This is a genomic window from Sporosarcina limicola (assembly GCF_014873855.1).
In the GTDB taxonomy this organism is placed as follows: Bacteria; Bacillota; Bacilli; order Bacillales_A; family Planococcaceae; genus Sporosarcina; species Sporosarcina limicola.
Window position 1 is genome coordinate 67,741 of sequence record NZ_JADBEL010000008.1, and the last position, 56,786, is coordinate 124,526.

70 protein-coding genes (1 of these 70 running past the window's edge) are annotated in these 56,786 nt (G+C 40.9%); 61 read left to right on the top strand and 9 right to left on the bottom strand.

The features are described 5' to 3' along the window. The first annotated feature begins 481 nt into the window (after positions 1–481). The 16 genes from H4683_RS08875 to H4683_RS08950 all read left to right on the top strand — a co-directional run bounded on the left by H4683_RS08875 (position 482) and on the right by H4683_RS08950 (position 14,274). Positions 482–1,081: a YpjP family protein gene (locus H4683_RS08875; RefSeq protein ID WP_192598490.1), complete on the top strand. Its 600-nt coding sequence runs from the start codon at positions 482–484 to the stop codon at positions 1,079–1,081. Positions 1,082–1,155: 74 nt separating this feature from the next. Beyond that, on the top strand, positions 1,156–2,097 hold the full coding sequence (locus H4683_RS08880; RefSeq protein ID WP_192598491.1) for a thymidylate synthase: 942 nt from the start codon (positions 1,156–1,158) through the stop codon (positions 2,095–2,097). Between the two features lie 16 nt (positions 2,098–2,113). After that, positions 2,114–2,608, top strand: a complete 495-nt coding sequence (locus H4683_RS08885; RefSeq protein ID WP_192598492.1) for a dihydrofolate reductase — start codon at positions 2,114–2,116, stop codon at positions 2,606–2,608. A 105-nt stretch (positions 2,609–2,713) separates the two neighbouring features. Beyond that, positions 2,714–3,553, top strand: a complete 840-nt coding sequence (locus tag H4683_RS08890) for a DegV family protein (RefSeq protein ID WP_192598493.1) — start codon at positions 2,714–2,716, stop codon at positions 3,551–3,553. Between the two features lie 133 nt (positions 3,554–3,686). Beyond that, positions 3,687–4,502 carry an SGNH/GDSL hydrolase family protein gene (locus tag H4683_RS08895; protein WP_192598494.1) on the top strand — a complete coding sequence of 272 codons (816 nt, stop codon included), beginning with the start codon at positions 3,687–3,689 and terminating at the stop codon, positions 4,500–4,502. 11 nt (positions 4,503–4,513) lie between these two features. After that, entirely contained in the window at positions 4,514–5,089 is a 576-nt protein-coding gene (locus H4683_RS08900) for a YpmS family protein (protein ID WP_192598495.1), read from the top strand. 12 nt (positions 5,090–5,101) lie between these two features. Then, the gene (msrA, locus tag H4683_RS08905; protein WP_192598496.1) at positions 5,102–5,632 is read left to right on the top strand and encodes a peptide-methionine (S)-S-oxide reductase MsrA; all 531 of its coding nucleotides are present in this window, start codon (positions 5,102–5,104) and stop codon (positions 5,630–5,632) included. Between the two features lie 29 nt (positions 5,633–5,661). Continuing rightward, positions 5,662–6,048, top strand: a complete 387-nt coding sequence (gene msrB / locus H4683_RS08910; RefSeq protein ID WP_192598576.1) for a peptide-methionine (R)-S-oxide reductase MsrB — start codon at positions 5,662–5,664, stop codon at positions 6,046–6,048. Positions 6,049–6,075: 27 nt separating this feature from the next. Next, a complete protein-coding gene (locus tag H4683_RS08915; protein ID WP_192598497.1) occupies positions 6,076–6,297 on the top strand; it encodes a YozE family protein in 222 nt (73 codons plus the stop codon). An 80-nt stretch (positions 6,298–6,377) separates the two neighbouring features. Then, a complete protein-coding gene (gene deoD / locus H4683_RS08920) occupies positions 6,378–7,082 on the top strand; it encodes a purine-nucleoside phosphorylase (RefSeq protein ID WP_192598498.1) in 705 nt (234 codons plus the stop codon). A gap of 79 nt (positions 7,083–7,161) precedes the next feature. Further along, positions 7,162–8,667 carry a lmo1851 family serine protease gene (locus H4683_RS08925; RefSeq protein WP_192598499.1) on the top strand — a complete coding sequence of 502 codons (1,506 nt, stop codon included), beginning with the start codon at positions 7,162–7,164 and terminating at the stop codon, positions 8,665–8,667. 66 nt (positions 8,668–8,733) lie between these two features. Further along, entirely contained in the window at positions 8,734–9,660 is a 927-nt protein-coding gene (locus tag H4683_RS08930) for a CobW family GTP-binding protein (protein ID WP_192598500.1), read from the top strand. Positions 9,661–9,806: 146 nt separating this feature from the next. Continuing rightward, complete coding sequence (locus H4683_RS08935; protein ID WP_192598501.1) at positions 9,807–10,580, top strand: CAP domain-containing protein; 774 nt, start codon at positions 9,807–9,809, stop codon at positions 10,578–10,580. Between the two features lie 171 nt (positions 10,581–10,751). Then, the gene (locus H4683_RS08940) at positions 10,752–12,182 is read left to right on the top strand and encodes a spore germination protein (RefSeq protein WP_192598502.1); all 1,431 of its coding nucleotides are present in this window, start codon (positions 10,752–10,754) and stop codon (positions 12,180–12,182) included. Continuing rightward, positions 12,179–13,198, top strand: a complete 1,020-nt coding sequence (locus tag H4683_RS08945) for a GerAB/ArcD/ProY family transporter (RefSeq protein ID WP_192598503.1) — start codon at positions 12,179–12,181, stop codon at positions 13,196–13,198. Before H4683_RS08940 ends, H4683_RS08945 begins: the two co-directional genes overlap by 4 nt. Beyond that, complete coding sequence (locus H4683_RS08950; protein ID WP_192598504.1) at positions 13,195–14,274, top strand: Ger(x)C family spore germination protein; 1,080 nt, start codon at positions 13,195–13,197, stop codon at positions 14,272–14,274. The genes H4683_RS08945 and H4683_RS08950 overlap by 4 nt, the downstream gene beginning before the upstream one ends. Before the next feature lie 70 nt (positions 14,275–14,344). On the opposite strand, the gene H4683_RS08955 is transcribed toward H4683_RS08950, so the two are convergent. Continuing rightward, positions 14,345–15,691, bottom strand: a complete 1,347-nt coding sequence (locus H4683_RS08955; RefSeq protein WP_225941998.1) for an MATE family efflux transporter — start codon at positions 15,689–15,691, stop codon at positions 14,345–14,347. Between the two features lie 116 nt (positions 15,692–15,807). Between H4683_RS08955 and H4683_RS08960 the strand changes: the two genes are divergently transcribed. The 6 genes from H4683_RS08960 to H4683_RS08985 all read left to right on the top strand — a co-directional run bounded on the left by H4683_RS08960 (position 15,808) and on the right by H4683_RS08985 (position 24,496). Next, positions 15,808–16,884 carry an undecaprenyldiphospho-muramoylpentapeptide beta-N-acetylglucosaminyltransferase gene (locus H4683_RS08960; RefSeq protein ID WP_192598505.1) on the top strand — a complete coding sequence of 359 codons (1,077 nt, stop codon included), beginning with the start codon at positions 15,808–15,810 and terminating at the stop codon, positions 16,882–16,884. Between the two features lie 201 nt (positions 16,885–17,085). Then, on the top strand, positions 17,086–19,896 hold the full coding sequence (locus H4683_RS08965; protein ID WP_192598506.1) for a 2-oxoglutarate dehydrogenase E1 component: 2,811 nt from the start codon (positions 17,086–17,088) through the stop codon (positions 19,894–19,896). Positions 19,897–20,138: 242 nt separating this feature from the next. Next, positions 20,139–21,362: a 2-oxoglutarate dehydrogenase complex dihydrolipoyllysine-residue succinyltransferase gene (gene odhB / locus H4683_RS08970; RefSeq protein ID WP_192598507.1), complete on the top strand. Its 1,224-nt coding sequence runs from the start codon at positions 20,139–20,141 to the stop codon at positions 21,360–21,362. 74 nt (positions 21,363–21,436) lie between these two features. Further along, positions 21,437–21,634, top strand: a complete 198-nt coding sequence (locus H4683_RS08975) for a DUF6501 family protein (RefSeq protein ID WP_192598508.1) — start codon at positions 21,437–21,439, stop codon at positions 21,632–21,634. 89 nt (positions 21,635–21,723) lie between these two features. Next, a complete protein-coding gene (locus H4683_RS08980; RefSeq protein WP_192598509.1) occupies positions 21,724–22,587 on the top strand; it encodes an ATP-binding protein in 864 nt (287 codons plus the stop codon). Positions 22,588–22,597: 10 nt separating this feature from the next. Next, entirely contained in the window at positions 22,598–24,496 is a 1,899-nt protein-coding gene (locus H4683_RS08985) for a vWA domain-containing protein (RefSeq protein WP_192598510.1), read from the top strand. Positions 24,497–24,564: 68 nt separating this feature from the next. On the opposite strand, the gene H4683_RS08990 is transcribed toward H4683_RS08985, so the two are convergent. Then, on the bottom strand, positions 24,565–25,761 hold the full coding sequence (locus tag H4683_RS08990; RefSeq protein ID WP_192598511.1) for a toxic anion resistance protein: 1,197 nt from the start codon (positions 25,759–25,761) through the stop codon (positions 24,565–24,567). After that, positions 25,748–26,410: a 5-bromo-4-chloroindolyl phosphate hydrolysis family protein gene (locus H4683_RS08995; protein WP_192598512.1), complete on the bottom strand. Its 663-nt coding sequence runs from the start codon at positions 26,408–26,410 to the stop codon at positions 25,748–25,750. The genes H4683_RS08990 and H4683_RS08995 overlap by 14 nt, the downstream gene beginning before the upstream one ends. Positions 26,411–26,622: 212 nt before the next feature. On the opposite strand from H4683_RS08995, the gene H4683_RS09000 reads away from it, so the two are divergent. After that, on the top strand, positions 26,623–27,276 hold the full coding sequence (locus tag H4683_RS09000) for a metal-dependent hydrolase (protein ID WP_192598513.1): 654 nt from the start codon (positions 26,623–26,625) through the stop codon (positions 27,274–27,276). A 214-nt stretch (positions 27,277–27,490) separates the two neighbouring features. Beyond that, on the top strand, positions 27,491–27,799 hold the full coding sequence (locus tag H4683_RS09005) for a DUF1033 family protein (RefSeq protein WP_338062438.1): 309 nt from the start codon (positions 27,491–27,493) through the stop codon (positions 27,797–27,799). A gap of 171 nt (positions 27,800–27,970) precedes the next feature. Here H4683_RS09005 and H4683_RS09010 read toward each other — a convergent pair whose 3' ends face one another. The 4 genes from H4683_RS09010 to H4683_RS09025 all read right to left on the bottom strand — a co-directional run bounded on the left by H4683_RS09010 (position 27,971) and on the right by H4683_RS09025 (position 32,980). Then, complete coding sequence (locus tag H4683_RS09010) at positions 27,971–28,639, bottom strand: hypothetical protein (RefSeq protein ID WP_192598515.1); 669 nt, start codon at positions 28,637–28,639, stop codon at positions 27,971–27,973. A 120-nt stretch (positions 28,640–28,759) separates the two neighbouring features. Then, positions 28,760–30,373, bottom strand: a complete 1,614-nt coding sequence (locus tag H4683_RS09015) for an ABC-F family ATP-binding cassette domain-containing protein (protein WP_192598516.1) — start codon at positions 30,371–30,373, stop codon at positions 28,760–28,762. 98 nt (positions 30,374–30,471) lie between these two features. Further along, on the bottom strand, positions 30,472–31,641 hold the full coding sequence (locus H4683_RS09020) for a tyrosine-type recombinase/integrase (RefSeq protein WP_476715138.1): 1,170 nt from the start codon (positions 31,639–31,641) through the stop codon (positions 30,472–30,474). 196 nt (positions 31,642–31,837) lie between these two features. After that, positions 31,838–32,980 (bottom strand): hypothetical protein, encoded by a 1,143-nt coding sequence (locus H4683_RS09025; RefSeq protein ID WP_192598518.1) that lies wholly within the window; start codon positions 32,978–32,980, stop codon positions 31,838–31,840. Positions 32,981–33,191: 211 nt separating this feature from the next. Between H4683_RS09025 and H4683_RS09030 the strand changes: the two genes are divergently transcribed. From H4683_RS09030 to H4683_RS09045, 4 genes are all read left to right on the top strand, one after another. Further along, positions 33,192–33,368, top strand: a complete 177-nt coding sequence (locus H4683_RS09030; RefSeq protein WP_192598519.1) for a hypothetical protein — start codon at positions 33,192–33,194, stop codon at positions 33,366–33,368. 63 nt (positions 33,369–33,431) lie between these two features. Continuing rightward, a complete protein-coding gene (locus H4683_RS21355; RefSeq protein ID WP_225942000.1) occupies positions 33,432–33,956 on the top strand; it encodes a Rha family transcriptional regulator in 525 nt (174 codons plus the stop codon). Continuing rightward, on the top strand, positions 33,953–34,162 hold the full coding sequence (locus tag H4683_RS09040; protein ID WP_192598520.1) for a hypothetical protein: 210 nt from the start codon (positions 33,953–33,955) through the stop codon (positions 34,160–34,162). Before H4683_RS21355 ends, H4683_RS09040 begins: the two co-directional genes overlap by 4 nt. 2 nt (positions 34,163–34,164) lie before the next feature. After that, a complete protein-coding gene (locus tag H4683_RS09045) occupies positions 34,165–34,326 on the top strand; it encodes a hypothetical protein (protein ID WP_192598521.1) in 162 nt (53 codons plus the stop codon). A gap of 80 nt (positions 34,327–34,406) precedes the next feature. Here the strand turns inward: H4683_RS09045 and H4683_RS09050 are convergent, their stop codons facing one another. Continuing rightward, complete coding sequence (locus H4683_RS09050) at positions 34,407–34,817, bottom strand: helix-turn-helix domain-containing protein (protein WP_192598522.1); 411 nt, start codon at positions 34,815–34,817, stop codon at positions 34,407–34,409. A 345-nt stretch (positions 34,818–35,162) separates the two neighbouring features. Here H4683_RS09050 and H4683_RS09055 point away from each other — a divergent pair, with 345 nt between their 5' ends. The 5 genes from H4683_RS09055 to H4683_RS09070 all read left to right on the top strand — a co-directional run bounded on the left by H4683_RS09055 (position 35,163) and on the right by H4683_RS09070 (position 36,399). After that, entirely contained in the window at positions 35,163–35,345 is a 183-nt protein-coding gene (locus tag H4683_RS09055; RefSeq protein WP_192598523.1) for a helix-turn-helix domain-containing protein, read from the top strand. Between the two features lie 14 nt (positions 35,346–35,359). Continuing rightward, positions 35,360–35,629: a hypothetical protein gene (locus tag H4683_RS09060; protein WP_192598524.1), complete on the top strand. Its 270-nt coding sequence runs from the start codon at positions 35,360–35,362 to the stop codon at positions 35,627–35,629. A 125-nt stretch (positions 35,630–35,754) separates the two neighbouring features. Then, positions 35,755–35,940 carry a DUF6906 family protein gene (locus tag H4683_RS22365; RefSeq protein WP_420826550.1) on the top strand — a complete coding sequence of 62 codons (186 nt, stop codon included), beginning with the start codon at positions 35,755–35,757 and terminating at the stop codon, positions 35,938–35,940. 2 nt (positions 35,941–35,942) lie between these two features. Beyond that, positions 35,943–36,137, top strand: coding sequence for a hypothetical protein (locus H4683_RS09065; RefSeq protein ID WP_192598525.1), 195 nt, complete (start codon positions 35,943–35,945; stop codon positions 36,135–36,137). A 4-nt stretch (positions 36,138–36,141) separates the two neighbouring features. Beyond that, a complete protein-coding gene (locus H4683_RS09070; RefSeq protein WP_192598526.1) occupies positions 36,142–36,399 on the top strand; it encodes a hypothetical protein in 258 nt (85 codons plus the stop codon). Here H4683_RS09070 and H4683_RS09075 read toward each other — a convergent pair. Continuing rightward, entirely contained in the window at positions 36,380–36,880 is a 501-nt protein-coding gene (locus tag H4683_RS09075) for a hypothetical protein (protein ID WP_192598527.1), read from the bottom strand. The genes H4683_RS09070 and H4683_RS09075 overlap by 20 nt on opposite strands. Positions 36,881–37,030: 150 nt before the next feature. Between H4683_RS09075 and H4683_RS09080 the strand changes: the two genes are divergently transcribed. From H4683_RS09080 to H4683_RS09215, 28 genes are all read left to right on the top strand, one after another. Further along, complete coding sequence (locus tag H4683_RS09080) at positions 37,031–37,330, top strand: hypothetical protein (protein WP_192598528.1); 300 nt, start codon at positions 37,031–37,033, stop codon at positions 37,328–37,330. Next, entirely contained in the window at positions 37,318–37,608 is a 291-nt protein-coding gene (locus H4683_RS09085) for a hypothetical protein (RefSeq protein WP_192598529.1), read from the top strand. The genes H4683_RS09080 and H4683_RS09085 overlap by 13 nt, the downstream gene beginning before the upstream one ends. 23 nt (positions 37,609–37,631) lie before the next feature. Continuing rightward, on the top strand, positions 37,632–38,570 hold the full coding sequence (locus H4683_RS09090; protein ID WP_192598530.1) for a hypothetical protein: 939 nt from the start codon (positions 37,632–37,634) through the stop codon (positions 38,568–38,570). Beyond that, positions 38,473–39,354 (top strand): ATP-binding protein, encoded by an 882-nt coding sequence (locus H4683_RS09095; protein WP_225942001.1) that lies wholly within the window; start codon positions 38,473–38,475, stop codon positions 39,352–39,354. Before H4683_RS09090 ends, H4683_RS09095 begins: the two co-directional genes overlap by 98 nt. A gap of 97 nt (positions 39,355–39,451) precedes the next feature. Continuing rightward, the gene (locus H4683_RS09100) at positions 39,452–40,327 is read left to right on the top strand and encodes a phage antirepressor (protein WP_192598531.1); all 876 of its coding nucleotides are present in this window, start codon (positions 39,452–39,454) and stop codon (positions 40,325–40,327) included. After that, positions 40,320–40,970 carry a hypothetical protein gene (locus H4683_RS09105; RefSeq protein WP_192598532.1) on the top strand — a complete coding sequence of 217 codons (651 nt, stop codon included), beginning with the start codon at positions 40,320–40,322 and terminating at the stop codon, positions 40,968–40,970. The genes H4683_RS09100 and H4683_RS09105 overlap by 8 nt, the downstream gene beginning before the upstream one ends. Positions 40,971–41,056: 86 nt before the next feature. After that, the gene (locus H4683_RS09110; RefSeq protein WP_192598533.1) at positions 41,057–41,707 is read left to right on the top strand and encodes a hypothetical protein; all 651 of its coding nucleotides are present in this window, start codon (positions 41,057–41,059) and stop codon (positions 41,705–41,707) included. Between the two features lie 581 nt (positions 41,708–42,288). Continuing rightward, positions 42,289–43,521: a sigma-70 family RNA polymerase sigma factor gene (locus tag H4683_RS09115; protein WP_338062434.1), complete on the top strand. Its 1,233-nt coding sequence runs from the start codon at positions 42,289–42,291 to the stop codon at positions 43,519–43,521. Beyond that, entirely contained in the window at positions 43,518–43,814 is a 297-nt protein-coding gene (locus H4683_RS09120) for a hypothetical protein (protein WP_192598535.1), read from the top strand. The genes H4683_RS09115 and H4683_RS09120 overlap by 4 nt, the downstream gene beginning before the upstream one ends. Positions 43,815–44,165: 351 nt before the next feature. Further along, entirely contained in the window at positions 44,166–44,429 is a 264-nt protein-coding gene (locus H4683_RS09125) for a hypothetical protein (protein WP_192598536.1), read from the top strand. Next, on the top strand, positions 44,426–44,632 hold the full coding sequence (locus tag H4683_RS09130; protein ID WP_338062435.1) for an XtrA/YqaO family protein: 207 nt from the start codon (positions 44,426–44,428) through the stop codon (positions 44,630–44,632). The genes H4683_RS09125 and H4683_RS09130 overlap by 4 nt, the downstream gene beginning before the upstream one ends. Then, positions 44,629–45,078, top strand: a complete 450-nt coding sequence (locus H4683_RS09135; protein ID WP_192598537.1) for a hypothetical protein — start codon at positions 44,629–44,631, stop codon at positions 45,076–45,078. Before H4683_RS09130 ends, H4683_RS09135 begins: the two co-directional genes overlap by 4 nt. 117 nt (positions 45,079–45,195) lie before the next feature. After that, the gene (locus H4683_RS09140; protein ID WP_192598583.1) at positions 45,196–45,384 is read left to right on the top strand and encodes a hypothetical protein; all 189 of its coding nucleotides are present in this window, start codon (positions 45,196–45,198) and stop codon (positions 45,382–45,384) included. A gap of 14 nt (positions 45,385–45,398) precedes the next feature. After that, entirely contained in the window at positions 45,399–45,830 is a 432-nt protein-coding gene (locus H4683_RS09145; RefSeq protein ID WP_192598538.1) for a helix-turn-helix transcriptional regulator, read from the top strand. A 269-nt stretch (positions 45,831–46,099) separates the two neighbouring features. Beyond that, positions 46,100–46,945: a hypothetical protein gene (locus H4683_RS09150; RefSeq protein ID WP_192598539.1), complete on the top strand. Its 846-nt coding sequence runs from the start codon at positions 46,100–46,102 to the stop codon at positions 46,943–46,945. 48 nt (positions 46,946–46,993) lie between these two features. Next, complete coding sequence (locus tag H4683_RS09155; protein WP_192598540.1) at positions 46,994–47,266, top strand: hypothetical protein; 273 nt, start codon at positions 46,994–46,996, stop codon at positions 47,264–47,266. Between the two features lie 132 nt (positions 47,267–47,398). Beyond that, a complete protein-coding gene (locus tag H4683_RS09160; RefSeq protein ID WP_192598541.1) occupies positions 47,399–48,244 on the top strand; it encodes a hypothetical protein in 846 nt (281 codons plus the stop codon). An 84-nt stretch (positions 48,245–48,328) separates the two neighbouring features. Next, on the top strand, positions 48,329–48,787 hold the full coding sequence (locus H4683_RS09165) for a terminase small subunit (RefSeq protein WP_225942002.1): 459 nt from the start codon (positions 48,329–48,331) through the stop codon (positions 48,785–48,787). Beyond that, positions 48,777–50,069, top strand: a complete 1,293-nt coding sequence (locus H4683_RS09170; RefSeq protein ID WP_192598542.1) for a PBSX family phage terminase large subunit — start codon at positions 48,777–48,779, stop codon at positions 50,067–50,069. Before H4683_RS09165 ends, H4683_RS09170 begins: the two co-directional genes overlap by 11 nt. A gap of 4 nt (positions 50,070–50,073) precedes the next feature. Then, the gene (locus H4683_RS09175; protein ID WP_192598543.1) at positions 50,074–51,465 is read left to right on the top strand and encodes a phage portal protein; all 1,392 of its coding nucleotides are present in this window, start codon (positions 50,074–50,076) and stop codon (positions 51,463–51,465) included. Further along, positions 51,443–53,038 (top strand): minor capsid protein, encoded by a 1,596-nt coding sequence (locus H4683_RS09180; RefSeq protein WP_192598544.1) that lies wholly within the window; start codon positions 51,443–51,445, stop codon positions 53,036–53,038. The genes H4683_RS09175 and H4683_RS09180 overlap by 23 nt, the downstream gene beginning before the upstream one ends. A 12-nt stretch (positions 53,039–53,050) precedes the next feature. After that, positions 53,051–53,287 carry a hypothetical protein gene (locus H4683_RS09185; protein ID WP_192598545.1) on the top strand — a complete coding sequence of 79 codons (237 nt, stop codon included), beginning with the start codon at positions 53,051–53,053 and terminating at the stop codon, positions 53,285–53,287. Positions 53,288–53,424: 137 nt separating this feature from the next. Beyond that, positions 53,425–53,748 (top strand): WDGH domain-containing protein, encoded by a 324-nt coding sequence (locus H4683_RS09190; RefSeq protein WP_192598546.1) that lies wholly within the window; start codon positions 53,425–53,427, stop codon positions 53,746–53,748. Between the two features lie 64 nt (positions 53,749–53,812). Continuing rightward, on the top strand, positions 53,813–53,980 hold the full coding sequence (locus H4683_RS09195) for a hypothetical protein (protein ID WP_192598547.1): 168 nt from the start codon (positions 53,813–53,815) through the stop codon (positions 53,978–53,980). A 101-nt stretch (positions 53,981–54,081) separates the two neighbouring features. Continuing rightward, positions 54,082–54,801, top strand: coding sequence for a DUF4355 domain-containing protein (locus tag H4683_RS09200; protein WP_192598548.1), 720 nt, complete (start codon positions 54,082–54,084; stop codon positions 54,799–54,801). An 18-nt stretch (positions 54,802–54,819) separates the two neighbouring features. Continuing rightward, positions 54,820–55,776, top strand: coding sequence for a major capsid protein (locus tag H4683_RS09205; RefSeq protein ID WP_192598549.1), 957 nt, complete (start codon positions 54,820–54,822; stop codon positions 55,774–55,776). Positions 55,777–55,979: 203 nt separating this feature from the next. Continuing rightward, positions 55,980–56,288, top strand: coding sequence for a phage head-tail connector protein (locus tag H4683_RS09210; protein WP_192598550.1), 309 nt, complete (start codon positions 55,980–55,982; stop codon positions 56,286–56,288). 318 nt (positions 56,289–56,606) lie between these two features. Beyond that, positions 56,607–56,786: the beginning of an HK97-gp10 family putative phage morphogenesis protein gene (locus tag H4683_RS09215; RefSeq protein ID WP_192598551.1), read on the top strand. Its footprint extends 258 nt past the window's final position; 180 of the gene's 438 nt are visible here — the first part of the coding sequence; it begins with the start codon at positions 56,607–56,609; the stop codon falls past the right edge of the window.

Genomic DNA, 56,786 nt, shown 5'->3' on the forward strand with positions numbered 1-56,786 from the left:
CCGCTTTTCTTAATGTCTAGGCTCCGGTGCCTAGAGGCTCGGGTCATAAGCCAGTTCGGCTGTGCGGCAAAGAACGCCGCTTCGCCAACCCGTCTTATGCCTGTCGCCTCTGAACAGGCACCTGCGCTTTTCTTAATGTCTAGGCTCCGGTGCCTAGAGGCTCGGGTCATAAGCCAGTTCGGCTGTGCGGCAAAGAACGCCGCTTCGCCAACCCGTCTTATGCCTATCGCCTCTGAACAGGCACCTGCGCTTTTCTTATCAATGAGTGAAGTTCAGTGAACTTAAGTATAGGACCAATACGAGCATTCCGATACCGATAAACAATTGGACATCCATCAGTAAGTACCTCCTTCAAAAAAACGTGCATTTCTCAACGTCTTTATTGTACAATGAAAATAAGAAAGAAGAAACCTTTTACGCACCATTTCGTCTGATTGACTAACACTATTAAAAAATTCGAATAATTGAAGGTGATGTTCAAATGAAACAATGGTTACAAAAAACACTCATCATTGCTGTTGCATTATTGACATTTGGTGCTATTTCACCTAATCATGAAATTTGGACGAGCTTACAGGGTAAAGATGAAGCGAAGCAAGCAATTCGTCCATCAATCGATACAGATTTTCAGTACAGCCTTGCCGAATCGGATTTTGAACGAGAATTACCAGAACAGTCGGGATTAATTGTAGATAACCTCGTCGCTTCGGCAAAAGAGTTATCTTATACAAAATTCGGTTCGAAAATCGGCCCGGTTATTTCCAATGAATTTGATGAAGTCATTTTCCCGAAAATCGAAGAAGCAATTCAGATTGTTCTCCTGACTTCTGGAGATCTTCATAAACGTCGTCTTGCCATTAGTGAAAGACCCGCCGGAGATTACGCTGAAAAAATCTTTCATGTGCAAGATATGAATGACAAAAAAGACCTTATTCGTTTCCACGTTCGAACGGAGAAACGACCACAAGATGGTTACTTCTTCAACTTCCATTATCACATTGCTGATGACGGATTTGTTGCTCATCACTCGATTGGAGACATCTACTGGTCCAAAAATACACCGCCGAAGTGGTTATCCTAAACCTTCCGGCGGTGTTTCTATGTCATCTCGGTCCATTTTTGTTATACTAAAAAGTAGTGTAAGGAGGTTTTTCTATGAAACAATATTTAGATTTATGTAAACATGTTCTTGAAACAGGAACGAAGAAAGAAGATCGAACAGGTACGGGGACTTTTAGTGTCTTCGGCTATCAAATGCGTTTCGATTTGGCGGAAGGTTTTCCGCTTATGACAACGAAGAAAACGGCTTTTCGACTGATTACATCGGAACTATTATGGTTTTTGAAAGGCGATACGAATGTGAAGACGCTTATTAAAGACCGAAATCCAATCTGGGATGAATGGGCTTTTGAACAATGGGTTAAGAGCGCTGAATACGTGGGACCAGATATGGTGAACTTTGGAATTCGAGCCACGCAAGATCCTGAATTTAAAGCGATTTACAAGACCGAAATGGCACAATTTAAAGAACGTGTAATGGCAGATGATGAATTCGCTGCGAAGTATGCTGACCTTGGTCCGGTATACGGTAAACAATGGCGTTCTTGGTCGACTGGCGATGGAACAATCGATCAAATTGCAAACTTGATTGAAGGCCTCAAAAACAATCCGAATTCTCGCAGGCATATCGTGACTGCCTGGAATCCTTCTGAAGTGGAAGATATGGCATTGCCGCCTTGTCACGCAATATTTCAATTTTACGTGTCGAATGGCAAACTATCCTGTCAACTGTACCAGCGAAGTGCGGACATATTCCTTGGTGTACCGTTCAATATTGCATCGTATGCACTTCTCGTCCATTTAATCGCACACGAGTGCGGACTCGCGGTTGGAGAGTTTGTTCATACACTTGGAGACGCACATATCTATACAAATCATATCGACCAAGTGAATGAACAGCTACTTCGTGAACCCAAAAAACTCCCTACATTAGAACTACAAGTTGAAGGGAAATCAATATTTGATTTGACAACGGAAGATATCCAACTTGAGAATTATGATCCATATCCGAAAATTAAAGCACCGATCGCTGTTTAACGAAAGGGAGATATCAATGATTTCATTACTTGTAGTACATGATCCGAACAGGGTCATTGGACTGAACAATAAAATGCCTTGGCATATTCCCGAAGAACTCGCCTACTTCAAAAAGGTATCTATGGGAAAAGCAATGGTAATGGGCAGAAAAACATATGAATCGATTGGCAGGCCCTTACCTGGCAGATTGAACATCATTGTGACGCGCAATAAGGCGTATACTGCGGAAGGCATCGTTGTCGTTCATGACTTAGATGAGGCAATTTTAAAAGCGAAAGAGTATGCGGATGAAGTGATGATTATTGGTGGATCGGAAATATTCAGCTTGGCTTTGGATATTGCGGATCGGCTCTATATCACACTTATCCAAAAATATTTTGAAGGCGACACATTTTTCCCGCCTTATGACGAGGGTTGGAAACGAGTATCTACCTCAGAAGACGTTCTTTCAGCTGACGGTATTCCTTATTCATATCTAATCTATGAAAGGGACGCTGAAAATAGGATTTGAGCTGCCCTGTTTGCAGGAGATAGATGTGAATCCTGAGTGTGATAATTGAGTATACTTTAACTGGAATAGATTGAGAATATCTACTTTTAAAGGAGAGTGCAAGTTGTGAAAAATATTCATATCGTTACAGACTCAACAGCTGATTTGAAGGAAGAGGACATTCAGAAGTACGGTCTTTATATCGTTCCACTAACTATCCATATTAATGGAAAAACATACATCGATGGTGTGGATTTACAACCAGACTCATTTCTTAATTTGATGAGAGATTCAATCGAACTACCTAAAAGTTCACAACCGGCAGCCGGTGTTTTCAAAGAACTATTTGACAGACTAGGTGAGGACGGTAGCGAGATTATTTCTTTACATATGACAGGCGGAATGAGCGGAACAGTGAAATCCGCTCAGGCGGCAGCAGAAATGTCAACTTCAAAAGTAACTGTTATCGATTCGATGTTCATTTCCCATGCCTTAACGTTTCAAGTTATTGAAGCGGCGGAAATGGCAAAGCAAGGGAAGTCAGTCGATGAAATCGTCGAGCATTTGAATGTCGTTAGAAAAAAGACATCGCTGTTCGTTGTCGTTGACGTCTTGGATAACCTAGTCAAAGGCGGCCGCATTGGAAAAGGTCGTGCGATGATCGGTTCATTAATGAATATTAAACCGATTGCTACGCTACAGGATGGCGTTTACACACCAGTGGGAAAAGCTCGCAGCCATAAGCAAGTTGTTTCGCAATTATTTAAAACGTTTACGGAAGAGACAGCGGGCAAAATTATTCGTGGAGTGGGTATTTCACATGCAAATGGGTTGGCGATGGCAGAACCACTACTAAAATTGATCGAGGATTCAAGTTTTAAAGATGTGAAACTTACATTCACTACGCCCATTGTCAGCACGCATACGGGCGAAGGTGCAATCGGTTTCATGTATTACACGAATTAATTCAACTTCATTCAGCAGAAGTCTTCCACTTCAATAAGTGGTGGGGGTTTGCAAGGTCCTTACTTAATCTGCACGCAAATACGCCAAGGTGTATTTGATATGAATTTTTTTATAGAAATGGGGAATTATTCAGATGAGAAGAATATTCATAATGGTAATCGCCTTCTCATTGTTTTTGTCCGGTTGCACTACATCGCATGTGAAGACGGCTGAACCTTTCTCTAAACGTGCAGAAATTTCATTTACACAATGGGATATCCCAGGATATTTCATCCCAAAACGGATACGAGTGATTGGTTTAGGCGATTCACTTACACAAGGTGTTGGAGATGAATTGAAAAAGGGTGGTTATTTTGGTCGAATAACGACTAAGATGATTGAATGGAAAGGAGTCAAGGATGTCGATGTAGAGAACCTGGCAAAACGTGGTCGAAGAAGTGATCAGCTTATTGATCAGCTTGGAAAGACTGACATTCAATCATCTGTGCGCAAGGCGGATGTTATCTTCTTGACCATTGGGGGTAATGACATAATGAAAGTCGTTAAGGCAAACCTTTTCAATTTAAAAACAGAGCCATTTTATGATGAACTCGGAAAGTTTGAAGGCAGACTTGATGAACTTTTTAGTACCATTCGTGCGTTAAATGGTGATGCGATTATTGTCGTAGCAGGACTTTACAATCCGTTTTCAATCGTGACGGATGAAACAAATGAATTTGAAGACATTATTGATGATTGGAATGAAGCCATCAAAGTCCGTACAGTCATGGATGGAAAGTCTTGCTTTGTTCCTATAGCGGATTTATTCGATTCGAATGCGAACATGGTGTATCATACCGATTTCTTTCATCCGAACGCCAAAGGATATGAAAAGATGGCAGATCGGTTCCACGAAAAACTTGAAAAATGCGGTTTGCCAGAACTGTCGGATGGACAATTGGATTTGTAGGAGCTGAACGCATGAATCGTTGGAAAATAAGTTTTTTTGTACTCGCTGGACTTGTCTCAGCTGTCGCAGCAGCATTGGTTTACCTAATTGCAAATCCTGGCGAATCGACTCCACTACCTAAAGTGAAAATAGCGGATACTGCTGAAAATGTGTTGACTGTGAGAGCGACGAAAGAAGATTTTGAAGAAATTGCAAACACCTATATCCGGAAAGCTGTAAAAGGTGAGCCTCTCCCTGTAATAATGAAAATCACTGATGATGTGATTCTATCTTCAGAAATGACGGTATTTTCGCAAACACTGCCAGTTATTATGCATTTTGATCCGATTGTGCAGGAAGATGGGAACCTGATTTTGAAACAATCATCCATGGAAATTGGACGATTGAATATACCACCTTCAACCGTCTTAAAAGTCTTAAGAGATTCGGTAAAACTACCTCCTTGGATGATTGTTCGGCCTAAAGAAGAGGAATTGTTCATAGACCTATCCAAAATCCCTGTTTCAGGTAATTTACAAGTGAAAGCGAAAGCGTTCAATTTGGCTAAAGATGAAATTATTCTCGAAATCATTATTCCAAAAGAATGAGGAGGTGTGAAGATGACGAAAGCCTTTGCTACATTTGCAGGAGGTTGTTTTTGGTGTATGGTGAAACCTTTCGACCGATACGATGGGGTCTTATCCGTCATTTCAGGTTATACGGGGGGCGATACCGCAAATCCGACTTATGAACTTGTTTGTACAAATACGACAGGGCATCGGGAGGCAATCCAAATTACGTTTGACGATGAAGTCATTTCGTACCAGGAACTACTCGACGTTTTTTGGCGTCAGATTGACCCGACTGACTCGGGTGGACAGTTTTTTGACCGCGGGGAATCGTATCAGACGGCCATCTTCTATCATACATCTGAGCAACAACAACTTGCGGATACATCAAAATCGAATCTTGCTGCTTCAGGTAAATTCGATAAATCCATCACGACAGAAATTCTTCCAGCCAAACCTTTCTATGCAGCGGAAGAAGGGCATCAAAACTATTACATGAAAAACCCTACACATTATAACCGATATGCGACCGGTTCAGGTAGGGAACGCTTTAAATCTGACAATTGGGGTGAAGAATTGTGACAGAGGAATTGAGAAAAAAGCTAACGGACATGCAGTATCATGTGACGCAGGAAAAAGGAACGGAGCCACCTTTTCAAAATGAATACAATAGCAACTTCGATGAGGGCATCTATGTAGATATCATTTCCGGTAAGCCGCTATTCAGTTCGAATGATAAATATGATGCGGGTTGTGGATGGCCTAGCTTTACAAAGCCGATTGGAGCGGAGGAAGTGGAAGAGCATTTCGATACAAGTCACGGCATGAGAAGGACTGAAGTGCGCAGTAAAACGGCAAATTCCCATCTAGGTCATGTGTTTCCTGATGGACCAGAAGCTAATGGACTACGTTACTGCATTAATTCCGCCTCGCTTCGTTTTGTTCCTGTAGACAAGTTTGAAGAGGAAGGGTACGAAACGTACTTAAAGTATTTTTAAACAGAAGACTTGGAAGGGGTTGAACGGATGGATCGTTCTTTTTACAGATTCGTACTATCATTCCGTGGTGGGGCGAAAAATGATTTAAAATCAGTATTTGCGGAAAGTATGTTCAATGACCAAAGTTTTCCGAGAGAGGAAAAGGCATTTGACGTGTTGTCACGCTATGTAGAAGAAAAGGCCGATTTAGAAATAACTTCCGTCATTTTTGATGAATTATATAAATTATATGAGGAACGTTTTTTGTAATGAGAAACGGTGTCTTCATTGCATAATGCGGTATTTGAATGTATGATGGAAAAAGAAAATTTGAAAGCGAGGCAATTTAAATGAGTATACATATCAATGCAAAAAAAGGGGACATCGCAGAAGCGATTTTGCTTCCTGGAGACCCGCTCCGAGCAAAATATATCGCAGAAACATTTTTGGAAGACGTTTCACAATACAATGAAGTTCGTAATATGTTTGGTTACACTGGGACCTATAAAGGGAAGCGTGTTTCCGTCCAAGGAACAGGAATGGGCGTTCCTTCTATCTCGATTTATATAACGGAGTTAATGCAGGAATTTGACGTTCAAAAACTAATCCGGGTTGGCACTTGTGGGGCAATACAAAAAGATGTTAAATTACGTGACGTCATTATTGCACAAAGTGCTACAACCAATTCACCAATTAACAAAACATTCTTTAACGGAATAGACTTCGCTCCGACTGCTGATTTCAATCTTCTCATGAAAGCGTACAAAGCAGGGGAAGATAAAGGATTGGCATTGAAAGTAGGAAATGTCTTTACAGAAGATTTCTTTTATAATGATAGCGTTGACCATGAAAAATTGGCGCAGTATGGAGTCCTTGCAGTTGAAATGGAGACGTCCGCACTTTATACATTTGCTGCTAAGTACGGACGTCAGGCATTGTCAATCTTAACGGTGAGCGACCATATTCTAACAGGTGAAGCAACCTCTTCTGAGGAGCGACAAACCACGTTCAACGAAATGATTGAGGTAGCACTAGAAGCAGCAATTCAAGACTAATCACGACGAAGGACCGCCCGCAAAGTAGCGGTCTTTTTTTACCAAACTTAAGCAATGAAAGCGGAAAGTGGGGAATGGGATGGATGAAAAAGAGAACTCTGACTTCGGTCAGGAAAATAAACCAACCGATCAACAATCAGTAAGACAATACGTGAAACTAAAACCGTTCTCCTTAGTCATGCTTATATTTGGTTTAGTCCTTGCTACAGCAAGCGTAACATTTTTCGTGTTGACAACAGGTGATAATAAAGTCGTTGAAGTTGTAAATCCTCAAAAAACGACAGCGAAAGAACGGAAAGAATTTAAAAAGCTATACAATGCTTATGATGAAATGAAGAACAACTATTACGATGAGATTGACGAAGTAGCCATCATCGACGGTGCAATTAACGGAATGATTGATGCACTTGGTGATCCGTATTCCGATTATTTAAACGAAAAAGAAGCTCGGCAACTAAACGAGAGCATTTCTTCTAGCTTTGTAGGAATTGGTGCAGAAATACAGGAACATAAAGGCTATATTAGCGTTGTTTCTCCTATTAAAAACTCACCTGCAGAACGGGCAGGGGTTTTGCCGAATGATTTAATTATTGCGGTTGACGGAAAAAGCATCCAAGGAATGTCTTCATCTGAAGCAGTTCTCCTAATTCGGGGTGAAAAAGGGACAACCGTCACTTTATCGATTAGACGTGGGGAAGCAGCCGAGCCATTCGATTTGAAAATTGGACGTGACGTCATTCCGATTGAAACAGTCTATGCCGAAATGCTGGACAAGGGGATTGCACATATCCATATCACAAGTTTTTCCGATGGTACGTACGAAGAACTCCTTGCAGCACTCGATGAAATGGAGAAGCTCGGGATGAAGGGGTTAATTGTTGATGTGCGTCAAAATCCAGGTGGAAGGTTGGACACGGCAATCGACATTTCAGATCTTTTTGTAGAGAACGGGAAGAATTTATTCCAAATCGAAGAAAAAGGAAAGATAACAGAAATAGTTACTGCTTCTGGAAGTCAGAAAGTCGCAGTTCCAGTTGCGCTTGTCATGGATGAAGGAAGTGCTTCAGCTTCGGAAATATTGGCGGGTGCCCTAAGAGAATCTGCTGATGTACCCCTTATCGGCGTGAAGTCTTTCGGTAAAGGGTCTGTTCAGACGCCAAAAAATCTTCCGGACGGTTCGAACTTGAAACTGACAACAGCGAAATGGTTAACACCTGATGGGAATTGGATTCATAAAAAAGGCATCGAACCAGATATCAAAGTACCTTATCCATCGTACGCGATGCTTCCTTTCCTCGACCCAACAATGGAGATGAAGGAAGGAATGCTATCTCCTACCGTGAAATCCGCTGAGGAAATGTTGAAAGCGGTTGGCTACAATCCAGGTGATGTCGATGGCGTGTTTGATAAACAGACGGAAAAGGCTGTGAAAACACTTCAAAAAGATCTGGCGTTAGAAACAACGGGGATTTTATTGGGTGATACAACGCTCGGTCTGATGAAAGAATTGCGAAAGAAAATCAAAGATGATGATCCACAACTTATGAAAGCGAAAGAAGTCTTGCTTAAAAAAGTTGGAAAATAACTGAAAAGCGTCCGGTCCGCTAGTAGGACGGACGCTTTTCCTATCTTAATGAATAGGAGTGTACATATGATAGATGTTTACTTATTGAGCGGTTTTCTTGGCAGCGGGAAAACGTCACTATTGCTCCACACAATCGGACAATTGAAAGAACAAGGAAAAAAGCCAGCCGTATTAATGAATGAATTCGGAACCTTGCCTTTTGACTCAGATGCGGTAAAAGGAGAGGGGGAAGTTCCGCTGAAGGAGTTGCTAGACGGGTGTATCTGTTGTACAGGTTCAGAAAAAACGGAAGCGCAGCTCCAAGGCTTACTTGAAGAAAATGATGATATCGACGTCATCTTGATTGAAACGACTGGTGTAGCACACCCTGTCGAAGCTCTAGACGCCATTTACTCGCCGTTATTTGCGGATCGATTGGATGTGAAAGGGATTGTAACGGTTGTCGACTCAAGGCGCTGGCTTGACCGTGACAAACTATCTCCACAAATCCGAGTTTTATTCATGGAGCAGATCCGGCATGCCCATCTGTTACTAGCGAATAAATCTGACCTTCTATCTGAAGGGGAAATGGCAACATTGACAATGGAATTGACTAATTTTAATGATTCTGTGCCGATCATTCAGACAATCGATGCGAAAGTAGCCTTTTCATTTATTGAAAAAGTGTTGAATGCACCTAAAATAATCAGCGATAAACCAATTCAATCCGGAAAAAATCTTCCTCTCTCCTCAAAGCTCCTCACATTCTCCGACAGCGTAGATAGAGAAGAGTTCGAGCGGTGGGTGAAATCCCTTCCTGATTCGGTATACAGGATGAAAGGCTATGTTCCGATTAAAGGTGTTAAAAATCCATTTCTATTTCAATATGCATATGGCATGGTTAATTGGTTGCCTGAATATGTGAAGATGGAACCCCGTCTCGTTATAATTGGCGAAGGTCTTGAGAATATAAGGTGTGACAAAGTCGTCAACCCCTTTTTTGTTGAAAAATAAAGATAGTTGCCCAAATGTATCCATTTAGGAAGAGATTCACGTTTAGTTTACAGGTATTTGCTGATGAAATGGTCGAGATGGAAAAGTTATCCGTTATTTTGAATCTCATAGACGTTATGCTAGTTTGCGAAGGGAGGAGTAATGAGATGAAAAAATCGATTGCAGTAATTTTGCTTGGTTCGGCGCTCTTACTACCGAACAACAACAGCGCAGAAGCTTCTTATTCTAACAAGGAGGTACAGGTGCAAAAAGCACAGTACACGAATTGTGTTGTCTTGGGAGGTCAGCAGTTTAACTTCTCCAATTCACAAAAATATTCCAAATCCTATTGGAATAACGTGAAAAAGGCTTACGGAAAAGAAACAGTACAAGCGGCACCTACGAAACCGGCGGAACAACCTAAACCGTCAGTACCGGTAACGAAAGCGAAAGCGAAACCAGTAGCGCCGGTAGTTACCACTCCTACACAGCCAACTGCACCGGTAGCACCGCAGCCTAAACCAACAACACCGGTTGCAACAGCACCAACGCAGGACGCTTCTGTTTCCGCGATTGAAAAAGCGGTCCTTGATCTGACGAATGTAGAAAGACAAAAAGCAGGTCTTGCACCTTTACAAACGGATAGTAAGCTCATGAACTCTGCTCGTCAAAAATCGGCAGACATGGCTTCAAAAAACTACTTTTCCCATACGAGCCCAACATATGGCTCACCGTTCGACCAAATGAAAACAAATGGTATCACGTACAGGTCAGCAGCTGAAAATATTGCGATGGGGCAACGTACAGCTGAGGAAGTCGTCAAAGGTTGGATGGAATCACCGGGACACAGACAAAACATATTAGAAGCTAGCTATACACATATCGGAATTGGGTATGATAAAGCAGGTAACTACTGGACACAACAGTTCATTCAAAAATAATAAATAACTAATAAAAGCTATCAAATCGACCCTTGACACAGGTTGATTTGATAGCTTTTTTACATGAATACTACTAGTTTACATAATATTATTATACGTATTTTATTCGTGGGTTGTATCGTTTAGACTCCTATTTCCTTGTATATACTTTACATAGAGGGGGGAGAAGAAATGTCTGAAGCAATTTCGACTGATGAACTTGTTCTATACATACGCAAAATATTCCATAACTCAACGGACCTCTTTGTTGAGGAAACAGAGTGGAGGAATGGGCCAGCGATTATTTGTTATTACACAGTTATGACTGAGGCCAATCAAGTGAATGAGCAGTTGGAACTGATTAGACAAAGGGAAAAAGACAATCTTCCTAAATGGGGGGAAACTGCTACATCGTCCGCATATCCATTTTCCGTATCTTTACTTATTGAAAGTGTTTGTTCAGGTTCCGCCGCCATCATTTTTTCGGATACAAATGTATTATTGAAAATTTCCGTCCCTAAATTTGGGATGCGAGCTCCAAATGAACCGGATAATGAACATGTGATTCGCGGCTCGCATGAAGGATTTGTAGAAGGGTTCGACACGAATATCTCTCTAATTCGAAAAAGGCTCGCTATCCCAAATCTCGTTGTTCAAACAATTTGTCTCGGGGAAGATTCGAATACGAAAATCAGCTATGTTTATATTGATTCGATTGCTGATGAAGATGTAGTTGAGCAATTAAAAGATAAGCTGGAGGGAATTAAGACAAAGGCTATAAATAGTTCTGGCCAACTTGAAGATTATTTAGAGGATTCAGTATGGTCTCCATTTCCACAATTTTTGAATACAGAACGACCGGATCGCGTCGTCCCAAATCTTTTAGAAGGAAAAATCGCGATTTTTACAGACCATACGCCAACATGTCTTGTTGCACCCGTAACGTTCTTTTCATTTTATCAATCACCTGATGATTTTAATGGACGAGTTATCGTCGGATCTTTTTATCGGATTGTCAGGCTGATGAGTTTTATGACTGCAATCTTTCTGCCTGCCTTTTATATTGCAGTCATCGGTTTCCATTCGGAAATACTCCCTTTGGAACTTAGTAAAAAAGTGAAAATGGCCATTAATGAGATTCCTTATCGTCCGGTTGTTGAAGCATTTCTTCTTGAATTATTTATTGAACTCATAAGGGAGGCAAGTATCCGTTTGCCCACTCCGATTGGGCAGACGATTGGAATTGTCGGGGGACTTGTTATAGGTGATGCTATTGTGAGTGCAGGTCTTGTATCTAACTTAATGGTGATTGTTGTGGCAATGACCGCCATTTCAAGCTTCGTTGTTCCTTCTGTCGAAATGAACATGACGATACGAATTATACGGTTTCCTTTCATGATTGCGGCGTCTGCGCTTGGTTTTTTTGGAATTGTACTTGGTTCACTAGTCCTATTTATTCACTTAATGAATCTTTCATCTTTAAAGCAACCCTACTTTTCACCGATTGTGCCGTTTGATCCTTCTCGGTTTAAAAACTTGTTTCTACGTATGCCTTATATTGAACCAAGCAAACAGCAAAAGAGCTTCACGCATGGAGATGACGGGAATGGTGGGGAAACTTGAATATTAATCTCTCACGAATTCAGTTCTTCCTTTTCCTTTTCGTTGCACAAACAGGCGCGGTTTTCATATCATTCCAAGCTCCTTTCATAAAAGCAACAGGAAGGGATGCTTGGATTATCTTTTTGGTTGCTGGTTTGCTTCACTATGCTGTCCTTCTTTTTTTTGAACATAATTATGAGTATTTCAAATTAGGCCCAGTTATTTCTTGGCTATATAAAGGCTATTGGTTGTTATTAACTGTATCATTCATTTCATATATCGATTATACGCTTTCTGTTTGGGCCTTTCCAAAAACTCCAGATTTTGTTGTGATTGGATTAATGGTCAGTATCTCCTTATATGCTAATTTGAGTCGTGCGGAAACAGTTATAAATTTGAGTGTAATTCTCATACCGATGATTCCATTATTTCTCCTCTTTCTTTTACTGGCTTGGCCTGAACTCGAGTGGACATACCTTTTTCCAGTCGGTAAAGCTACGCCTTTACAATGGGCAGATGGAATGATAAAAGCACAATTTGCATTTATCGGAATCGAATTGTACTTGATTTATCGTCGATATGTTGATAAAAATCAGCAGGTAAAAGGATGGCCGTTAGTTATCTATCAGCTTATCTGGATGCTTTTTTTCCTATTTAGCGTAATTATCACCCTTCTTTATTTCACGTTGGAGGAAATGAAGTTCCTTCCAGAACCGCTAATGTATATTTTGAAATCACAACATGTGACGTTTGTTGAAAGGCTGGACCTTTTTTTCATATATATTTGGATGACATGGAGCATTGTAACAATTACGCTTTTTTCATTTACTGCATTGTTTGTCCACCGATTACATTATAAAGAGCATAAGAAAAGAAGTGTTGTTATTTTTCATATACTCCTTCTTCTTCTACCTTTGTTGAGTTTATCAAAAACAGCTACAGAGAAGTTCAATGCAGCGATTATTTATGCACATCTGTTGTTTGCCATCGTCCTACCGATCATTATTATCTTCGTGAACAGGAGGAAGAAAGCATGAAAAGATTACTTCTTCTACTTATTCCGTGTATTCTACTTGCCGGTTGTTGGGATGAAATACTCTATAAAGAGGTGGCGATTGTGCCGCTCGCCGGAATAGATGGTGAACCTGGGAAAGTTGAGGCGTATTACTCATTTCCCGTAATTTCGGATGGGGCCATTACATATTCAACGACAGAAGGGGAAGGCCTATCATTGAGGGACGCTCGAAACAATGCATTTGCACACACAGACGAAATGTTAGATATTTCTCAACTCGAGGTTTTGCTCATTTCCGAAAATATGGCAAAGTATGATTTATATAAACACATCGATGTAATCTTCAGGGCACCTCGTAACCGGTTAAGTGGAAGAATTGCTATTGTGGAAGGGGAAGTAAGTAAAAATTTCGAAAAGGCGGATACACTTCCAGTGGACGCACCCGATTTTTACAGAGGCCTCCTTGAAACCTCGATTAAATTTTCGATTATTCCAGACATTGATTTGCAACAGGCAAGTAAGTATCTGTTCGATGAGGGAAGGGATTTGGCTCTGCCTACTATCCGAACCTCTGAAAAAACGGGCTTTCCAGAGGTTTCAGGGCTTGCGTTGTTTAATGAAAGAGTATTTTCGGGATATACCCTCAACCTTAAAGAATCAACAATTTTAACAGTATTACAGAAGAAAGGTTCAAAAAAGAATGCCCAGTTCACTTATAGATGGGGAGAAAATGGTGAAAAATATCCGATTACTGTTGAGTATATTCGGCATAAAAGAAAATGGGAAATAACAAATGAAAAAGTCAATCTGACATATAAATATAATTTTGCTGTTGAAGAATTTGCGCATGATCATCTGGAAAAGAAAAAAACGGTAACTGACATTGAAAAATTCCTTTCCAAGGAATTGACGAAAGACTTTCAAAAAGTAATAAATAAACTGCAAGAAGCTAAAAGTGATGCCATTGGATTAGGGCAGAATGTACGTGCATTTCATCCAGAGCTTTGGAAAAAAGGGAACTGGCAAGAAACTTTTTCGAAAATGGATATACAAGTCAAAGTTGAAGCGAAAATCGCCCGAACTGGAATCATGAACTAAGTTCGGAGTATTTTGCGTAAGGACAAACAAAAAATCCCGCACCGTTTTAATCGGCAGCGGGATTTTTTCTTCAATTGAATTTGTTTTTCTGAATATAACGGAGACGGGCTGTCAATGTAATTGCTCCGACCGCTAGACCCGCAATGAGACCAACCCAATAACCGTACGGCCCAAGTTCTGTATACGTCGCCGTCAGATAACCAATCGGCAAACCAAGTACCCAATACGATATAATGGCCATGATGAACGTCATATTAACGTCTTTATAACCGCGTAATGCTCCTTGCACAGGTGCCTGGATTGCATCGGATAACTGGAAGAGTGCAGCGAATAGGAAGAACTGTACTGCTAATTGGATGATGTGTCCATCCGTCGTATAGAGGGATGCAATCGGTTCCCTAAACATTAGTAGAATCGCGACGAAGACAAAACTGAAAGCGATGGCCAGTCCGACACCAAGAAAGCTGTAATGTTTGGCATCTCGCATTTGACCCGCACCAACTGCTTGCCCGACGAGTATTGTTGCGCCCATCGAAATACTAAGTGGAATCATATAGAGCAATGACGTGAAATTAAGTGCAATCTGGTGCGCAGAAATAACAGCAGTTGTGTAGTTACTCATCAATAGGGTGACCGCAGAAAAAACGCTCGTTTCTACAAATATCGAAATCCCAATGGGTACGCCGATGAACAGGATTTCCTTCCATCTTATAAATGAAATCTTACCCCAACCTTTAAACAGGTTGAACTGGGCGAATGGTTTCCCCGCCCATGCGACTGAACAAGCAATCAAGAAAACGAGCCAATACGTAATCGCAGACGCATAACCCGCGCCGGCACCACCAAGCTCTGGAAAGCCCCAGTTCCCATAAATCAGTAGATAGTTAATGAAGACATTGATGGGGGCGGATAGTAAAATGATGAACATAGATACCCGCGTTGCACCTAGCGCATCAAAAAATGATCGTAACGCAGTATAGGCGAATAAAGGGAGTAAACCATAACTCATTCCTTTTAGATAATCCGCAGCAACAATGCGAACCTCCGCTTCAAGTGGCATAGCCCCGAGAATTGGTGCAACAGCGAATAGAATGAGAGCAAAGACAATGGCCGACAACACAATCGAAACGTAAAGACCTTGTTGTACAGCGGGTCGGACATTTTCTCTACTGCGCGCGCCGATGTGTTGGGCGATAATTGGTGTAAGCCCCATTAGGATGCCCGCAAGCCCTGTATAGACAGGTATCCAGAACGAAGAACCTATCGTGACGCCTGCAAGATGGTATGTATCATATCGTCCAGTCATAAGAATATCGAAGAACGTCATTAAATACAGCGCGACTTGCGTGATGAGAATTGGCATAACAATCGTAGCTAATCTCAACGACTTTTTCTTCAGTGGAAGTTCAGTATTCAAAAAAATCACCCTTTATTTCACAATTAACTACCATTGTACCATGATTCATTTGCTATAATAGCAAATGAAGTACAGATAACAAGTCAATCTTTAAAAAATAGAAGAGGTGAGTGGCTGTGAAAAGGCCGATTGTTTTATTAACAGGGGGCGGCACAGCGGGGCATGTGTCCGTAAATGAAGCGCTTATCCCTGTACTAAGTGAAAAAGGTTATGAGATCCATTATATCGGCTCGCATGAGGGAATCGAAAGAGAGTTGATAGGCGAGGGTCACCCTGAAGTGACTTATCACATCATCCAAAGTGGGAAATTACGACGTTATTTTTCCATGAAAAATTTTACAGATCCATTTCGGGTGGGTGCGGGGGTCTTACAAGCATTTTCAATCATACGAAAACTCAAGCCGGAAATTATTTTTTCAAAAGGCGGGTTTGTTTCAGTACCGGTTGTATTAGCAGCGAAAATGGCGAAAATACCTGTCGTCATCCACGAATCGGATGTGACACCCGGCCTTGCGAACAAACTCGCATTACCCTTTTCTAATCATATATTTACAGTGTTCAAACAGACAGTAAACTATTTACCTGAAGGAAAAGCAACGTGTTCGGGTGCCATCATCAGACCCGAGCTATTCCTTGGAGTAAGGGAAGAAGGATTACGTATCGCTGGTTTGTCAGGAGAAAAGCCTGTTTTTCTCATCATGGGAGGTAGCCAAGGCTCAGCAGTTCTCAACCAAGCTGTCCGTTCAGACCTTCTTGCAATTTTACAGAATTTTGAACTCATCCATCTCTGCGGAAAAGGAAATATTGACGAGACACTCGAGAATACAACCGGCTATACACAATTTGAATACGTGACGGAAGGTTTACCACATTTATTGGCAGCATCCGATTTTGCTGTTTCCAGAGCTGGTTCAAATGCGATTTTTGAGTTATTAGCGTTGAAAAAGCCTATGCTCTTGATACCGCTCTCAGCAGCTAAAAGTAGGGGAGATCAGATTCTAAACGCTTCTCATTTCAAATCACTTGAATTGGCGCATGTCATCGCAGAAGAAGATGTGGGGCTTAAACCTTTATCCGATGAATTCGACTTACTTAAGCAAGAAAAAGACAATCTTATAACGAATATGAAAAATACTCCAGCATCAAAAACCCCGGAAGAGATGGTCGAAATGATTTTGTCACACCGAAAATAGCTGGTTTGGTTAATCGAGCTTTTATATCTGTTTTTATTATGGGTTGCAAGAAATGTAATTCGGGTGTAATGTGGTTTACGATATAAAAGTAATTAATTTAACACTAAACCCTTTTAGTTAAGGTGTTTGCATGGTAAAATTAATACGGATAAAAAAATATAAACACAATATGCCGATTGGCAAATGTGGAGGTCATTTTACATGTCGAACAATGTTGATTCCCAACGTTCCCCGTACGCTGTTTTTTCGGGTCCAAACCTTGGGTATGTGATGGAAATGTACGAACTGTTTAAAACATCACCTGAATCGGTCGATACCGAACTTGCTGAGATGTTCAGCCGTTACGGAGCACCGGTGTTAAGTGACAAAAAACAGGAACAAGCAGTTGGGGCAGTGGCACCGGGTAATTTGGGTAAGGTGCTATCCGCTTATAAGTTGCAGGACGCGATCCGCACATATGGACATCTTGCAGCAGATATTTATCCGCTAAATGATCGTCCGAAAGATTCAACTCGACTCGAACTTTCCTACTATGGACTGTCGGAACGTGATTTACTGACGATGCCGGCATCCCTATTCTTCGAAAATGTTCCTGCAAGTGTAGATAATGGACTAGATGCAGTGAACTATTTGAAGTCGTTGTATACAGGGAAAACAGCCTATGAGTTCGCACACGTCATCGATGAAGAAGAAAGAAACTGGATTCAAACGAAAATTGAAAGTGGAGCAATCTCCAAAAAGCTTTCTGATGACGACAAGAAAGCACTTTTAGAAAGATTGACAAAAATCGAGGGATTCGAGAAATTTATTCACCGTACATTCGTTGGAGCAAAACGTTTCTCCATTGAAGGTCTCGATACACTTGTTGTCTTACTAGATGAACTTGTACGCCGTTCTGAAGAAGAAAAAACAAAGAAAGTATTGATTGGAATGGCACACCGTGGCCGTTTGAACGTACTTACACATATTTTGAACAAACCGTATGAAATGATGTTTGCGCAATTTGCTGGAGTCCCTGAGGAAGCATTCCTGCCGACTGACGGGTCAGTTACCACTTCACGTGGATGGTTTGGTGATGTGAAATACCATATGGGTGCATTATATAAAGGCCAATCCGGTATGGAACGTTTCCTTGCCTATAACCCATCTCACCTGGAAGTTGTGAATCCGGTCATTACAGGCCAAACGAGAGCAGCCCAGGAAGATATTAATCGTCCAGGGGTTCCAGAACAAGATATGAAAGCAGCATACGCAGTACTCATACACGGCGATGCAGCGTTTCCAGGAGAAGGAATTGTTCCTGAAACATTTAACTACAGCCGAGTACGTGGATTCCAGACGGGTGGATCTATTCACGTCATCGCAAACAATATGATTGGTTTTACAACTGAACACTTCGATTCAAGATCGACGCATTATTCTTCAGACCTTGCAAAAGGATATGAAGTACCCGTACTACATGTTAACGCAGACAGTCCTGAATCGGTTGTTGCCGCAGCATCATTTGCGTTCGAATATCGCCAAAAGTTTGGAAAAGACATTCTGATTGATTTACTTGGCTACCGCCGTTATGGTCATAATGAAATGGATGAACCGCTTGTGACGAATCCACTTATGTATCATTCAATTCATGAGCATAAGACTGTACGTGAACTCTATGGAGCAGAACTTGCAGCTACGCGTATTTTGACTGAAGAAGATGTAACGAAACTCGATTCGGATGTATTTGCAACAATGCAAGCAGCATACGACAGAGTAAAAGCAGAATCTGCACAAGCTAAACCAGTTTCAAACGCCACACCGGCAGAAGTGCTGGCAGGTTACCCGAGAGATCTTGAAACTGGTGCTGAAGAATCGAATCTTCGTCGAATTAATGAAGAATTGCTTACATACCCTGAAGGATTTAACGTATTTGGGAAATTGGGGCGTATCTTAAAACGACGTGAGGAACCCTTCAATGGCAAAGGGAAGATTGACTGGGCACATGCAGAAACACTAGCATTTGGAACAATTCTTCAAGATGGCAATCCAATTCGCTTGACAGGTCAAGACGTCCAGCGTGGAACGTTTGCGCATAGACACCTTGTCTTACATGATGAGAAAACGGGAGAGGAACTTGTTCCACTTCATCATATCAGCAATTCGAAAGCGTCATTTGTCGCTTATAATAGCCCGTTAACGGAAACGGCGATTGTCGGTTATGAGTTCGGTTATAATCTAGAGGAACAAAAAGCGTTGTCCATTTGGGAAGCACAATATGGTGACTTCGCAAACATGGCACAAGTCATGTTCGATCAATTCGTGTCAGCGAGTTATTCGAAATGGGGACAACAATCCGGACTTGTCATGCTATTGCCGCACGCGTATGAAGGCCAAGGCCCTGAGCACTCGAGTGCAAGAGTAGAACGTTACCTACAGCTTTGTGCTGAAAATAACTGGACAGTAGCCAATCTGTCAAGTGCTGCGAATTACTTCCATATTCTTCGCCGTCAAGCGAAAATGTTGGGTGATAAATCGATGCGTCCACTTGTCATTGTGTCACCAAAATCACTTCTGCGTCATCCGCTCGTCGGGGCTGATGTTACTGATTTGACAGAAGGTCATTTCCAGACAGTACTCGAGCAACCGGGTACAGGCAAGAAGGCAGAAAAAGTAGAGAAAGTTTTGTTTGCGAGTGGTAAAATGGCGATTGACCTTGCCGAGCGTGTGAAAGACGGCAAAGGTTTCGATCATCTTCATATCGTGCGCGTGGAACAGCTTTATCCATTCCCGGCCGATAAAATCGAAGACATCATTTCTCGCTACCCGAATGCCAAAGACCTTGTTTGGGTTCAAGAAGAACCGAAAAACATGGGATCATGGTTATTCGCAAATAATTATATCCGCGAAATTGCAGGAGACAAAAAAGTTTCCTACGTTGGGCGAATTCATCGCTCAAGCCCATCTGAGGGTGACGGAGGATCACATAAAACTGAACAAAACCGTATCCTTGATGCAGCATTGAAGAAATAAGAACTTGAAATAAGTTTAAATTATTTGTCCCGTATTAACGGGCAGTAAGATCCCCACTTCAAGTCTTCGAGGAAACAAGAAGAATCGGTTGGGGATCAATTGCCCGAAGAGCTTGCGGAATATAGTTCGATTGCGCTTTAAAGCCCGAATGGTTAAACTCACAATCAGTGGGGAATGAGGAACTCCCCCACTGATTGAAGATTAACTTTATTGGAACGTATACATTAGAGGAGGAATTTATTGTGGCAGAGATCATAGTACCAGAACTGGCAGAATCGATTACGGAAGGAACGATTGCACAATGGCTAAAACAGCCAGGTGAAAGTGTTGAAAAGGGTGAATTCATCGTTGAGCTTGAGACAGATAAAGTAAACGTTGAAGTCATTTCGGAGGAAGCGGGAATTGTTCAAGAACATCTCGCAGCTGAAGGCGACACAGTTCTAGTTGGTCAAGTTATCGCAATCGTTGGTTCAGGATCTGGTGCACTGGCAGCAACTCCATCTGCTCCTACGGCAGTACCCGTTGAAAAAGTAGAAGCAGCACCCGTAGCGTCGGTAGTTGAAGAAGACACAACTAGTTCGGATCGTACAATTGCGAGTCCAGCAGCTCGTAAATTAGCACGTGAAAAAGGCATTGATTTAGCAGCTGTGTCACCTGTAGATCCTATGGGCCGTGTTCGTGTACAAGATGTTGAAGCACACGGTACAGCTCCAAAAGCACAACCAGCTGCAGCAACTCCTGCACCAAAAGCGGCTGTTCAGGAGGATGGTCGTGTAACACGTGAAAAAATGACACGTCGTCGCCAGACAATCGCAAAACGTCTTCTTGAAGTAAGACAGTCAACAGCGATGTTAACAACGTTCAATGAAATCGATATGACAAACATCATGGAGCTTCGTTCACGTAAAAAAGACCAATTTTTTGAGAAAAACGATGTTCGTCTTGGCTTCATGTCATTCTTCACGAAAGCGGTCGTTGCTGCACTTAAAAAATATCCATACGTGAACTCAGAAATCGATGGAGATGAAATTCTTCTGAAGAACTTCTATGACATCGGTATTGCTGTATCAACTGAAGGTGGACTTGTCGTACCAAACGTTGTAGATGCTGATCGTAAAAACTTTGCGGAAATCGAGGCTTCAATTGGTGAACTTGCGAAAAAAGCTCGAGACAATAAGCTTACAATCGCTGACATGACAGGCGGAACATTCACAATCACGAACGGTGGCGTATTTGGTTCATTATTCTCTACACCAATCTTGAATGGTACACAAGTCGGAATCCTGGGCATGCATACGATTCAAAAACGCCCAGTTGCTATTGGTAACAATGTTGAAATTCGTCCGATGATGTATGTTGCTCTTTCTTATGATCATCGTGTAATTGATGGTAAAGATTCAGTTGGATTCCTGAAGATGATAAAAGAATTGATTGAAAATCCAGAAGATCTATTACTTGGATCGTAAAAAGGAATACAATCGGCCCATCGTTTTTGGGCCGATTTTTCCTTATTCATATCGAATGGAAGGTGTGAGTTGTTTTGACATTTAAAGATTGGACGACGGCTCCCGCACTGCGTACTGTTGTTTGTAAACATGCGGATGCCAAAAAGTATGTCGTAAATAATGTCCTGACACCTGGGAAAGAGTATGAAGTGAAAAATGAAACAGAAGAGTTCATTTTCATCCTCGACAATACCGGAAAAGTCGGCGGCTATTACAAAACATATTTTGAATGAAAAGCAAACCCGGTACCCACTTGTTGGTGTAGCGGGTTTTTAACTTTAATCAGTAAAAATTAGCACTGGCTATACTAGGAGGAAAGCATTTGAATTCACTCATAGAACAAGAACAACAACTTCGAGTTAACAGTAGTCACGAAGAAGTGGCTAAGAAGCTAATACAGCAAGGCGGCTATGTTTCTCCCAATCCCTTCATATGGGAAGATGTACTCGTTAGTATCGTATTGAAAAAACCGGTTCTTTTGAAGGGGCCTTCTGGTTCAGGAAAAACAAAGCTTGCGCAAACGGTTTCACATTTTTTTCAACAGCCAATGCAAAGTGTAAATTGTTCAGTCGATCTTGATGCGGAATCCCTCCTTGGTTTTAAAACAATCATTAGTAAAAGTGGGGAAACAGTGATTGAATTCGTCGAAGGGCCGGTCATTCAGGCGATGAAAAAAGGACATATCCTTTACATCGACGAAATCAATATGGCAAGACCTGAAACGTTACCTATTCTCCATAGTGTACTTGATCATAGACGTATGTTAACAAACCCATTCACAAACGAAGTGATACATGCACACGATAATTTCACCGTCATTTCTGCGATTAATGAAGGGTATGTTGGAACATCACCAATGAATGAAGCTTTAAAAAACCGCTTTGTGTCATTTTCTATTCCTTACTTAAACGGGGAGCAGTTAAAAATGGTCATGCAGGATACATATCCAAGCGCCTCTATGCAGTTAGTTGATGTGATGCTGAATATCGGGAATGACTTAAAAAATCAAGTGATAAACGGATTATTATCGGACGAGGCAGCATCAGTCAGAAGCTTGCTCGATGCGATTGCACTTGCGGAGCATATTCCTGTGAAACGGGCTGTGCAATACGCCATAGCAGAGAAACTGGACGATAAGATTGAACGTAGATTGGTCATGGAACTTGTGGATACTTGGGTGAGATGAGGCGATTGTTATGGTGAAGATGAATCGATTCATTCAATTTAATGATGAAACGGTCGATGCTGGGACGTTGTTAGTATACGACCGATTAGCGAAAGCTCTTGCAGATGCCCCTTTTCTTGAATTGACGGAAAGAAAACTACTTGAGTTCCGGCCAAAAGAAGGCGTTATTTCAATGAGTGTCTTTTGGCGTCATCGGTCGGAAGAGGTAATTCATGCAGGTCGACTTTCTGATATTTATCTTTTGACAGCAGGTTATTGGAAACGATTCAGTGTTAACGCATGGCTCAAGTTAACCCGTGAATATAGTTTGCATCCACTGCGAAAGTTTACCATCGAACTTCTATCGATGCTTGAAGAATTCCGATTAATCGATGCGATTACAAAGGAAAGACCTGGAACGACAACCGCATTTAACATACGAAGAGAAGCTTATATCTACTTTCACCGAAGTGGGTTGTCTTCGAACATGCAAAAAGGTTTTTTTGCCGATGCTATGATGAACCAGCTATTTATTTCCCTACATGAAGGGATGTTTACAAACACTTCGATGGACTGGGGACAGATTGACTATAGACTCATTCAATCCGTGTTACAACGGGCTTTTGAATCTACTAGCACGGAAGACAATACGTATATAGCGAGAAGAATAACGGCTATCGTCGAAATGATGATAGACAATGATCTTGTCCATCAGTATTATTCCATAGGGGATTCTATCACAGAAGAAAATTCAATGTTCCACTACCATGACGGCATGCTTGACGCTGAAAAAGGGGAAGAGGAACCGAAAGAGACCATTGAGGAAGTGTTTCGTTCATGGCATCGCGAGAATGAAAATGAATCGGGTGTCCACTTAGAATTCGAGCTCGAGCATGGCCGTTCAGGAACGAGTGATGCTACGAATGGAACGCCTGGAAACGAAGATGCGGAAATAGAAGAAATGGGTTTTGGAAAATCTGAAGGAAATGATCTTGATCATTGGTCGGAAGAGGAAAGTGATAAATCCGAAAAGCAGGATAAAAAGTTGAAAGCTGGTAAAATGTTCGGAAAAGAGCATGTAAACGTTGTCTATGAAGAACAACGGCTGGATGTTGTCAATGATATTGAAAACCGTCAAAAACTTATTGTTTGGCGTGAAGAGCAGAAACCATACGTCCGTTCTTTTGTCAGGGAAATGAAGAAACGAATCGACTTGAAAGAGGATTCGAAAAGAGAGCATCTTATGAAAGGAAGACTCTCAACGAAATTGACAACAATGGTCATCGATGAACGACCGAAACCGTTTTACCGAAAAAATGCGCCTTCCGGAAGATTGGATGCAGTATTCGGACTACTTGTCGACGGTTCAGCATCGATGATTGATAAGTTAGATGAGACGAAAAAGGCAGTTCTGTTATTTCACGATGTCTTACGTCAACTTGACATCAACCATGAGATTTCATCATATTATGAAGATGCCTATAATGCCTCAAATGAAATACAACCGAATGTGTTTGGCCGAATGCATACATTCACTGATCGAAATAAGGATAACGGCATGTCGATTTTATCATTCGATGCGAATGAAGATAATCGTGATGGGTTCGCAATTAGATGGATGGCAAATCAGCTTGCACCTAGACAAGAGAAGAATAAGTTTCTGTTGATTTTCTCGGATGGTGAACCGTCCGCGTACGGCTACGATCGAAATGGAATCCTCGATACTGCGGAAGCTGTAATGGAAACCGAAAAAAAGGGGATCTCTGTCATTCATCTTTTCTTGTCAACGGAAGAGTCTACCTACGATCAAAAAGCCATATTTACGATGATCTATGGCAATAAAACGGCCTCCTCCAACTCAGTTGAAAGCTTCACAGACCAGACTATGCGGATATTGAGGAAATTGCTCACCCTTGTTATCCCACATTAATGGGCAGGCTGCCCCAACTAATTGAATTTCCACTTTATCCGAAATGCATGAAAACACAACACCGTCCCTTAGCTAGGACGGTGTTGTGTTTTTTCGTGGACAGCAAGGAGACGTTGTTTCAATTCTTCTTCCATCCGCCCGATTTCGATTTCAGCCGCTTTTCGTTTAGCCCGACCGTCAGCTTGAATAACAAGTGTTTCTTCGATTGTCTGGATTAAATTTTCTTGTGTTTTCTTAAGTGTATCAATTTCAATGATGCCACGTTCGTTTTCTTTGGCGGTTTCTATTGAATTGATTTTCAGCATTTCAGAGTTCTTTAGAAGAAGATCATTTGTTGTTTTTGTCACGAGTTTCTGGGACTCGACCGCTTTCATTTGACGATTCAATGTCAAAGCAATTGCTATTTGATTTTTCCAAAGTGGTATGGATGTCATGATGGACGATTGGATTTTTTCTGCAAGTGTTTGGTTTGTCTGTTGAATCATCCGAATTTGCGGCGCGCTTTGGATTGTGATTTGTCGTGATAATTGTAAATCGTATAAACGCTTTTCCAATCTATCGAGGAATTGCGCCATGTCATTTACTTCTTGGAAAGCCATTTGGTCGTTTGATAATTCCGCTTTGGCCCGCATTTCAGGAATAATCACAGTATCGATTTCATCTCGTTTCAATTCTGCTGCGGCTATGTAGATATTCAGTGCTTGGAAATAAGTCTTATTCTGCTCGTACAAACTATCCAGCATTCTGACATCATCTAGGAGTCCGCGTTTCGAATGTTCAAGTTGAATACCAATTCGATCGATTTGCGTGCTTAGCTTTTGATATTTTGTCATCATTTCCTGTACGGATTTTGATACTTTTCCGAAAAGACGTCCAATCGCAGATTTCTTCTTATCACTAAGATCGTCTGGATCGATTTCGGATAGCTTATTCATTAGATCACTTAAAACATCGCCGACGGGGCCGATATCCTTGCTTTGGACATGATTGAGCATCTGAGTGGAGAAACGTGAAAGTTCACCTTGTGCATTGGCACCATACGTGATGATGGCTTCATAATTGCCAATAGGAATTTGGCTGGCAAGTTGTTTGGCCTTTTCCTTTTCCTCATCAGAAAGTCGGTCTATTAATTTCGGGCTTGTACTATTTTGTGTAGTTTGGGTCTGCATTTCCTTTGGAAGAAGGGGTTCCTGAAAATCAAATGGATTACCAAGTAGGTCGTCCATTGTTTTTACATCGTTTTTTTGAAGATTACTTTGGGTCATTGTGAATATCTCCTTTCATTTCGAGAAGTGGCTTATTTTTATTCATGGTCACGTCGACAAAGTCGATTTCCATTTGGAGTTTTTCGATATCCGAAGCTAGTACGCTCCGTAAATCCTGCTCTAATTGCTCATTCACGTCTCCAAGTGTTTCACGTGTGTTTTGTAGAGCAATGCGAAGGTCTTTATCTTTCAATGGTTGATTGACGAGTAGTGCATATTTCGAAGTCAGTTCGACTGCGGAATCAAGATGGGCATAGAAAAACTTTTCGACATGGTAGAACTTTTTCGGATTTGATCGGACGATGCCAAGAATCCTTTTGGACAGACTATTCATTTCATGAAGCTGTCTAAATGCTTGTACCGATCTAACTTGTCCATAAAGGCCATTTAGTTGCCTTATTTTCGCTTTTGCTTCAGAAATTTGTCCTCTTATATGTTTATATTCGGACCTTGACATTCCAATTTTTTTTAAGTTGGATGATAGTTGAATTTGTTTAAATGTAAACGTCCCACCGAGATAGATTGCTATCAGTAGACCTGATGCAGCGACAATATTCATGCCAGCACCAAGTACAAAGTACAGCCATGACCCGAAACTGATGGGGGCGGCGATAAGATGGCGGGTGAAAAACTGTTGAATTTCTTTCATAATCTGTCAGGCCTCCTATAGACATATACTTTTATACGTTTTATAACGAATAAGGTTTCATACCTTCACTTTAATTATACCCGAAGACTGTGGTAAATACATGTTTTTAACATGTATATGGATAAAGTGAAATTTCAATCAAAGGACGAGTCTCTCTATTGTTGTGGTAAAATAATGAGGGCTATCAGAAGCGAATTATTTTAGATAGGGGATTGATACGTATTAAAGGTACATCGCATTTAACAATTGGGGCAGCAGGGGGAATCGGTGTTGGATTATATACCCAAGCAGACCCTCTAACATTAGGATTATTTGCAGCAGTAGGAGCGGTTTCAGGGTTAATTCCAGATTTGGACACGAACGGATTAGCGAGTAATAAAATCACATTATCAAAAGGACTAATTAAAACACCATTGATGTTAATGGGAATCGGCATAATTATATATTCGCTCTACCAATCATTCATTTCAACAACTTTTGATTTCCAACTTCTACTTAGTATTTTAATCGGTGGAGGAATGGTGGTGCTTTCTAAAATAATTACACAAAAACGGATGCTTACTTTAACAGGTGTGGGAGTAGTAATGGGGGGATTGGCATTAAACATGACGCTATGGATTATGTTGTTGGGTGTCTACATACTAATTGCTTCCTTCCTGCCACACCGCTCATATACACACACGATTATTGGGCTCAGTTTTTTCGCGGGTATTATGCATATGGCTCAGACTGCTTTGAGTTTTGATGGGTTGTTTTTAGTTGGAATAGTAGGATACATAAGTCATTTAGTTGCTGATATGAAGGCGTTGCCAGTGAATAGAAGAGGAGTAAAGTTTTTCGCTCCTATATGGAATAAGGAATTTTGAATCATGATTAATGGCAAGTGAAAATTCAATACTAATTATCTCAGATTAATGTTCAGTGATCCCCCCGCTGATTGACGTTTTACTCCATAATGGGTAGAAACCGATTCGAAACTTGACGCTTCTGAAATCATTTGCTTGGACATTGGTGATGAATTTGCTAAAATGAAGGGCATTCATCGAAGAGTTGTGCAAAGGGGGGAATGAATTGTATGAAGTGATCTATATGAAAGCGGATTTTGAACCATGGTGGATGTTTGAAGGATGGGAAGAAAAAATTCAATCGCATCATACATTTGACGATGCAAAAGAAGCTTCCGTCTTTTTTGAAAACTTGCTATCCGAATTCCGGGAAAAGTACGACTATGAAGCGATTAAAAAAGATCACTATTATGCCTTTTGGTCAGAGTGTGAAAAGTTTTTTTGTGAAGGTTGCGATGATGACTTGCAATTGTATCATGGTATCATTTTTAAGAAGAAAGACCAAATTCAAGTAGTTAATTCGGTGAATAATTTGAACATTTGATTTGTCTTATTGATAAATTAATTACATAGGGTATAAAAAGGTCAATCAAAAAATTTTTATTTATATATCACAAAAAGTGATTGGCGTTATCGATATTTCACTAATAAGTTAACTTTTCTGTTAATTTATTAATGAAAAGAGAGGCCCTTTCAGGGAGGCCTCCTTCTCCATTCACTTATCAACTAATTTCAATTTAGAAGTTACAACGAAATCTTCTTCGCCTTCGACTTGCATCACTGACTCCCGTTTTACTTCGCCGTAACCCTCTACAAGGTATTTTCGGTTAACGAAGTCTTTATCCTTCATTTCTATGACGATGGCGTGCTCGAATTTCTTGTACGGCGTTTCAACGGTTGCATCTATATCGATGATTGTCCATTTATCGAATGAGACGCCTTTTTCGAAGGGCATCTTCAAGTAAATACCAATCGGTTTCATGGCATCCATTTCTTCTTTAGAAGGAACGTCTTTTTTTGTGCCAACAGTGATATTATCCAGTACTTGTATGGTATCTTCTTCTATTTTATAAACATAACGAACGATGGAACCCCCATTATTTTCGTGAATGACAACATAATTCTCAATCAACCGTGCTACTTCGATATCTAGTTCCGCAAACTCATTCCCTTCACCTTCGAAATGTGCCTTCGAACCGTCTGGTAAGAAAAAATCAGCCATTGCCGTTTGTGTCGTGTTTTTCCCTGACGTTGCTTTGTTACCATTTGCGGAGCTTGAATTATTGAGGGCAGTAGACTTATCGCTTGACGTCCCGTTTTTCACACAACCAGAAAATAGTAGGGTAGCCAGTAGTATGAAAATTAAAGGCTTTCTTTGTCGCATAACTAAACACTCCTTTTAAGATGGTATACCCAATTAGACGATACTCATCAGTATAAAGTTTAAAATCAACTTATTTTCACAAAAAAAAGCCGTCTTTCATTAATAGAAGACGGCTTTTTTTCATTTCTTTTTATTTTTATTTTGTTGTTCTTTCCATTCCAAATACTCGTCGTAGTTCATCATTTTATCGAATATCGTACCGTCATCATGGATTTCGATGATGCGGTTTGCAACCGTCTGGATGAATTGTTGGTCATGAGATGTGAAGATCATTGCACCTTTGTATGCAGTTAGGCCGTTGTTTAGCGCCTGGATAGATTCAAGGTCCAAATGGTTCATTGGTTCGTCCAGCAGAAGGACGTTTGCATGTTTCAACATCATTTTCGACAGCATACAACGAACTTTTTCGCCACCTGAAAGAACGGATGGTTTCTTGTTTACTTCTTCTCCGGAAAATAGCATACGTCCCAGGAATCCACGTAAGAAGGTCTCGGTTTGGTCTTCCGGAGAATATTGGCGCAACCACTCAACAAGTGATTGTTCAGAACCTTCAAAGAACTCACCATTATCAAGAGGCAAGTATGATCGAGATGTTGTTACACCCCATTTAACCGTACCGGAATCAGGCTCCGCCTCTTCAGCAAGGATTTCAAGAAGGGCAGTTTTAGCAAGCGGATTTCCAAGAAGAATGATTTTATCTTCTTTATCGATTGTGAATGTCGCATCTTTAAGCATTACTCTACCGTCTTGTGTTTTATTAAGGTCTTGTATGCGTAATACGTCATTTCCGATTTCACGACCAATTGTGAAGTTGATGAACGGATAGCGACGAGAAGAGGGTCTAATATCGTCGAGTTCAATTTTTTCAAGCGTTTTTTTACGTGAAGTTGCTTGTTTTGATTTCGAAGCGTTAGCACTGAAGCGGGCAACGAATGCTTGCAGTTCTTTAATTTTCTCTTCTTTTTTCTTGTTTTGGTCTTGAGACATTTTTAGAGCAAGTTGACTAGACTCGTACCAGAAATCATAGTTTCCAGGATAGAGTTGGATTTTCGAGAAATCGAGATCCGCGATCTGTGTACATACTTTGTTTATAAAATGACGGTCATGGGATACAACAATGACTGTGTTATCGAAATTGATAAGAAACTCTTCAAGCCACTGAATCGCTTTTAAATCCAAATGGTTGGTAGGCTCATCGAGAAGAAGGACATCGGGTTTACCGAATAAAGCTTGTGCAAGGAGTACCTTCACTTTATCAGACCCTGACAGTACAGCCATCTTCACTTGGTGGAACTCGTCGGATAAACCGAGTCCTTGTAGAAGGATGGCTGCTTCTGATTCCGCTTCCCAACCATTAAGCTCTCCGAATTCCCCTTCGAGTTCAGCAGCACGCATGCCGTCTTCATCCGAAAAGTCCTCTTTCATATAAATCGCGTTTTTCTCCATCATAATGTCATAGAGACGTTTGTGGCCCATGATTACCGTGTCAAGTACGATACTTTCTTCATACTCGAAGTGATTCTGTTTTAGAACGGCTAAGCGTTCGTCCTTGTTCATAATAACGTTTCCTGTTTGCGGCTCAAGTTCACCGGATAAAATTTTAATAAATGTTGATTTTCCCGCACCGTTCGCACCAATCAGACCATAACAATGGCCTGGATTGAACTGTATATTGACATCTTCAAACAGCTTGCGGTCGCCGAATTGAAGACTTACATTACTGACTGCTATCATAAAAAATCCTCCTAAATTCACAATGCTCCCATTATAGCACGTAATAAAACCTATTAGCAAGAAGGCTGGTACTATAGGGTTTCAGGGTAGTTAATTAACTAATTAGCCCCAAAATTAGCCCCACTAGGCTCCAGACTCTGACTAAACAAGGTAACAGACTCTTGTTCCGATTCCTTTAAAACGTGACCATACACATTATAAACCATTGCCGGAGTATTCCCTAGTCGTTCGGCAATTACTTTCACATTGCGCCCACGATTTAATAATATGGTGCAGTGCGTGTGACGTAACCCGTGTATAGTTATCTTTGGTAGAGATGTTCTATCCAGAATTCTATTTAGAGAACGTATAATACTTGAAATGGGGGATGCACCATGATCAGTGATAAAAACAAAAGTTTCGTCGGTTATTTTTTCCCCATAAGAAAATAAAGTTTTTTTACACCACATCTTATAGGATTCCAATTGCTTCAAAACCATCTCGTCAATGGAGATGGTTCTATATGAATTTTTTGTTTTTGGTGAACGTACACCTAAATGATCCCTCGTTCGTTCAATCTTGATTGTATTATTTTCGAAATCAATGTTTTTCCACTGGAGCCCCATTGCTTCTCCCCTACGTATACCAGTGTAGGCAATGGTCAACAGAAAACTATAATTTGTAATGGATTCTTGTTTTTTAGCATCATCCAAGAATGTCACCAATTCAACAGGAGAGAGGTAATTATTCATTACTTCCAATTCATCTGAAACAATAGCAACTTTTGTGAAGCGGTTGCGTATTAGTATTTCACTTTCTACCGCTGCGTTAATGGCAATTTTGAAAACGTTATGCCATTGACGAATGGAGCTATCTTTGTATTGTCCTTCTAGCTTATTTATGAATTCTCGTTCATATGTCAGCCTGTCAAGATTCTGTAACTTATATTTACCTAGCATCGGCTTTAAATGAAGTCGAAGGACCAATTCCCTTTGAACACACGTTGATTCTTTCCACTTCTTTTTATTCATGTCATACCAAATATCTAACCATTCTCCAACAGTTATTTGGTCGTATTCCACTTGTTTTGTTTCTCCGCGTAATGTAGCTGCCTTCACTTCTAAAAGCGCTTGAAGAGCTACCTTTTCGTTCGTAAAGCTACTTTTCTTTTTCTCTCTTCGTTTTCCAGACTTATCATTATACTTATGTCGGTACATCCATAGCTTTTCACCTTTAGCGTTGAGATAATAATACAGCTCAGGATCTTTACTTGATTTGCGTAGCTTCAATCTAACCATTCCTTCCATCGCTTGGCGGCGTAATGTACAGGAATAGGTTAGTGTTGCTTTTTGAATCACCTCCTTTGGTTTAAGTATGTCTGTTAGAAAATGTGGTGTTCCGAAAAGGATGCTTTTTTTCTGTTTAGTTACTAACGTAGATAAATAGCAAATTACATAAAAATCAGATGATCCAAATCAATTTGTTCTATTTATTTTCTTCTGCATTTTCTTTTCTCCGTTTGTTGTTATACGCCATTTCGCAACTACTTCTTTTTCTGAATGGCAAAGGTGGACAAAAGCGGCGACCTTCGTATGTAACCTCAAAAACGTGACCACAGTACTCACATTCACGCAACTCTGCATCATTCACTAATGCCGTCATTATTTGAAAATAGGCGTATTCAAATAAATCGAAAAAATAAATTTTAGGAACAAACTTACCGTGATCGAAATCTAATTCTATCTGAAGCTTTTTTTTACCACCATACAACCTAGAGGCTAGAGTTTGTTTTTCCATAAGCAAAAGTTTTTCACCGCTACTACTTCCTATTTTGTTTTTTCTAAGATTCTCGATCCCGGTTTCCATGTCTGGAAAGCCTGAAATGGTTGTCCCTGTTTTGTCTGCAACGTCTTCAGCCATCTTTTTTAGTAGTTCATAAACTTCTTTAGCTGCTTGATCCTCTCGTCTTTTTAGCTCTTCAATATTTTGGAGTTTTACATTTTTAAACATGTCGAATAAGTACCTATAATACATGAGTTCTGAATGAAACCGGGTTAACAACGCAACTGGAATAGTAACAGGCGTTTCATTGGTTTCAAATTGCCCCCAATCCACAACGTCCTCGCTCACCCCGAAAGGAAGTCCAAAAACTTTCGAAAACTTCAATAATCCTTTGTTATCGAAAGGAGTCAGTTTAGCTAGTTCTGTATAAAGGGATTCAGCTTCTTCTAAGTCGTATGCTCTGACATTCAACAAGCTACTTTCGTCGATTCCAATAAATGTATAATCTTTAAAGTCATCAAGATCCCCCCCGACTTTGTCGGCAATGTCCTGCAAAGAGTTTATTTCTTCGTTTAATTCAACGTTCATTTTTTTGCTTAATTTCTTTAAAAATGATTGATTATATTCATCCAATTTCTCCGCGTCAATATCCGTAATAAATTCAGCGACTAAAGGAGATGTTTCCTCTTGCTGACCATCTCTTTTAATAAAAGAAGCAAGAGCACGTCCTGACGTGTCTCCCAATTTATATTCTTTGAATGTTTCAAAGTCACTATAAATTCGGTAATCCCCAAAAACCAGCACTTTTTGAGGTGTTTTAATTCCTTGTAAAAAAATATTTTCCATGTCGTTTCTTCCTTTCCAAAATAGAAATAACCATATTTTAAGTATGAATTTCATGACTTCAAACAAAAAAAGTCCTTTTTAACGACATACATATATCTATTGTTAGTCGTTATAAACTTTACATTTTAAAATGGCTATAATAATATTGGGTTAAGAATAACACCATTAACAACATCAATCAATATAAAGTTAGTCGTAAAGGAGAATTGTCGTGGAAAATAAGGATATTAGAAAGGCAATTGAGGATTCGGGTTTAAAGCACTGGCAGGTAGCGGAGGCGCTCCGGATTCATGAGGGGAGTTTCAGTAGACAGCTACGAAGGGAGTTGGATGAGGCGCGCAAGCGTGAAGTATTCCAAGCGATTGAGAAAGCGAAATTGGCATTGTAATTGAGTGGTGTGTATAAAACACTAAAGTATTTGTCATTTGACTAATTAAAAGGAGGAAGCCAGATGAACGAACTGAAAGTTTTCATGTTTAACGGTAGGTTGGTCACGGACTCTCGAGAAGTTGCAGAAATGGTGGAGAAAAGGCATTCGGATTTGATCAGGGATATTGAGAGTTATAAGGAGGTCATGGATCAAAACGCAAAATTGCGTTCTGATGATTTCTTTCTTGAAAGTGCTTACCAAGCGGGGACAGGGAAATCCTATAAGTGTTTTATGCTTACGAAATTAGGTTGCGACATGGTTGCTAACAAAATGACGGTTGAGAAAGGGATTCTCTTCACTGTTACTTTCGTGAAGAAGTTTGAAGCAATGGCGAACTTCATTCAATCAGGGCAACGTGGACAAACTATTTCCACAAAAGAAGAGTTCGAGATGCAATTGATTGGTGCACGATACGCATCTGAGATCCTGCGCTTAGACACAACATCGAATGTAAGAATGCTAGAAACGGTCCATGAACAACACGGTGTCCCGACAAGCCACCTTCCAGTATATGTGGACGAGGAAGTCACGCTGCGGCGAAAGTGAATACGAAGCTAATCGAACTGGGACTTCTCGAAATCAAAGAGCGACCATCTTCAAAAGGTGGTTTGAAAGAATTTAAATCGCTGACGGATAAAGGTTTGATGTTCGGAAAGAACCTTGTTAGTCCGCGAAATCAAAAAGAAACACAACCGCATTATTATCCATCCAAGTTCAGTCAATTGAAGGCATTGTTGCAAGGGGAGGTATAACAATGCGAATAGTAAGAGGTGCAAAAGCGCTTGTTAAATATCTTGATTCCATTCAGTGTCCGTTATCTGGACCTACCATCCAAAAATTAGTGAAAGTCCGTGAGATTCCGTTCAGACGACCTTCGCCGAGGGTATTGATATTCAAGCATGAAGCTAATTCATAGGGATCACTGGTGCCGTACTTCCTGGTTAAGTTCTCAACAATTGCTTTAATCCAAACCAACGGGATCTCCCCAGTATCATATTAGTCTTCGTCTTTTTTGTATTTGTTAGGAATGTATTTCTTATTAATACGCTGCGTCTGACGGAAAATGTGATCCATTGCTTCTATCAAGGATTCTTTCGCATCTTCACTCATCGGTTCGCCGGAAAAGTTAAGGCCGTCAGAACTCGCGAGGTCTCTCTTAAACTCGTCAATGCGTTTTGCTATGTCTTTTTCAGTTAGGTCATTGTGACGCTTCTTATCTGTGCGTCCTAAAAGGTAATCAACAGACACATTGAAGTAATCTGCAACTTTTTCTAAGTTAGCGCCATTCGGGATTTTCTTTTTCCATCCATAAAGAGAGTTTCTGCCGAATCCAAGTTTTTCTTCTAATTCAACAATAGACAATTTCTGTTCTTCGCAAAGAGTTTTTAATCTGTCAAATGTAGTCATATCAACCATCCTCATGACCTATGAACAACACGAATTAATCTTTTAACTAAAAACATTTTATTTTTAGTTCTAAGGCTAATATACTTTGTTCATAAGCTAAGTTATTCGCTAAAAAAGAGCACAAAAAAGACGACCTATCTAAATACATTTTAACGTTGGGGAACGGGCAAAATGTGGGTCTTGCAGGTTTTATGAAGTCTTATTTAGCTATGTCTACATTCTATATTAAAGACTAATAACAGTCAATACAATTAGTGAATAATTTAGCTTATAGTTCACTGATGCGCTGTGATACCGAGCTGATGACGGTAGCGACGTCAGTTGATTTTCAAAGGAGGTTAAGATATGTCGGAAGATTTAGGGGTACAAGTTAGATCAGAATTATTCAAACGTAAGATGCGACAAAAAGAGTTGGCAGGTTTAGTTGGCATATCAAATGCTTATTTGTCAGACATCATTAATGGCCGCAAAGATGGTCCGAAGGCGCAAGAGCATGTTAAGCACATACGAAAGATTTTAAATATCTGAGTAGAGGTGGTCAAATGATTCCCGCAAATGTTGAAATAACACTCGATAGACAGGTTATTAAAGAGTACATCCACAAAAAACTAAATGAAGAAATTAGAGAAACCCTCTGGTTTGTGGATGTAGATAAGCTTTGTCAATTGACGTGCATGTCCAAAAGGTATCTAGAAGAAGAGATTCTATCAGATGTACGAATGAAAGCCATCGAAAGACGGAAGGAAAGAAAACGTTGGTATCCAGCAAAACAAGCGCAGGAAATAATCGATGAAATCACATACAACTGGTGAAAATAAAAAAACGCTTGGCGGCGTAATTGAAAATGAAGTTAGGGAAGTGAAACCACATTGACCGATTGGGGAGCAGTCAATCTATACGCCGTGTTCATCGCATCCATCTTCATATTTGGATGGCTATGGCATCGTTTAGGGAAACAAGAGTGAGAGGTCGCAAGTTTACCAGAGCCGAATACCAACACGCTCTGACGGTTCTAGCAAATGCCGATGACTGGTTGCTAGTCAAAGTTGAAGAATGGACTTGGACGGTCGTACATCGTTTTACTGGACAAGCCAAACAAATACGGAGTGAAAGGTGGACCTAAAGATGCAAGAAGTAGTAATCCAGTTGGATCCGGAAGACATTGAGCAAGTGGAAAAGTTCAGAGCGGACGCTATCCAGTTTAACTCTGTGCACGGTACGAGGGATACAGCGGGGTGGTTTAGACAAATGGAGTTTGATAAGTTGGCTCAGATTTGTTTTCGGACGTTGCTTGCAAAAACGAATTTTGAAGGGAGGTGAGGGGATGAAGCAGAATTTATCAGAGCCTATTTTACCGTCAATCACTGAATTTGAAGCGATGGCATTGGAAACATTTGAGGAGTGGACCCATCGTGTGGAAAGAAAGATTCGGGAACGTGAGGAGTTGAGAAATCCGCTCTTTCATTTGAAAAAGCGGATTGCCAACATTTTAAAAGATTCGAAGTTGAAAGAAGAAATTCGTGAAATTCGTGTTCTTCATGAAATAGAAAATCATAAGCGGTTTACCGCTCACTCTCGATAAGGGAAACGATTTTAACCTTTTCATTACCTATGTTGATGAATGGAAGTTCTAGTTTACCATCTAATGATCTGGCGTTCAGTAGATAGGGGTAGATTGGCGAGTCATCAACTTGAATGTCTATATTATCAATAATTTTAAGTAGAGAATTGAATAGCAAATCCAATGTATCGATGTATTGATAAGGGTTGGTAGCCCAATCTCCCTTTGGTATTGATTCGTAAAAAGCAGAATTCGCTTTCACGAGTAAAGGGGTCGCATCGTTCCCTTCAGTGTAGAGAAAACGGTATTCAATTGCTCCATTCTTATCGATATAAAAGTGTTTAACTGCGCGCTCGGAATAGTGAAGGAAATCACCGTACCAAAGAATGCCGTTGAATTCGATAACAAATTTCAAATCTTTATTAACAAATTGAGAAATGGGCAGGTTGGTAATTTTTTTAACTAAATAATCAGCAGCTTGTAGTTGTTGGATTGAATACATTTTAATCACCTCCTTCTCTGACACTATTCGACAAGGAAGGTAGGGAAGCCTGTATAAACAAAAAAACACTCAGGTCTGTGGATGACCTAAGTGAACGCTTTTCAAAAAATCTTACTACTAATATAGCACAAGAAAAGGAGAGTCTGCAATATGAGGGATCAAAATAACGAGATAATCCAACACATTAAAGATACAAGTGACCAGTTCTGGGGACTCAAAAAGAAACACGGCTATTATTTTCTGGAAAAGTACGATTTGGCTATCAAGGATACTTTCGTACTCTTATTTTCCAAAATGAATACGTGGGATCTCAAGAAAGCTATCCGTTTACCAGACAACTATTTCAGTAGTCTCATAAGGGCTGAATTGGTTAAGAGAAGGGCCAAAGCAAAACTGCTGAGAGCCCGTGGGCGGTTTTGCAGAAGGGAGGGACAAGTATGCCTGATCTAATAGTACTCGAGGATTCAGACGAGAATAAAGTTCTTTTAGACCCTAAGTTTCGCGAGAGATTAACTATGATCTCTAACATCAAAGAAAAGCATGGTATTGATTTACTTAATTATGATTCATTCGAGGATTACATGACGGCGTATCTTTCTTCTATGGATACAAAAGTGCTTGAATGCATGAAGCATTGTTTAGATTCCAGCGGGATCTCTGATGAAGTTTTGGACGCTGTTCTTGAAGCGAGATTAACGAATACAACTATGTTGGCAGCAAGTATCTAACAACATTAAAGCGGGTGAGGTGAATGAGTGAACAGATATCAGGTGGCTACATTCTACTATCTCGTAAATTGATAGAAAGCGAGATATGGGACAAGCCACCAATCTATATGAAGGTTTGGATGTACTTATTGATGAAGGCGCAGTACAAGCCTTACAAAGATCTCGAGCGAGGACAGTTAATTGTCTCTATTCCAGAAATCATTGAAGCGTGCAGTTACAAGGTTGGGTATCGTACAGAAAAGCCGACAAAATCCCAAATATTTAACATTTTAGAGTGGTTACGAAATTCTGATGAAGCATCTAATGAAGGATACGCGAAAGAAACGATGATTGATACCACGAAGACAACGCGCGGAATAGTCGTAAACATCAGTAATTACAACGTTTATCAAGACCCGAAAAGTTACGAACAGAACGACGAGTGGAACGATGAAGAATCTACGAACGATACAATGCCAAAACGACAGGCTAACACTATAAATAAGAAGGTAAAGAAAGAACTAAGAACTAAAGAAGTAATAACTAAAGAAGTAATAACTAAAGAAGTAATAACTAAAGAAGTAATAAAAGATAACGTCGCTAACGCTCCTTCAATTGCTTCTGTCGATCATGAAAATTATTTTGAGGAATGGTGGAATCTTTACAGCAATAAAAAAGACAGGAAGAAATGTATCGCCAAATACAAAATCCTGTTAAAGAAATATTCACATGAACTAATGATGATTGGAACAGAAAGATATTTGGAATACCGAAAGGACTTACTGGCAAGAAATGAATTTTGCCCACAACAAAAGCATCCATCTACGTTTCTGAATGGTGAAAACTTCAACGATGAATACAAAAAACCTGAAGGTGGTGGAAACAATGGAATCAATCAGCGAGGTAATGGCTCAGTTACAGGAACGAGCTATGAAGATGTCCCTGCAGCGGCAGAGCGAGACAGAAAGGCCTGGGGCGGTTGAATACGAGTGTGACGAATGCAAGGATAAAGAAATTGTATTTAGTCACGTTGACGAGAAAGGTTATGAAATATACAAGCCTTGTCAATGCAGAGAGCGAAAAGCGTGGCGTAGACGGTTCAAAAATGCATTCATTCCGGAAGAGTTTACAAAAGCAAATCTCGACAACTACAAACAGAATACAAGTGTTCAGAAATCGATGTATCAACTCACTGAAGAATATCTTGCTAGATTTCCTGGTTCTCCAAAAGAGTTGAAAGACATGAACAATTTCGGCCTAATTGCAAATATCGGTGAACAACGGATCCGGTCGATGCCTGATGCAGATCGGACGAATGCAAAAACGAAACATAATAATTTCGGTGTTGGTAAGACACATTTTCAAATCGCATTGAGTAAGCAACTTATCAAGCGAGGCTTCAATGTACTGGTCATTTCTGACGTTACATTCACGGATGAAATGATGAATGCTCGGCGGATGAATGATGGAAACGAAACATTCAACGGTTTGATGAACGGTGTATTGTCCGCTGACGTATTGATGTGGGACGACATCGGAAAAGCCCGTCCGACAGAAGCGAAAGAGGCGCTCTATTACAACATTATCAACGAGCGGTATAAGAAACAAAAGCCGATTGTATTCAACAGTAACGAGGATCGTGGGACGCTTGCGGAGCGTATCGGATATGCAGCATCGAGCCGGCTAATCGGAAATTGCTACGATGCTGAGGCTAAAAAAGATTACCTTCTTGAAGTAGAGGGAGAAGACTGGAGGTTGAAGAAGTGACGAAAGTTCTCGAAGTGAAAGTACGAATCTACTTGATAAAAATTTCAGACATGGCGAATCACCATGTCCGAAAACTTAAAAAGCGGGAGGTGTTAGCATGAATGACTTGCAAACATTTAATCATCCAATGTTTGGAGAGTTGCCAGTAATAATTATTGATGGAGTTGAGTGGTTTGGAGCAAGAGAAGCAGCAAGTGCGCTGAGTTTTATAAAACCACATGACGCGATTAATAATCATGTAGAGGAAGAGGACTCCGCGGTCCACGGAGTAGGGGTGCAAACTGGATATAAATCAAATGGAGATCCAGCGATACAAAAGGTTCAAAAGAAATTCGTCAATGAGTCGGGATTATACGACTTGATCTTTGGGGCAGCTAAACAAGGAAATAATCCTGAAATCAGAAAGAAGGCCAAAAATTTCAGGCGCTGGGTAACTAGTGATGTACTTCCATCCATTAGAAAACACGGTGCATATGCAACTCCACAAACGTTGGAAAACATGATTGACAATCCGGAATTCGGGATTAAAGTTCTCACAGCCTTGCAAAAGGAGCGTCGAGAAAAAAACGCTTTGCAAATTGAAACTGCTGAAAAAGACAAGCTCATTGGAGAATTGAAACCGAAAGCAGCTTATACGGATATCATTCTAAAAAATAAGGGCCTAGTCACCATTACTCAAATTGCAAAAGATTATGGAATGACTGCTCAAGGAATGAATGATTTGTTGCATAAGTTGCAGGTCCAATATAAACAGAGCAAGCAATGGTTGTTGTACAAGAAATACGCCGACAAAGGGTATGTCCATTCGAATACTATTCCGATTACCAGGAGTGACGGTACACCGGATATTTCAATGAGTACGAAATGGACTCAAAAAGGTAGATTGTTTATTTACGAGTTACTTAAATCGAATGATGTTCTGCCAGTGATTGAAAGGGATTTAGAAACTAAGAGGAGTGAGATTGATGGTTGAGCTGAGAGTGATTGACGGGATTAAGAAAGAGAAACCGAATTATCGTAGGATTTATGGCAAGGCGTTTCTTAACACAGTCGAAAGCATTGAGAATGGCTGGGAGAAATACGAAAATATTGATTTGGATTCACGTAAAAAAATGATTTTGTATGGTGTGAAAAATATTAACGCGACCGACCTTGAAATCCTTGATTACGAGTTGCTGGTGAACACGTTCAACATCATTTCGGGGATAAACTCAATAATGAGCACTCTAACACCAAGAGAGTTTCAAACGGTTTTCCCGATTGCTAAAGAGTATGACGGGAAGAGATTTGGAGTGAAAGATTATTTCTATACCAAGAAAGCCATTGAAAAATTCGGTATGGATAGAGTGATTGGTGAAGGAATGAAGCGATTCCACTGGGATTATCACAACTGGGAACTTACTGATTTTGCATCTCAAGCAATGTGCGTTATGAGTGCTATCCGTCGGGCCGAAGGCGGCAAAGGAATCGCAGAAGAGTTCTTCGAGGATAAAGGCATTCCCACTTACACGATGACCAAGGACGACAAAGGCAAAGAAATACTTGTGAACAACGATACCGGCGAGGTTTCAAAAGTTAGCAAGAAGAGGCCAAGATATTTGAAAGTCGTGAAATAAGAAATTCTCTCTTAAGAAGGAACTTGGAGAGTGAGCAATAAAGGGATCGCAACATATGAATCTACTAGAACAGGACGGTGGCAGCGATGACTAGGTTGACAGTGATTGATGGGATTAAGAAGGAAAAGCCAGATTACTTCTCTTTATATTCAACTGCATTTATTAATACTTTTGAAAGTGCGGTGGAACAGTACTCAATAATTAAAAAATTTGATCTGGATACTCGCAGGAAATTAGTTTGGTCTGGCGTTAAGATGATTAACGCTTCGAAATCAAGGAGTAAAGATCGCAAAGGGTTGGAAATCAGATTTGGTCTAATATCAACGATTAAGGCAATTGCAAGTGGGTTAACGCCAAGAGAATTTCAAACGGTTTTTCCTATAGAGAAAAGCTACAATGGGGAAAAATACGAGATGAAAGATTACTTTTATACTAAAAAGTATATTGAGGAATTTGGTGAGGATAAAATAATTGGGGAAGATATCGAAGAGTTTTTAATGGAATATGATAATTGGACCGTTCGTTTCTTCATGGTGGGAATGATGTCAGTTGCAAGTGACATTCGCCGTATGGAAGGTGGTAAAGGACTCGCGGAAGAGTTCTTTGAGGATCAAGGCATCACCACTTACACGATGACCGAGGACGACAAGGGTAAACAGATCCTCATAAACAACGACACTGGGGAAGTTCAAAAAGTAAGAAAGCCACGGCCTAGATGGCTGAAAGTGGTCAAATAAAAAACTCACTCCTAAGCAGCAACTTAGAGAGTGAGAAATAATGGGGCAGCACCCCAAAAACATCTATCGCTACTATATCCTAAATTACAGGATCTTAGTAGTGGGTGCTGCTAATTCTCCACAAGCGGCGAAAGGGGGACAACTCATTTTTGAAGAGTCCTCCCTTTGTGATATAGCTACCCCGTACCGAATGATACACCCTGTAAGATGACGTCACGGACCGTTACCCCATAAAAATATAGGTCTAGTGCAGGATGCACCAGAGCGAAGGCTTATCGATACCTTTCGAGAGGAGGGTCAAAATTTGACCCTCCTTACGGACAGGCAATGCAGCAGAGTGGAAAAGTCCGCTTTCAGAAATTTTGGGAGAACCAAATTTCGTTCACCTTATCAAAATGATAAACCGTCAGTAGCGGACAATTTGTCTGTAACTGAACAAACTATCAAGCGATTGCGAGAATGATGGGTGGGCAAATCGTCCAGTCATCAATCCGAGGTTGATTTAGTCAACAACGGAATTAAAGCACCCTCAAATCGAGGGCAGTTCCTTATAGAGTAATAATTATAGCTAAACGAAAAAGGTGAGTGAGATAGAAAAGGTCATAAATGGCGAGGTCCACACACGAGAGTCGATAGTGGACAAGCATAAAGGGTTGGTTCATAAGGAATGTCATAAATTGAAGAATTACGCTAAGAGCGTAGGACATGATTACGAAGATATCGTTTCAATCGGTTTTATCGGCCTGATAAACGCATTTGATAAATTTGATGGAGAGCAATATGATGTGCGCTTCTCGACGTATGCCGTGCCATTGATTTGGGGTGAAATCCAAAAAAGTCTTAGAGCGAGTGGGACCGGTGTTCGTTATTCGACCGGAATCAAGGATATCGGTTGGAGCATCCGAAAGAACGAGTTGGAAGACCTGTCCGTTGATGAAATAGCCGCTCAGCTTGAAGTAAGTAGAGGAAGAGTTGTTCATGCGCAGGATTTCTTAAAACATGGAATCCCGGGTAGCTTAGATCAACCAATACGCGCAGCTGAAGGTGAGAGCAGCATTGCAGACCTCATAGGTGAACCAGACGATGCAACCGGGATGTTTGTACAGGAGTTCTTGGATTCGTTAACTGAAAGGGAGCGCATGGTTGCGGTTGGGCTGATGGACGGGAATTCACAAACGGATATTGCACCAACGCTCGGGGTTGGTAAAGGGCAAATATATAACATGCGAAAGAGGATTGCAGAAAAATACTTGGAGTATTCCGGGATGCAAGAATCTATTCAATCTCCAGTGAAAGAAAGGACGCTTGAAAAGGAAGTGAAGAAAGTGGCCAAGAAAAATAAACCGGTTTCAATTACTGAAAAAGCGGTCAATGCAATGAAAGAAAAGGGTATGTCATATAAGGCTATTGCGAAAGAGTTTGGCGTGACTTTGCAGACGCTCACTAATCGTCGTCAAAATTGGGAGTTGGAAAGAGTAAGGGAGCAGCACCAGGAGGGGAAGGATATGAAGAAGCCTTTGGAAAAAGAAAGTGTGACCGCGGTGGTCACAGCTGAAAGTTCAGCCGACCTGTCCCAAGTGATTACTCTTGAAAATGAAATCAAGGGCCTGAAAGATGTTGTCGATTTAAAGGACAGAATCATCCATGAGCAACGAAATGTGATTGTTCAATTGAAAGTCGAGCGTGATGAGTTGGCCAATCGTAGCGAGACAATCGGTGGCTGGCAAGAAGAAATAAAGGATGAACGAAAGTTACTTGCCATATTGCTTGAGCGTGAAGCGGTGAGAATTAAAAATCTATTGGAGGTCGGGTGAATCGTATGAAAATAAGTGTTATCAGTGGTCAAATGAGTTTCAAGCACCTAACTGTTAAGATTACTAATCAGGAATATGCCAAGATAAAAATTAATGTTTGGATGCACATGTTAAACGACCGGATGAAACCGACTAAGTGGCTGAAACCAAATAAGAACGGCACAAAGGTAAATTTCGATCATATTAAGAATCAGGACGAGTATAATCAGGGGCTTGTTGAGTTGGATGTTTACCTGCAGGAGATCAATAAAGATTTCGGCTTTGATTTCAGTATCAATCAGGACGTGAAATGAACGTTTTGGACAAGCCACTGAACGGTGGTTTCGTCTGCTCGAAACATCACATCGGATATATAACTCAATGCCCGTCATGCTCCAGTGAGCAATACAAACATCCATATTCAAAGAAGTTGGAGAAGAAAAAGCGGCAGTGGTTGAAAAAACAGAAAGGGTGCATAGGATGGCTCACGTTAATTTTACACATAGATTTGGAGATAAATGCACGTTGATTTTGGGTGATGGTGATGATGTATTTCTTTCAGTTGGTGAGGATCCGGAAAACAGGCAAATTTCGATATTATACCTGAAAGCAATGCGGAGAGACTCGAAAACATAAGTCCTATCGGAGTGGACCAAGACGGCAATATGTTAGTCAAACAAGAGGATTGGTTTTGGCTTAGCGAACAAGCTGAACGGGTGATAGAGTTGGAAGAGTTGTTGCAAGGTAACGATGGGATGAGTGTCAAGGAAATAAGAATTCAATTTATCGATTTGCATCGACACTCGTTGAGTATTGAAAAAGAAAATAAGCAATTGCGTGAAGCGATTACCCATTCGCTAGAAAAGCATAAGTGGAACAATGAAGAGTCGGCTCGGATATTAGAAAAAGCACTGGAGGTGTCAGAGTGACTTCTCCTAGAATGAAAGAATTGCAGATTAGTTCCCAAGGTATCCTAAATATTGATACAATGGAACTATCAGAGTCGTGTGTTATTGTAATCAGCGACGGTAAAGCCAAGATGGCAGAGTTACCTTTACATGCTGATATGACAATTAAGACGTATAAAGGGATAGTGACCCGGGTTAATTGGGATGAGGGGGAAGAGTTTTGAATTGGAGTATAGTTGCGGTCGGTTTAAGCTTAATTGCGATTTTATTAAGTGTCTATCAATTTCACAAATCTAGTTTATTATCGAAACCATCTTTTTATATTGACCTTTGGAAGAGAATGGGCGAAACGGAAAATTTGGAGTTGAAAATTCTTGAAAGAAGTAATACTGATTATTTTCTAGAAGATGTATCGTTATTGACTGAAAGTGGAGAGGAAATTCATCTGGACCACAATTACAATCGTCACAGGATACTGGTAACTATTCCCGACGGGGATTATATGTTCGGACTAAAATGTCGCTTGATCATCCGATACCGCTTGAAAAACAATAGTAGGTATCAAGCAACGTCACCTGAACTGATACTTAACAACAAGTTTTCTAAAAATGAGGACTTTGAACATTATCTAAATATCGTTAGCGAAGTTACGAATAAGATTTTTGAATAATGAACGTTTTATTTAATAAGTCCCCGCCAGTCAACTGGAGGACAACGATTGATTACAGCATTACGCTGTGTCATTTGTTGTCCTCTTTTTTTATTTCCGAAAAGGAGAGTGATAGATATGAGAACACTACAAAGTGAACTAATCAGAAATGGGCTTTTGCAGGCTTGTTCAAGCGTTGTAGATCAGAAGAGTACTATGAAGGGTAGACCGAAAGAACAGCTATCACGTTGGGAGATTGAGGATTTGATGGGTGTTCGTAGGGATACATACAGACGGGGACCTGGTGGGGCATTTCGTAGACGATAAATGGGGGCGAACTTATGACGGAGAAGCAGATTGAGCAGTTATTGAAGGATTATCATTGGATGATTAATAGCGTGAAGATTATGAGGGAAAACTTGAATGACATTGGCGTGGGATTGACTGCTCAGTATGGGATTGAAGCAGTGATGCCTAAAGCACAAGGTGAAACGAGTGATCCGGTGTATCGAGAGGTAGTAAGGCGCAGCAAGCATCATGAAAAAATCATTGGCTATGAAAGTAAAGTGAAAATGATTCAAGAGCGCATTCATGTGATCGAGGATGTGAGGGAAGCTGAAGTTCTCCATTGGATCCTCGAGGGGAAAGGATACTCTTGGATAGCGCGGCATATGGGGTTATCTCACACTCATATTAAAAGGCTGAGTGCATCAATTGCAAAACAAATGGTCGAATATGTTCATTATGTTCAAAACGTTCAAAAGTGCATTTAGTTCAGAAATATCTTGTTATGAAAAAAGCTGATACCATGGAAGGTAGGTCGGGGAGTTGGGTGGTTTGAGGGTTTGAACTACGTCGATGTCCCCATTAAATATGAATGTTTATAATGCTCACAAAGCGTTGGTGTCACTATCTTTGTAGGGTTAAAAATGGTATAATAATTATACGGATAGAGAGGGCTTAATTACCCCAATCGAATCGGCAACATCCTGATTGCCTTTCCGTATTTATTTCAACAGGACAACTGCAGGAGGTTTTGATAATGGGTGATTTTATACCGGAATCAGTAAGAATAATAGGCGAAATGAACTTTGAGGGCAACATAATACCTCATGAATGGTATAAACATATTCGCTTCAAAAATGGAAAAGTAGACATAAACGCTATCATCATATTGTCGGAGATTGTTTATTGGCATAGACCCACACTTGTGAAAGATGAAAGTAGCGGTCAAGTGCTGGGTTACAAGAAGAGATTTAATGCTGACTTATTACAAAGTTCTTATGATAGCTTTGCTGAACAATTCGGATTTACGAAAAGACAAGCATCGGATGCTATCAAAAGGTTAGAGGATTTTGGATTGCTTGAACGCGAATTCAGAAACATATTCGTAAACGGCATGGCGATATCAAATGTGCTTTATATTAAGTTGAATGCTCACGAAGTCGTTGATATTACAAGGAAATCAGACCCCTATCACGTTGTAACGTCAGAGGGTGCACTTCCTAACGTAACACCTAAAACGCTAGAACGTCTGACGTATACAGAGAGTACTACAAAGATTACTACAAAGACTAAAGAGATTAAAAGACACATCATTTCAAAAAATGACGGATATGTTTTAAGCTCCTATATTTCAAGATATGAGGACAAGTTCAAAAAAGAACATCCAACCGTGCGATTAGATCAACTTGAAGTTGTTAAAGAATTTATAGACGACATTGAATCAATCTATGATATCGATAGCGGGAAATGGGATGATATTATTGATTATCATTTCAAGAACTTATCATCGAAGAATAATGGTAGCGTGTTATCATTCGCTAGTGGAGATTCAGCCCAAGGGGCAGTAAGGCGTTACATCGAAGAAATTGAATATGTATTTTAAAGGATTTACACCTTTTTTGGCGAATGATGTCAGTGAGGAGGTGTATTGATGTTCAAAACAAGTATCCAAGGAGCAATTTGCTATGAAGTAAAGAATTATAGGTATGTAGCTGCGGGCAGAAATATGGCTGAGTTCGAATTATTAATGTTCGAAAACGGACAAATAGGAACTCAAGGAGAAATTCTTGCGACAAAAGAAAGTTTTTCTCCTGGTAAGGTTTATGAAGATATCGACGTGGCGGTACAAGAAATGATTGATATCATAGAAGAAAAAGTGAAAGATGATGATTGGGTAAAGAAAACACAACAATATTCATTTTAAAGCATCTCTCCGGAGGTGCTTCTTCTATGACAAAAAATGCAACTGGGATGATGTGGGTGCTGCTTGATGTGCGGGTGTTCTTTTTATTCGGAATTAGGTATGATGGATTAAAAGAATAGTGGGGGATTTAAGTTGAAACGAATATTATTTTTATTTATGGCTGCTATGATGTTAGGTGCTTGCGGAAACGATGCAGCACCGAAGGAAGAAACACCGAAGATAGAGCCGGTTGCGGTTGAAAAAGAATCAATTGAGGTTACGATGAACGTTGAACCGGTCATCCAAGAGGACGGCAAAGTTTATTTCCTTGGAAAAACAAACTTGCCGGATCATGCGGAATTGATGTTTACTGTTACGGGTGATGATTTCATGGGTCAAATAAAAGAAGTGATTATAGATGGTGCGTTTGAAACGGAAAGCTTCAGTGAAAAAGGTGAAGCTTTACCGGCTGGCGAATACGAACTTTCAGTAACTCTTTCAATTCCATCTACACAGGATAAAAAATTCACAGAAGTAGCCGGAAAAGATTATGAATTTTTAACGGGCAATCTTATGGATGATGATGGAATCGGAAAGTCTATGGAATACGAATTCACGTTTGCAATCGAACAATCAAAAGCTAAAGAAACAGTTAAAGTCGATGAAAAAGAGAGAAATATGACTAATGAAGAACTCATGGAAATCTTGGATTACAATGCACTTGGTGAGAATGATGAATTAGTTAGTGTATCCATTGAAGGTGACGAAATTAAAGCAGTTATCAAATTAGCGCCGCATGACATACTACCAGCAGAAAATGTTGCGGGGGTATCTTATAGCCAAGCTTCGGATGAACTTCTTACTTTTGGATATTGGAAAGTTTTAACAATTGAATACGTAGATGTTGGAACAATCAGCATGAATCGTTCGGAAAAGGAAACGAACGAATATGATATGGATTATTTTCCGACAGCAGAAATCGAGAAACGATTGAAATAAATATCAATTAAATAAAATTAAAAGCATCCTTGGGGGTGCTTTTTCTATGTCGTAAAATGCAAATAGCATAATGAGGTGATGCCATTGAATGAACGAAAAATGACAGTGAAACAACAAGCTTTTGCAGATAACTACATCGAGTTAGGAAACGCCACAGAAGCTTATTTAAAGGCCTATACGAATGTTAAGAAGGAAGCGACAGCAAGGGCAAATGGAAGTAGATTGCTAACAAATGCTAACGTTTCTGCTTATATAGAAAATCGTATGGAAGAATTGAAGTCCGAACGTGTTGCTGATCAACAAGAAATCCTAGAGACACTGACAGCTGTACTGAGAGGAGAGGCGAATGGTGCGGCATTAGTTGGTATGGGTATGGGTGAGCAATATATGAAAAAAGATATGAAGCCTTCTGTTGCTGAGCGTGTGAAAGCGGCTGAATTGTTGGGTAAACGACACAAGCTGTGGACTGATAAAGTGGAGACGGAAGTAACTGGCGCTGTTCAATTCATCGATGACATAAGCGGTGATGGAAATGACGGCTAAAAAACTATCCGAATTCCTTCCTAAAGCGTTCCATCCGGTTTGGCGAGCTGCTATTGCAGAAGAGATTCTAAACATCGTCAGTAAAGGTGGTCGTGGGTCGGGTAAGTCGTCTGATGTTGCGCATGTCATTGTTCAGTTGCTAATGCGCTACGCAGTGAATGCAGTCGGTATCCGGAAGGTCGATAATACGATTGAGTTGTCCATCTTTGAACAAATGAAATGGGCCATATCAGAACAAGGTGTTTCCCATCTATTCAAGGTTAATAAATCACCTATGCGGATCACGTACCTTCCAAGAGGGAACTACATGGTGTTTCGTGGTGCTCAAGAGCCAGAACGAATTAAATCATTGAAGTCCGCAAACTTTCCTTTTGCTATTGCATGGCTTGAAGAATTAGCTGAATTCAAAACAGAAGACGAAGTAACAACCATCACCAACTCCTTATTACGTGGAGAATTGGACGATGGTCTTTTTTATAAGTTCTTCTTCAGTTACAACCCACCAAAGCGTAAACAATCGTGGGTGAATAAGAAGTATGAGACGTCATTTCAGCCTTCTAATACGTTAGTTCATCATTCGACATACCTAGACAACCCGTTCATCTCCAAACAGTTCATAACGGAAGCGGAGGCGACCAAAGAACGTAACATGCGCCGGTACGAATGGGAATATGAAGGAAAGGCAGTTGGTTCAGGAGTGGTCCCATTCGATAACTTGAAAGTGAAGGCAGGAAGCATCACAGATGAAATGGTTAAGGTCTTTGACAACATCCGACAAGCGGTTGACTTTGGATATGGTCCGGACCCATTAGCGTTTGTCCGATGGCATTATGACAAGAATAAGAATGGTATTTATGCCATTGATGAATTTTACGGACAAAAGATTAGTAACAGAGAATTAGCGAAGTGGATAAAAACAAAAGGCTACGAGAGTAATGATATCGCTGCCGACTCCGCTGAACCTAAATCTATCGATGAATTAAAGCTTGAACATGGTATCAGGCGCATCAAAGGAGCGAAGAAAGGCCCTGACTCGGTTGAGTACGGCGAGGAGTGGCTTGATGACCTGGACTTTATTTGCATCGACCCGTTACGTACTCCGAATATCGCAAGAGAGTTCGAGAATATCGACTATCAAACGGACCGTGATGGTAATCCGAAAGCACGTCTCGAAGACAAGGATAATCACACGATTGATTCCACACGATATGCGTTTGAAAGTGATATGAAGAAGAATAACAAGGTACGAGTAAGTAGTAAATCAAAACTAGGATTGAGGTGATTACATGGCAATCAGACGTGACAGGGACTTGATAGAAGACCTGGGCAACATCCCCACGGAAATAATATCTAACTGCATCGAGGAGCATCTGAGCGGCGTCCCGCGGCTTACTAAATTGGATAATTACTATATTGGTGAACATGCGATATTAACGCGAGAAACCAACGAAGAGATGCAGCTACCAAACAATAAAGTTGTGGCGAATCATGCAAAATACATTACGGACATGGCGACGGGGTACGTATTCGGTAAGCCTATCAAGTATGAAGGCGATAGCGTGGAAGCAATAACAGAAGCATTTAAGCTGATCGATATTGTCTCTCATGATTCGGAGTTATCGAAGGACTTATCAGTGTTTGGTGTGGGGTTGGAACTGAATTTCATGTCATCTGACGAGGTGCCGATTCCTAAAGTCACCGTAATAGATCCCCGGCATATCTTTCTGGTAGAGGATGATACGGTTGAACATAAGCCGCTGTTCGCCGTTCATTATTACGAGAAGCGAGACATTAAGAATGAACCAATCGGGTTTAGTGTAATGGTGTACACGGAAACGAACGTCACGAAATACTTTATCAAGGAAGCGGACAGTACGGACTTCGAACTGATTGAATCTGAACCGCATTTTTATAACGCAGTCCCCGTTGTAGAGTACAGCAATAACGAGGAGCAGCAGGGCGACTTTGAACAGCAGTTAAGTCTGATAGACGCTTATAACATCATCCAGTCGGACAGAGTGAATGATAAAGAGCAACTGGTAGATGCCATCTTGATGGTCAAGGGTATAAGCTTCGGCGATGATGCGACTGAACAGGCAGAGACTGCTAGAATGTTAGCGACGCACAAGATACTTGAATTGCCCGCGGCTGATGCTGACGCTGAATGGCTAACTAAGACACTTAATGAAACACAGGTTGAGGTCTTGAAGGATGCAATCAAATCAGACATCCATGAGTTCTCGTTAATCCCGAATTTGACTGACGAGAATTTCGCATCCAACAGCTCGGGAGTGGCCATGAAATACAAACTGTTTGGCTTGGAACAATTGGCGGTCATCAAGGAGCGTTACTACACGCAAGGGTTGCGAAAGCGGCTGGCGCTATTTTCAAACATCCTGAACGTCAAGGGACAAGCATCTGACGTGTCCGATATCGTTATCTATATGTATCGCAATCTCCCAGAAGCCGATGTAAGTATCGATGAGATTGTTAAGCTGATTGATTTCGTGAGTAATGAGACGTTGCTTGGATTGCTTCAATTTGTAGACGCTCCGGAGGAAGAAATTGAACGTGTTCGAGAGCAGTTGAAAGAGAGGTCAGAACGTGAACAGAAAGCGTTCGGGATGCCGTTTGACGATGCGGATGTGATTGAAGATGACGTTAAAGAAGCCGAGTAACGCTTACTGGGATAAGCGAGCCAATGCAAGGATGGCAAAATATCACCGGGATGCTGATGCGACTGTAAAGACGGTAACTAAAGCTTACGACAAAGCGCAAAAGGATATGGCGTCGGAAGCTGAAAAGATATTCGGTAAGTTTGCGAAGGACGGAAATCTGTCGACAGAAGAAGCCTGGAAGCTGCTGAATGAAACGATTCCGAAAGCTGAATGGACATCGATAAAAGCGAAGATAGGCGACATTAAAGATCCAAGGATTAAACGTCAAATGTTGAACCGTCTAAATGCTCCTGCATACAGCGCACGTATTACTCGTTTAGAAGCGTTAAAAGAAAATACGTATCTACAGTCAAAGATTATTGCAGACGCTGAAATTCAAGCGAGTACAAACGGTTACATCGGAACGATTAACGATGCTTATTACAGAACGATGTTTGACGTTCAAAAGGGTATTGGAGTAGGATTTGATTTTGCGACTATGCCGAACCGCACCATTGAGACAATTCTTAAGAATCCGTGGTCCGGCAAACAGTTTTCATCCCGTATTTGGGATAACACGGATGTACTTGCCCAACAAATAACAGAGGTTATTACGGCGGGGTTTATGAGTGGGACAGGAACGCGGCAAATGCGTTCCGAACTCATGGAGCGGATGAACGTAGGCAAGCATGCAGCTAATCGTCTTATCCGGACGGAAACAACGTACATGGCGAATGCAGCTGAAACCGAAAGCTATAAAGAAGCAGGCATTGATGAGTATATGTTCCTCGCTACTTTGGATAACAAGACGTCCAAAAAGTGCCAAGGTCTCGACAGAAAGATATTCAAAGTTAAGGATGCGATGGCAGGATTAAACCTTCCCCCGATGCATCCTTTTTGCCGTTCGACAACCCGAGCCTATTTAGGTGAAAAGTTCATGCAAGGTGCACAGCGAAGAGCGAGGAATCCGGTCACAGGTAAAAATGAGCTTGTTCCAGCGAGCATGAATTATCCTGAGTGGCGTAAGAGTATTGATGATAAGCACGGCAAGGATCAAGTTGATAGGATAGAAAAACAGGACAAGAACAAAGCGACTGACAAGAAGCAATTTGAGAAGTACAAACTTATTTATGGAAAAGACTTAGGGGCTAAAAACTTTGCTGAGTTCCAAGATCTGAAGTACAATAAGGGTGAAACATGGGAGAATATAAAGAGTCAAAAACAACAGGTTTTGAATTCAACAGATTACCGGGATTCTTTCAAAGGTAAGTTTGGTAATAAAGAAGTTAGAGAATGGTACATTACCCATGATAAAAATATAGTGGGGAATCTGGACAGGAATAGCAGCATTAAAGAACAGGCTGTCCAAGCACATTCAGCAAGAAATAAGTACAGGACTGAAGCTCGCTTGATGATGAGTGACAGAAAGCAAGCTGATCTGCTAAATGAAACGCAAAAGAATCTGACCCTGGATGAATTGGTTAAAAGTAAAATGGACCGTAAAGGTTTATCGAAAGATGAAGCGTATGCGGACATTATTGAAACCGCAGGAAAAACGAATAAAAAGGTTAATGAAAGATTCAAACTAGAATAGGTGGTGGTTGGCGTGAAAGTATATGACGTGTGCAATGTGACAGACCGGGATCTTTTTGAAAAATGTTTTGAAAAACTAAAAAAGATTGAGGATTTTAATCCTGAAGGCAAGGTACTAGAAGATGTCGACGGTTCCCTGTTAGCCGTATTTAAGTACCAAGGCACGAAGGTAGTATTATTAAATGATGAGCAGATCGGAGCGTTATATATTAAATCGGAAATGGATATAGAACATTTGATATTCAATTAAGCACTTTCAACCGTATCCCGGTAGAGAGTGCTTTTTATATTATCTAGAAAGGGGAATTCTACCCATGTAAACCAGATATCTTTGAAGCCACCTATGAAATCGTTGAACATGACAATGACTGAAAGGAAGTGGTCCATATGAAGATTGACGGCAATACATCAGATGGCTATCACACGTTTGACGAACTTTATCATCATCGCATGATTCTATTTTCGATTATTTGTAATCAAAACAAAAGGCGTGCTTGGAAGAGTAAGAAACACAATGACGGAACTATGTACGACAACTATTTCATTGTCGGCATTACGACACCAGAAGGTGATTACACATATCACTACCACTTAGACAACTGGCACTACTTTGATGTAATGGAAGTATCATTTGCGCCGGAATGGGACGGTCACAAGCCAGAGGATATTACACGTTTATTATCTTTAATTGCTGATATAGCAGGAAGGTAGGGTGATCCATATCTCGGTTCGCTACTCCGTTATGTAGCCAATTAAATCATGAAGGAGGATGACTATGAATTACAAAGTATTAATCGCTAATGGCGACAAGTTAATCGATAAACGTATTGTCGGTGTAGGGGATATCTCGATAAGTGATGGTGCATATCTTTTATACGACAGAGCAGGTGGTTTAATATTCACTGCGCCATTCGATTCTGTTATTTATATCGCGTCAAGTTAAGTCGCTGCTTGAGCGGCTTTTTCTTCTGTCCAAAACGTGCCTACGACACTAAAAGACGCATGGATAAAGCCGATGGGCGTAAAACAGTGGAGGTAATTTATATGAAAATCATTATAATGTTTATCGCTTATATTTATTCATTTTTCACAGAACAGGAACAGGTCGAGCCAACGCAGAGAAATCCGAAGCTTCCTTTGAAGTTGGATATTCAGTTCTTCGCGGATCCAGAAGACCCACCAAAAGATCCTGCTGATCCAATAGATCCACCACCTGCTGATTCACCTACGAAGATTGAGTTCTCGGCAGAGCAACAGGCTGAACTAGACCGTATCTTGGGTGAGCGATTAGGCAAGGCGCAAGCGAAGTGGGAAAAGGACTTAGAATCAAAACTTGAAACAGCTAAAACAGAAGCTGAGAAGCTCGCCAAAATGAACGCCGACCAGAAGGCGGACTACGAACGGCAGAAGCGTGAAGACGAAATGACTAAGCGCGAAGGCAATATTACACGCCGCGAATTGCGTGCGACCGCGCTTGAATCGTTGGCTGAAAAAGGTCTTCCGAAACAGCTTGCTGACATCCTTGTATTCACGGATGCTGAATCAACTAATGCGAGTCTCGACGCGGTTGAAAAGGCATTCCGCGAATCGGTTGAAGCAGGTGTAAATGAAAGGCTGAAAGGTAAACCACCGAAAGATGGAACAGGTGGCGGTGGACAAAAGAATCCGTTCAAAATCGGTCCTGATTACAATCTAACGGAGCAAGGAAGAATCATGAAAGAAAATCCAGAGTTGGCGAAGCAGTTAATCGCATCATCTAAATAAAAGGAGAAGTGAAAACAAATGGCAAAAACTAAAATCGCAGACGTAATCGTTCCAGAGGTATTTAATCCTTACGTAATCAATCGAACAATGGAACTATCAGCGCTACAAGCATCAGGTATTATCTCAAACAACCCTGAACTAGATGCACTAGCGCAAGGCGGAGGTAAACTAATCAACATGCCGTATTGGGAAGACTTGACGGGCGAGGATGAAGTGTTATCCGACACTACTGCTTTGACTCCCCAGAAGATCACGGCAGGACAGGACGTTGCGGCTCTATTCCTACGCGGTAACGCTTGGAGCGCGAACGATTTAGCATATGTCATGGCAGGTTCGGATCCTATGGCTGCTATCGGTGACCTGGTAGCAACGTATTGGGCGCGCCGTCGACAAGTGCTACTGTTTGCGATGCTGAAAGGTGTATTCGCGTCACCTTCAATGACTGATAACACGCACGATATTTCAACAGGTACAGGAGCAGCGGCGGTGTTGTCTGGCAGTACTTTCCTTGATGCTAAACAAAAGCTAGGGGATGCAGCAGATCAATTGACCGCTATCTCCATGCACAGTTTGGCATTCACGCATTTGCAAAAGCAAAACCTCATTGAGTTCATCCCGGACTCGGAAGGCAAGGTTCAGATACCGACGTACTTGGGCCGTCGCGTGATTGTGGATGACGGACACGCAGTCACGGCAGGCGTCCATACATCATATTTGTTTGGCGAGGGAGCTATCGGATTAGGCAACGGATTCCACCCAGAAGCAGTTGAGACAGACCGTGATAGCCTTGCGGGTGATGACATCTTGATCAACCGTCAAGCGTTCGTCCTACACCCACGTGGCATTGAGTTTAAGAATACAACGGTGGCAGGACCAACACCTTCCAATGCTGAGGTTGCGCTTGCGGCGAACTGGAACCGCGTATACGAACCAAAAGCAATCCGCATCGTGAAGTTTAATTACAAATTGGAATAACAGAAGGGGCCCAACGGTCTCTTTTTTGTTTATAAAGAAAGGGTGATTAATAGTGTCAGCAACAGCATTTCAGCGAATGAGACGCGAACAGGCAGCTAAAGCAGAGCAAGAAGCGGCAATCAAGGCAGAGCAAGAAGTCAAGGTGAAAAAACCAAAAGGCGACAAGTAAACCTTTCCGCAATAAAGCGAAGGGGGTTAACAAAATGGAACAACTCGAAAAATTAAAACTACAACTCGGAATCAAAGACGATAAACAAGATGACTCATTAAAATTAATGTTATCCGATGTCGAATCCGAAATACTCGTATGGACGAATCGGGATATTCTTCCTGCATCCCTTGAATCAACATGTCGACAAATCGCAGTAATTCAATACAACAGTCAAGGTGTCGAAGGGCAGTCTAGTCATTCAGAAGGTGGTATCAGCCGTACTTTCGAAACGCTTCCTGACTCTATCAAGTCTAAAATGAATCAACGTAGGTTAGCTAAAGTGGTGCGTTATGCGACTTAGACAACGCGATTTAAAAACATATTCGGTCTATCGCAAGGTGGTTGTCAAGGAACCCGACGGAACGACTTACGAGGATGTAGATCCAGTAGGTCACACCGTCCAAGCAAATGTCCAACCCGCCGGCGGTAAAGCACTGATCGAGATATACGGCGAGCGACTCGCGTACATGTTAACCGCATACATCGAGTTAGGTAATGACATTCAGGAGACTGACGGAGTGTGTATCTATGTCGCTCCCGATGCCATTCCGGATTATCGTGTAGTCGCTATCAGACGATGGAATACACATTGGGTAATTGATCTAGAGAAGGTGAGAACATGAATGGCATGGATAGTCTTCTTCGGAAGTTGGATGTGCTCGGCGGGAATAGTAAGCAAGCACTTAAAAAAGGCATACACAAAGCGATGAAGCACGTTCAAGGGGATGCAAAAGATCTTGCTCCTGTCGCGGCAATAGATGGTGGGCAATTGAGAAACAGTATCAAAGGTGAAACCGAA

Excerpts from the sequence above, each read along its gene's own strand:
- H4683_RS08875 (WP_192598490.1), top strand. The coding sequence starts at position 482 with ATGAAACAATGGTTACAAAAAACACTCATCATTGCTGTTGCATTATTG.
- H4683_RS08880 (WP_192598491.1), top strand. The coding sequence starts at position 1,156 with ATGAAACAATATTTAGATTTATGTAAACATGTTCTTGAAACAGGAACG.
- H4683_RS08885 (WP_192598492.1), top strand. The coding sequence starts at position 2,114 with ATGATTTCATTACTTGTAGTACATGATCCGAACAGGGTCATTGGACTG.
- H4683_RS08895 (WP_192598494.1), top strand. The coding sequence starts at position 3,687 with ATGAGAAGAATATTCATAATGGTAATCGCCTTCTCATTGTTTTTGTCC.
- H4683_RS08900 (WP_192598495.1), top strand. The coding sequence starts at position 4,514 with ATGAATCGTTGGAAAATAAGTTTTTTTGTACTCGCTGGACTTGTCTCA.
- msrA (WP_192598496.1), top strand. The coding sequence starts at position 5,102 with ATGACGAAAGCCTTTGCTACATTTGCAGGAGGTTGTTTTTGGTGTATG.
- msrB (WP_192598576.1), top strand. The coding sequence starts at position 5,662 with ATGCAGTATCATGTGACGCAGGAAAAAGGAACGGAGCCACCTTTTCAA.
- H4683_RS08915 (WP_192598497.1), top strand. The coding sequence starts at position 6,076 with ATGGATCGTTCTTTTTACAGATTCGTACTATCATTCCGTGGTGGGGCG.
- deoD (WP_192598498.1), top strand. The coding sequence starts at position 6,378 with ATGAGTATACATATCAATGCAAAAAAAGGGGACATCGCAGAAGCGATT.
- H4683_RS08925 (WP_192598499.1), top strand. The coding sequence starts at position 7,162 with ATGGATGAAAAAGAGAACTCTGACTTCGGTCAGGAAAATAAACCAACC.
- H4683_RS08930 (WP_192598500.1), top strand. The coding sequence starts at position 8,734 with ATGATAGATGTTTACTTATTGAGCGGTTTTCTTGGCAGCGGGAAAACG.
- H4683_RS08935 (WP_192598501.1), top strand. The coding sequence starts at position 9,807 with ATGAAAAAATCGATTGCAGTAATTTTGCTTGGTTCGGCGCTCTTACTA.
- H4683_RS08940 (WP_192598502.1), top strand. The coding sequence starts at position 10,752 with ATGTCTGAAGCAATTTCGACTGATGAACTTGTTCTATACATACGCAAA.
- H4683_RS08950 (WP_192598504.1), top strand. The coding sequence starts at position 13,195 with ATGAAAAGATTACTTCTTCTACTTATTCCGTGTATTCTACTTGCCGGT.
- H4683_RS08965 (WP_192598506.1), top strand. The coding sequence starts at position 17,086 with ATGTCGAACAATGTTGATTCCCAACGTTCCCCGTACGCTGTTTTTTCG.
- H4683_RS08985 (WP_192598510.1), top strand. The coding sequence starts at position 22,598 with ATGGTGAAGATGAATCGATTCATTCAATTTAATGATGAAACGGTCGAT.
- H4683_RS08990 (WP_192598511.1), bottom strand. The coding sequence starts at position 25,761 with ATGACCCAAAGTAATCTTCAAAAAAACGATGTAAAAACAATGGACGAC.
- H4683_RS08995 (WP_192598512.1), bottom strand. The coding sequence starts at position 26,410 with ATGAAAGAAATTCAACAGTTTTTCACCCGCCATCTTATCGCCGCCCCC.
- H4683_RS09010 (WP_192598515.1), bottom strand. The coding sequence starts at position 28,639 with ATGCGACAAAGAAAGCCTTTAATTTTCATACTACTGGCTACCCTACTA.
- H4683_RS09015 (WP_192598516.1), bottom strand. The coding sequence starts at position 30,373 with ATGATAGCAGTCAGTAATGTAAGTCTTCAATTCGGCGACCGCAAGCTG.
- H4683_RS09025 (WP_192598518.1), bottom strand. The coding sequence starts at position 32,980 with ATGGAAAATATTTTTTTACAAGGAATTAAAACACCTCAAAAAGTGCTG.
- H4683_RS21355 (WP_225942000.1), top strand. The coding sequence starts at position 33,432 with ATGAACGAACTGAAAGTTTTCATGTTTAACGGTAGGTTGGTCACGGAC.
- H4683_RS09045 (WP_192598521.1), top strand. The coding sequence starts at position 34,165 with ATGCGAATAGTAAGAGGTGCAAAAGCGCTTGTTAAATATCTTGATTCC.
- H4683_RS09050 (WP_192598522.1), bottom strand. The coding sequence starts at position 34,817 with ATGACTACATTTGACAGATTAAAAACTCTTTGCGAAGAACAGAAATTG.
- H4683_RS09055 (WP_192598523.1), top strand. The coding sequence starts at position 35,163 with ATGTCGGAAGATTTAGGGGTACAAGTTAGATCAGAATTATTCAAACGT.
- H4683_RS09060 (WP_192598524.1), top strand. The coding sequence starts at position 35,360 with ATGATTCCCGCAAATGTTGAAATAACACTCGATAGACAGGTTATTAAA.
- H4683_RS22365 (WP_420826550.1), top strand. The coding sequence starts at position 35,755 with ATGGCATCGTTTAGGGAAACAAGAGTGAGAGGTCGCAAGTTTACCAGA.
- H4683_RS09065 (WP_192598525.1), top strand. The coding sequence starts at position 35,943 with ATGCAAGAAGTAGTAATCCAGTTGGATCCGGAAGACATTGAGCAAGTG.
- H4683_RS09070 (WP_192598526.1), top strand. The coding sequence starts at position 36,142 with ATGAAGCAGAATTTATCAGAGCCTATTTTACCGTCAATCACTGAATTT.
- H4683_RS09075 (WP_192598527.1), bottom strand. The coding sequence starts at position 36,880 with ATGTATTCAATCCAACAACTACAAGCTGCTGATTATTTAGTTAAAAAA.
- H4683_RS09080 (WP_192598528.1), top strand. The coding sequence starts at position 37,031 with ATGAGGGATCAAAATAACGAGATAATCCAACACATTAAAGATACAAGT.
- H4683_RS09085 (WP_192598529.1), top strand. The coding sequence starts at position 37,318 with ATGCCTGATCTAATAGTACTCGAGGATTCAGACGAGAATAAAGTTCTT.
- H4683_RS09090 (WP_192598530.1), top strand. The coding sequence starts at position 37,632 with ATGAGTGAACAGATATCAGGTGGCTACATTCTACTATCTCGTAAATTG.
- H4683_RS09095 (WP_225942001.1), top strand. The coding sequence starts at position 38,473 with ATGGAATCAATCAGCGAGGTAATGGCTCAGTTACAGGAACGAGCTATG.
- H4683_RS09100 (WP_192598531.1), top strand. The coding sequence starts at position 39,452 with ATGAATGACTTGCAAACATTTAATCATCCAATGTTTGGAGAGTTGCCA.
- H4683_RS09105 (WP_192598532.1), top strand. The coding sequence starts at position 40,320 with ATGGTTGAGCTGAGAGTGATTGACGGGATTAAGAAAGAGAAACCGAAT.
- H4683_RS09110 (WP_192598533.1), top strand. The coding sequence starts at position 41,057 with ATGACTAGGTTGACAGTGATTGATGGGATTAAGAAGGAAAAGCCAGAT.
- H4683_RS09125 (WP_192598536.1), top strand. The coding sequence starts at position 44,166 with ATGTTAGTCAAACAAGAGGATTGGTTTTGGCTTAGCGAACAAGCTGAA.
- H4683_RS09140 (WP_192598583.1), top strand. The coding sequence starts at position 45,196 with ATGAGAACACTACAAAGTGAACTAATCAGAAATGGGCTTTTGCAGGCT.
- H4683_RS09145 (WP_192598538.1), top strand. The coding sequence starts at position 45,399 with ATGACGGAGAAGCAGATTGAGCAGTTATTGAAGGATTATCATTGGATG.
- H4683_RS09150 (WP_192598539.1), top strand. The coding sequence starts at position 46,100 with ATGGGTGATTTTATACCGGAATCAGTAAGAATAATAGGCGAAATGAAC.
- H4683_RS09155 (WP_192598540.1), top strand. The coding sequence starts at position 46,994 with ATGTTCAAAACAAGTATCCAAGGAGCAATTTGCTATGAAGTAAAGAAT.
- H4683_RS09170 (WP_192598542.1), top strand. The coding sequence starts at position 48,777 with ATGACGGCTAAAAAACTATCCGAATTCCTTCCTAAAGCGTTCCATCCG.
- H4683_RS09175 (WP_192598543.1), top strand. The coding sequence starts at position 50,074 with ATGGCAATCAGACGTGACAGGGACTTGATAGAAGACCTGGGCAACATC.
- H4683_RS09180 (WP_192598544.1), top strand. The coding sequence starts at position 51,443 with ATGACGTTAAAGAAGCCGAGTAACGCTTACTGGGATAAGCGAGCCAAT.
- H4683_RS09190 (WP_192598546.1), top strand. The coding sequence starts at position 53,425 with ATGAAGATTGACGGCAATACATCAGATGGCTATCACACGTTTGACGAA.
- H4683_RS09195 (WP_192598547.1), top strand. The coding sequence starts at position 53,813 with ATGAATTACAAAGTATTAATCGCTAATGGCGACAAGTTAATCGATAAA.
- H4683_RS09200 (WP_192598548.1), top strand. The coding sequence starts at position 54,082 with ATGAAAATCATTATAATGTTTATCGCTTATATTTATTCATTTTTCACA.
- H4683_RS09205 (WP_192598549.1), top strand. The coding sequence starts at position 54,820 with ATGGCAAAAACTAAAATCGCAGACGTAATCGTTCCAGAGGTATTTAAT.
- H4683_RS09210 (WP_192598550.1), top strand. The coding sequence starts at position 55,980 with ATGGAACAACTCGAAAAATTAAAACTACAACTCGGAATCAAAGACGAT.